Genomic DNA, 57671 nt, shown 5'->3' with positions numbered 1-57671 from the left:
AAGCCTGTAGCACTATATTTAGTGGTTAAAGGTAAATCACGACACTTTAATTCTTTTATTATGCAACTTCCAAATTGGTTAAAGTTAGCCATTCCTATTGCTGTTAGTTCATTACTCGCCTGGTTGTTAGCAAGAACATTAAGTAAGCCAATATTAGCAATAAGACGAGCGGCTACTGATATAGGTAACGGACAGCTCGATGCACGTATCAAGAATGCAGATAAAAGAAAAGATGAACTGGGTTCACTTGCGACCAGTTTCAATACTATGGCGGATAAATTATCACTTAACCTCACTGCTAATCAGCGTTTATTAGCTGATGTTTCCCATGAATTACGCTCCCCAATGACTCGCCTACAACTTGCCGTAGGCTTAGCGCAACAATCAATTAATAAGCCTGAACTTCAAAAAAAACATCTGGCCCGCTGCGAGTTAGAAGTCACGCGTTTAAATGAAATGATCAGTGATGTACTCTCGCTTTCTCGACTCGAAAATACCTTTCAAAAAATAAATTTGCAAACAGTTCACCTCGATGAATTGTTAACGGATATCTGTCAAGACTGCCAGTATATTGCTGATGAAAAACATATTTTAATTACCATGAATAATTTTTTATCACTGGACCTACTCGCTGATCAAAATTTATTAAGCAGTGCATTCAGTAACGTCATCATTAACGCCATAAAATATAGCCCAAAGAATAGCGAAGTGATTATTTCAATGCATCGCCTGATTGACAAACAACAAAACAGTATAAGCATTATTATCAGTGATAACGGTACCGGTGTACCTCAAAGCACCATAGAAAAGCTATTTCAGCCATTTTATCGTGTGGATGAAGCCCGAGATAGAAACAGTGGGGGGACAGGTTTAGGCTTAGCTATCGCACAACAAGCGGTATTGGCACACAACGGTAAGATAAGTGCTAAAAACAAAGACAGTGGTGGTTTATCGGTAAGAATCACTTTACCATTAACATAAATCACACATAATAAAAGAGTATAGTGTCAATCATCACCTTATCTGTACGCTTATTACAGGATTGAACAACATGACTTTAGCGCAAATCAGTACAGATGAATATTCCAAAGAAACCGCATTAACAACGTATTTATCCACCCAAATAAAGGCGTTTTGGCAACAAGGTGTTTTCTCATCTTTTAAAGGCATTGATGACATTAGAATAAATTATACTGCCTTCATTAACGCTCAATATCAAGAATGTCTTGTGTTGGTAACAGGCCGGTCAGAAAGTTACTTAAAATATCAAGAACTCGCCTTTGATTTACATCACCAAGGTTATAATCTCTTTATACTTGATCACCGTGGTCAAGGTTTATCAGAACGATTATTGAAAGATAAACACAAAGGATTTGTGAAAAGATTTGATGACTACGCTCATGACCTCAAACAATTCATCATGGAGGTTGTAACGCAATATTGCACGAATAATTTAACTAAAAGTGCCACGCCCCTCCCCCACTTATTAGCCCATTCAATGGGCGGTGCAATTGCTATTCGTATGATGCAATTATACCCAAACTCGATAAAGTCAGCTGTGCTATCGTCGCCAATGATTGCCGTTAACAATGGCAGTATTCCCAATTGGCTCGCTAAAGCTATTATTTACACCGCAGATAAGCTAAATTCATGGTTTAGTGATGAAGCTAATTACTTCATAGGACAAACAGGGTTTAGTAAAACACCTTTTACAGAAAATGAACTAAGTCATTCCGCGATCCGCTACCAAGTTTTTGTTGATGTTTATCAACAACACAAACAGATTCAATTGGGAGGTGTAACCGCGCATTGGCTTAAAGAAGCGATTATTGCCAATAAGCATATATTTGCGGATATAGACAACCTCACTACCCCTATTATTGTGATGCAGTCAGGCAATGACACAATTGTTTCAAATACCGCACAAAACGCTTTCTGCCTGCGATTACACCATAAAAATTCAGCGCTGAACCCTCACCGCAAACCTTTTATATTTAAAGGCGCTTTTCATGAACTTATGTTTGAAAAAGACGAGTACCGCACGCCGGCAATAAAAAAATCACTTGATTGGTTTAGAAAGCACTCAGCTTAATTTTTATGATTATTTTAGCGTTCAACAATTGAAGTAGGATCATGATGAATGAAGACTTCGCAAGGTGAAAACTTCGCTTCTATTTCTTTCTCTATAGCTTCACCAATACTGTGAGCTGCAAGTAAAGATAACCTGTCATCAAGCTCTAAGTGAAATTGAATAAAGCGATGTGGCCCAGATTGTCGCGTTCTTAGGTCATGAACACCTAATGTTGAATCATGAGACAACACAATTGCGGTTATTTGAGTAAGTTCATCTTCACTCAATTCGTGATCCATCAAGTTATGAACACTTAGATAGATAATCTTTAAAGCGCCACTTAATAACAGCAAGCCCACAGCACAAGTGAATGCGCCATCAGCATACTGAGAATACCCACTGCTTAAAATTAAAGCGGCAAGTACACCAAGATTGAGCAATAAGTCAGATTGATAATGTAAAGCATCGGCACTGATTGCGACCGAGCGTGTTTTTTTAATCACGAAACGTTGCAACAAAACTAACAAAAGGGTCATCACTATAGCGATAATAGTAACGATAATGCCGATTTCTGTTTTAACAACCAGCTTCGGGTTAATAATGCGGTCAAAGCCATGAAAAACCAGTAATAGTGCAGAACCTGTAACAAAGGCCGCTTGTACCAACCCAGCCAAACTCTCAGCTTTACCGTGACCAAATTTGTGTTTTTCGTCGGCGGGTGCCAACGCATAATGAATGATGACAACATTCATGAGTGAAGCAAATAAATCGAGCATTGAATCTGTTGCTGAAGCCAACATAGAACTCGCATCAGTTGCCAGCCAAGCATAAAGTTTCAATACAACGAGTAATAAGGCCGTAGCTGTCGCTGCAAAAGCAGCAATTTTCACCCAGTAACCGTAGTCATCATTTTTTGCTAAAGCTTTACTCATATTATTTACTTTTCCAATGTCACTCGTGAGGATGTAAGTTGTACAATATATTAATTCGTTTGGTATAATAGCTTATCATCTTTGAATTCAAGTATTATTAATATGTTAGACGTTGTTTTATTTCAGCCACAAATTCCACCAAATACGGGTAATATTATCCGCCTCTGCGCGAATACTGGCTTTAGGCTGCACCTAATAGAACCCTTTGGCTTTGATCTAGACGATAAAAAACTACGCCGAGCGGGTTTAGATTACCATGAGTTTGCAGCAATTAAGCGCCATAAAAATTATGAAGCTTTTATTGAAAATGAACAACCCAGTCGCGTACTAGCAATCACAACCAAAGCGACAAACTACTATGGCGATGTATCCTTTGAACAAGGTGACTATTTACTTTTTGGTTCAGAGACAAGTGGTTTGCCAGAAGAAGTAAGACAACAAATACCGGATAAAAACAAAATTCGTATTCCAATGGTTAAAGATAGCCGTAGCATGAATTTATCGAACGCAACGGCTGTTATTATTTTTGAAGCATGGCGACAAATGGGATTTGAAGGCTCAGTTTAAGGAACAGTAAGTTAACTTAAAAAGAGCTCCATTTGCAGTGTGTTAAGTTATTCGACAGTACGATCTCGGGAGAGTAAATCAGCGGCCGCTAACCTTGCTGATTTTCCACAATAGAGTACTTGATAGACTTGTTCAACAATAGGCATTTCTACGCCCATACGTTGCGCTAACATGTAAACTTCTTTGGTATTGCGGTAGCCTTCAACAACTTGACCAATATCAGCCATCGCTTTTTCAACATCAACACCACTACCTAACGCTAAGCCAAACCGACGATTACGTGATTGATTATCAGTACAAGTAAGCACTAAATCACCTAAACCGGCCATTCCCATAAAAGTACTGGGCTCTGCATTTAGTGCACAACCTAAACGGGTCATTTCAACTAAACCGCGGGTAATTAATGCCGTTCGAGCATTGGCACCAAAGCCAATACCGTCGGCCATACCTGCACCAATAGCAATAACATTTTTAACTGCACCACCGAGTTGTACACCAATAAAATCTTTATTTGCGTACACCCTAAAAGTTTTTTCGCAATGGAGTAAGTCAGAAATTTCAGTGACAAAGTCATCGTCAGTCGACGATAACGAAATAGCGGTTGGTAACCCTGCAGCCATCTCTTTTGCAAACGTGGGACCCGATAATACCGCTAATGAAATATCATCACCCAAAATATCACGTGCAACATCTTGGAGTAATCGACCTGTTTTATGATCTAAGCCTTTAGTGGCCCAAGCTATTTTAGCCTTAGGTAATAAAAATGGCTTGATCTGACTAAGCATTTCGCCAAAAGCGTGGCTAGGTACAACAACCAGAATGTTTTCACTCGCTTTAACCGCTCTGGCAAGATCGTCTGTTGTTATGAGTGATGGTGGAAATTGGCAACCGGGTAAATATTTTTCATTCGAGTGAGTCGCTTGCATCTGGGCAATATGCTGAGGATCTCGTCCCCACAATACAGTTTTGTGACCATTTCTAGCAAGACAAATAGCAAGGGCAGAGCCATAAGACCCTGCCCCCAAAACTGTGATCTTTGCCGTTAATTCCGACATATCATCAATTCCATTTTATGGTGACTAGTAACCGATTTGCATAAAAGCAAAAGGGGACTAGTGAGTTTCAGCGCTCGCAGGTGCTTGCTCAGCATTTGCTTGAGCGGCACGTTGCTGAACGTATGAAGCAAATAATGCTTCAAAATTCACTGGCGCTAAATTAATTTGTGGAAATGAACCACGGCTGACTAAGTTGGCAACTGACTCGCGTGCATATGGAAATAAAGTCGTTGGACAGAAAGCACCAATAGTATGTGCAAGTTGCGCTTCAGGTAAATTACCTATAGAAAAAATACCGGCTTGCTGAACTTCAGCTAAAAAGGCAGTTTGTCCTTCAACGGTAGCAGTAACAGTCACAGAAAGTACAACTTCATAAGTATCTTCCGCTAATTTATTTGATTTAGTATCTAAATCTAATTGAATTTCAGGTTTCCAATCTTTTTGGAAGATAGCGGGAGAGTTAGGTGTTTCAAAAGAAATATCTTTTGTATAAATACGTTGAATAGCAAATTGTGGGGCTGCTTTATCAGTAGCCGCTTGTGCTACATCCGTGTTGTTGTTTTCATCAGACATGTTCTGTTTCCTATTGTAATTGCTATTATTTAATGATGACTTTTAATCTTTTGCTAAAAGTTCATCTAATTTATTCGCGGCATGTAATGCGAAGAGTTCATCGCAACCACCGACATGCACATCACCAATAAAGATTTGTGGAACGGTAACACCGCCACTACGTTTAATCATCTCATTACGTAATTCTGTATTGTTGTCGATCTTAATTTCATTAAAACTTATTTGCTTTTCATCGAATAAAGCTTTTGCTCGCACACAATAAAAACAAGTCACTTTAGTGTAAATATCAACAGTCATATCAAACCTTTATAAGTTATTAATCGTTATTTTTTAACGAGCGGTAAACCTGCATTTACCCAAGAATTCATACCACCTTTTAACAAGCTAACTTTAGTAAAGCCCGCTTTAAGTAATTGGTTAGCTACAGGTGTAGCTGTAATTCCTGCGGTACATACAACTATGATGGGTTTATCTTTATAGTTTTCAAGGGTAGCAAAATCATTATTTGTTACTTTCTCTTTAACTAAGTTTTTCGAATCGATAATACGACTCGCTTTAAATTCTTTTTCCGTACGAATATCGACAACAACACCTTCTTCACGATTTACTAAAAAAGTAAGCTCCTGCGTAGATATTTGCTTAATAGGTGACATTTGAATACGAATAGTCGTAATAATAATCAGCACGACAATCGCTGCCCAAGCTGCACTTAACACTGGATGATTACCAGCAAAAATAATTAATTGATCCATAAAAATAATAAATATTGGTTGAATAAAAAGTTGCCGATAGTATACAGAATTACCGAGCAAACCCAAAAAGAACTTTACGTGATGAGCGATTAAATCAATCAAAGTATAATTTTTGTTGGTACAACTGACGGATAACAAATAAAAGCACACAATTGCGTTGAATTATTTTGTCTAATAGCACACAAGCAATTCTTTATTTTGCTTGGTATACTGGCGAATAATTAGCTAATTTCACCTTTATGGAAACGACAATGCCAAATAAAAAACCTACCGTATTACTGATTTTAGATGGTTGGGGATACCGAGAGTCAACAGAGTCTAACGCTATTTTTCATGCAAAAACGCCGGTACTAGACGATTTAAATGCGCGATATCCACATATGTTAATTGGCACATCCGGCATGGCAGTAGGTTTACCTGACGGACAAATGGGTAACTCAGAAGTTGGTCACGTTAATTTAGGTGCTGGACGTATTGTTTACCAAGACTTCACTCGTATTACCAAATCGATAAAAGATAAAGAATTTAACAGCAACAAAGCACTCAATGATGCGGTTACGCATGCAATAGTGAATGATAAAGCGATACATGTATTTGGTTTATTATCGCCTGGCGGTGTTCATAGTCACGAAGATCATATTCTATCTATGCTGGAGCTTGCGAAAGAAAAAGGCGCAAGTAAAATCTATTTACACGCTTTTTTAGATGGCCGTGATACGCCGCCACGTAGTGCAGAAGCATCATTAATCAAAGCACAAGAAAAATTCAAGCAACTTGGCTGTGGGCAAATAGCCTCAGTTATTGGCCGTTATTATGCGATGGACCGTGACCAACGTTGGGATCGTGTCGAGTTAGCTTACAACTTAATGGTCAGTGGTGAAGCAAAACATCAATATTCAAGCGTAACTGACGCCTTAAAAGCGGCGTATGCTCGTGAGGAAAATGACGAATTTGTTGCGGCGTCTGCCATTTTAGATAATAACGGCAACGCAATTGAAATTGGTGATGGTGACTCATTAATTTTTATGAATTTTAGAGCCGACCGTGCTCGTCAATTTACCCGCTGCTTCACTGAACAAGACTTTTCTGGCTTTAAGCGTAAGAAATCTCCTGCTATTGCCGACTTTGTCATGCTCACCGAATATGCCGACGACATAAAAGCCAATATCGCTTTCCCTAAAGTGGCACTTGAGAACGTACTGGGTGAATGGCTAGAGAAACATAACAAAACGCAATTACGTATTTCAGAAACCGAAAAATATGCACACGTTACATTCTTTTTCAGTGGCGGTAGAGAAAGTGAGTTTGTTGGCGAACAGCGCATATTAGTGCCTTCCCCACAAGTTGCTACCTACGATTTACAACCAGAAATGAATTCAGCTTTATTAACAGATAAATTAGTAGCGGCGATTGAAAGCGGCGACCATGACTTTATCGTGTGTAATTATCCCAATGGGGATATGGTCGGTCATACAGGAAAATTTGATGCTGCCGTAGCGGCTTGTGAAGCAGTGGATGCAAGCGTAGGTCGTGTTGTTGCTGCTCTAGAGACTGTGGGTGGAGAGTGCTTAATTACCGCCGATCACGGCAATGCTGAACAAATGCTTGATAACAATTCAGGCCAAGCACACACCGCACACACCTGTGAACCTGTGCCATTAATTTATATTGGCCGAGCGGCCCAACCTGCAGAAAAAGGTGCATTAAGTGATATTGCACCCACTATATTGCAATTGATGGGCATAGAACAACCTGAGCAAATGACTGGCCATTCCTTGATGAAGTTTGTTTAGGATTATTAACATGAAAATCTTCGTGAAAAAAATACTTTTATTTGCATCAATAGTTAGCCTTAGCGGCATGTTGATGTCGGAGAGTCTTGCCCAACAATCATCAGATAACGAGAACAACCAGCAAAAAACTAATCAAGCACTGTCTAAAGTTCAACAACAAATATCCGATCAACAAAAATCTATTAAACAAACGAGCAATAAACGCTCTTCATTAGAAAAGCAATTACGCAATGACGACATTTCTATCGCTAAAATTGTAAAAGCGATGATCAAAACCAATACTAATTTTGAAGATACACAGCTAACATTAAAAAATCTTACACAAGAAAAAGTATCGCTCACTCATAAAAAGCAACAGCAAGAAAAAGTGCTCGCACAGCAGTTAAGAGCGGCTTATACATCGGGGAATCACGACTACCTTAAGTTATTACTCAATCAAAAGAGTCCAGCTAGCGTTGAGCGAACTGTTACTTATTATAAATATTTAAACGATGCCCGGATTAAAGAAATCGACCAATTTCAAATCGTATTAAGTGATTTACTCGCTGTAACGACACAACACCAAGAACAAGCTAAAAGATTAAATCTTCTAAAACAACAACAAACTGAACAAAAAGTCGTTTTTCAAGGGAGTAAACAAGAGCGAAAAAACACCCTTCGCGCAATAAATAAAGAACTCCTTAACAGTAAACAACTGTTAGCCAAGCTAGTGGCTGAAGAAGAAAATTTAGTGGTTGCATTGCAACGTATCGCAACATTATCGCAGCAAAGTGCCGAACTGGTTGGCCTTAAAAAGTTAAAAAGAAAACTTTCATGGCCGATCAAAGGTAAAATTAGTCACCGTTTTGGCTCTCGTAAACAGGGCTATTTAAAGTGGAAAGGCATTCTATTAGCCGCTCCTGTTGGCAAGCAAGTTAAAGCCATTCATAACGGCACCGTATTATTTTCTGATTGGTTAAAAGGTTATGGTTTAGTCACCGTATTAGACCACGGCGCAGGCTACATGAGCTTATATGGCCATAACCAAGCGTTGTTAAAATCAGTAGGTGACCGCGTTGAAACAGGTGAACCGATAGCACTTGTTGGGCAAAGTGGTGGGCAAAGTCAATCAGGCTTATATTTTGAAATTCGCAGAGATGGTCAAGCGGTCAATCCTAAAGCTTGGTTTAAGTAAGCGAAAACAAATGATCACTCCTGCTCGATTTTAACTTTTTCTCCTGATAATCTGAGCCAATATCAATTCCTTTTTAAAATTAAGAGTTCTTTTGCGTTTATTTCTCCTATTACTTATTTTATTCACATTGTTGAGCATCGCTCCGTTAACTGTCGCTAAAAACGCTCAAGTTGCGATTATTATTGATGATATTGGTTACCGAAAAAGTGATGCTGCCGCGCTAACGTTACCAGGAGCAATAACCTTTGCTATTCTTCCTCATACCCCGTTTGGCAAAATCTTAGCTGCACAAGCATATAACAAGAACAACGAAATTATTTTACACATTCCAATGGAAGCAGAAAATGGTAAAGCATTAGGTCCTGGCGCATTAACGGTACATATGGATGAAAAATCTATTCGCCGTGAGCTTACACGAGCATTTGCTGAGATCCCCTTTGCTATCGGCATTAATAACCATATGGGTAGCAAACTTACTAAACTTTATAGTCCTATGATGTGGACGATGCGCTTTTTAAAAGAACGAGATTTAATTTTTGTCGACAGCGTAACAACGAACAGAACGAAAGCCGAGCGTATTGCGCTTCAAATAGGCGTACCGACGACACATCGACAAATATTTTTAGATAACGAATTAAGCAGTGACTATATTGATCAACAATTCATGCAACTTATTGACCATGCTCAACGATATCAGTCGGTTGTCGCTATTGCTCATCCTCATCCTGAAACCATCCTTGCACTCAATCGTTTACTTCCCTTGCTAACAGAGCTCGATATTGACCTCGTTTCAATTTCAACATTAATTGGCAAGCCCGAAAATAGTCACGCACCTGCAATAATAAGTGAAGATTGACAGAAAGCTAAAGTTAATTAGCTTTAAGGTAATCAATTTTATGTTCTTGTAATAAAGCTAATAAATATTTAACGGGAATAGCGTAAGTAATACCGCTGGGCTTACTAATAACAGCCTCTTTCGATTCCTGTACAAAAACCTTATTAATAATACCAATAACATCCCCAGTGTTTACATCATACAGAGCACTGCCACTATTTCCTGGGTATGCTGTCGCATCAAGTTGATAAACCAAATACGGGTTTCTCAGCATTTTCAGCATCTTAATACTAATTTGTTGTGCGTTATCAACGGGTATAATGGTTGGTGTAATACTGGCAATAATGCCACGATGAGAGACAGGGTATAACCCTAATACCGCGCCAATAGGAAACCCCGTAAAAGCGACGTAGCTGCCTTCACGGCGAAACCCTTTATCTGCGAGTTGCATCGCGGGCAGTGGCGCACCATGAATTTTCAAGATAGCGATATCATGAAGCTGAGAACTTGCGACAATATCAGCTGTACGTACTTTAGCACTCTTCCCTGAGCCCGTAAAAATCGCCATTTGTTGTAAAATACTTTCATCAAGGTCTTCTGGCAGAACATGATGATTGGTTACGACATATTGTCCATTACCAATAACAAAACCACTACCGTTCAAGCTGTTTTTCTGCCGACCAGATGGAGTGTGAACACCTATACCCACGACGGCGGGCTTTATTTTTTCAACAGTATCGGCCAAATCAGCTATAACTAAGTTGGCATATAAAATTAAGTAAGTACTCAAAACTATTTTGATATAACGCATTGCAACACTCTGTTCATTATTAAATTACCTGCCAAGAAGTTTACTGCGTTTTCCTCGCAAAAACAGTTATCTTTGCTCATAATTAAAATAATTAGAACAATATGTTATATCCCTGCGTATCTTAATCACTTATTAAAGGTCGTTTAAAAGTATGACAAAAAAAACAGTCGTTCCTATCTTTGCAGGAGGCGGTACACGCTTACCCGCACACGTTGGAATTTTACATGCGTTACAAGCGTTTGATATCGACTTTAATCACTTAGTGGGGGTTTCAGGAGGCAGTATTGTCAGTAGTTTATTTGCTGCTGGTCTAAGCCCTTCTGAAATTAAGGATATAGCGTTAAATACGGACTATAACCAGTTTAGAGAGTTTTCATTATTGAAATTAATTCGTAATGGCGGCTTAAGCTCGGGCGACCGCTTTGAGCAATGGATGGATAAATTACTAGATGGAAAAACATTTGCCGAACTTGATTACAATTTACATATTGTTGCCACTGATGTAGCTAAAGGTACACCTGTTATTTTTAACAAAGAACTAACGCCAGATGTAAAAGTATCACTCGCGGTAAGATTCTCTATGTCCATTCCATTAATATTTAGTTTCAAAACTTTTGGCGAACATGTCATGGTTGACGGTAGTATTTTGTCTGAAGATGCGCTTCATCGTGATTGGGCAAAAGACGGGACACCAGTATTATGTTTTCGCCTTAAGGGTGAGCATGAAAATAACGAAGTTAATATCAAAGGTTTTTTCCCCATTTATAAATACGTAACTCTCCTTATTCGTACTTTTATGACCACTCTTTCACGTGAATATATTAATGATGCTTTCTGGCACAATACCGTTGTGGTGAACATTGGCAACTATTCTGCCGTTGACTTTTCCATGACAACAGACCAAAAAAAAGCCTTGTTTGATATTGGTTTAAAAACCGCAGAAGAAGTATTACCGATAAAACTTGGACCGAAATAAAAATTTTTCACTTATTACTAATAATTATCTAATATTAGGTTATTATTAATAGTAATATCTATGGTGATGCGACAACTATTGTCACTAAATGTGATGATGACAATTGGATAAGTAGATGAGTCTTAGTAAAATAATATTAAATTCTCCTATAATAGGTGATGTAGCAAAAAAAGTTGCTTCATTGAAGGTGAACCATGATGCGGGAAACATTGCTGAGCATTTTACAAAATTTCTCAAACCTCAATATGCCTCTACAGAAGATCTAAAAAAAGAAGTCTTTAAAATTCGTCATAATGTTTACTGCGAAGAATTAGCTTTTGAACACCAAAAAGATGACGGTATGGAAATGGACGAGTTTGACTCTCATTCTCTTTTTGCCCTTATTCAACATAAACCCACAAAAAACTACACTAGCTGTGTCAGGATCGTCTGCTCAAATTCTGAAGTTCAATTGCTTCCTATAGAAAAATTTTGTTATGACGCTATTCAAGATGATAGATACAAACCAGAAAATTTCAAACGTTCCGAAATTGGCGAGTTTTCACGCTTAGCCGTAAAATCTGATTTTAGACGTCGTAAGTCAGATCGCTTTAAAGGTTCAGCAATTGGTGCGATTCATGAAAGTACTTATTCAGAATCTGAATTACGTTGTTTTCCTTTTATCGCTATCGGTTTATATATGGTTGCAGGAACATTAGCTATTGATAAAGGGATTAAACACGCTTTTGTTATGATGGAGCCACGTTTGGCTCGCAGTATGAAATTCGTTGGAATTAAGTTTATTCAAATTGGTGAACCGATTGAATATCACGGCTTACGCGCTCCCTATTATATTAATGCTGAAATATTTTTAGAAAACCTAACAAGTGGCTTTAAGAGCTTATATAAAGAAATACAAAAAGATATCCGTAGTCAGTTTTAATTAACTATGTCGAATATTCACTGTTCATAATAACATCATAGAAAATGCTGATAAAAGTAGCGAAAATAAAATGTACTTCTTCTCTTTTCGCTACGAATAAAACAAACCTTCAACTATTCAGACAATTTCCTTTTTTTCTCTATTTGCTCCGCTGATACAACCGTTATTACGCTCAATATTCGTTGGGCTTCCACTCTATAATTATTTGCTAATAACGTTTCTACATAGTTTAAAGCAATATCAGTATCTTTCCCTTTAGACAAATCATAAGCTTCTTTTGCTTTTGCTAATGCTTCTACTTTATTATCTAACGTTAATAAGACCTGAGCATAAGTATCAACAATATTCGGTATTGTCGAATTAAGAGCATAGGCTTGTTTCGAATATTTCAGGGCTTGTGAATGTTGTTTGTTTTCCATATAAAGCCATGATAAATTATTTAAGGCCACAATATTTTTCGGGCTAGCTTTAATAAGTCTTTCATATTCAATAATAGCTTTATCTTTATGTTCAGCTAAATACATATTTGCTAAACTCAGGCTAACGCGAGGATCAATGCTATTTTCTATACTTTCCTTATCAGAAAACTGCTCTAACAACTCAATAGCTTGCGATTTTTGATTATTTCCTTCCAAAGCAAAAGCTAAAAACGTCGCATTATTACTAGTAGGTCTGGCCTTATACTGCTGCTGAAGTTTAGGTATTGCACCAATAAAATTTCTTTCCAGTAAAAAAATCCTACCTTCTATTCCTGCTTTTAAATCGTCATTAACATCAAATTTGTCTAATGATTTAAACAAATCTTTCGCATCTGCTATTCCACCACTATCTAATAAAACCTGCATTTTCACCAAATTAATCATTAGATTGTTAGGATGCTTTTTAGAGGCTTCATCTAAAACACTCAATGCTCTGTCAGGAAATTTTTTGCTCGTCCAATAATTTGCTAATAAAAAGGCAGGTTCAATATGATAAGGATTATTCTTGAACCACTTATCTAAAATTGAATAGACATCTTTAGCATCTGGCTGTTTAGCATTAGCCATAAGTACTAACTGCCAATAACGTTTTGGCGTTCTTCCACTCAATTGATAACCGTTCAATATCGTACTAGCTTGCCTAAATTGATCTAACTGTATAAAAGCTTCGGCTAATAGAATTCCATGTTTAACATTATCGGCATTACTTTTTTGAACCTGAGCAATCACCTCTAAGCCTTCTTCATTTTTGTGAAACTCAAAGTATAGGCGAAGTACTTCAATATTATTCGGATGTGCTTTAAGTGCCTGCTCTGTCAATAACGTAGCTTGTTTGGTATCTTTTTGATAAGCAGCCAACTTTACAATTTCAGTTAATGCGTACACATTATTAGGCTCTAATGCTAGGCTTTTCTCTAATGCAGCCTTTCCTTCCTCAAATTTATTATTTTTGAATAAGATTCTCGCTTGTAGATTATGTCCCCCTGCTTTATTTGGGTATAACTCCAACCACTTGTCTGCAATTTTAGTAGCTCTAGCCAAGTTTCCAGACTGAATTGAAGCAAAGGCCAGTGCAAGCTCTGCTGAAATCAATTCAGGGTCTTGCTGTAAAGCTAATTCTAATTTTTCAATGCCAGAAGGATCATTCATCATCAGTTTTAACATACCGGCTCTTGCAACTTCTTCAGCCGTCATATCCTCTGCACTAGCGGCATAACTAGCCATTTCTTGTGCTTTTTCGTAAGCGCCTACTTCTAATAACCCATAACTTAATGTAGATAAAAACTGTGCGTTTTCTTTATTCTTTGAGTTGTAACCATTTAGTGTTTCGCTAATATCATCAATCAAACCTAACTGTAATTGACTTAACGCAAGCATTCTTTTGACCGGGTGTTCTGCGGGTAAATATGAAATCAAATCTTTCAGATGACGATGGCTTTGCTCAAAGTTTTGCAGATAAAAAGCGCTTGCCCCGGCAACTAATTTCAAACTAAAAGAATTAAACCCTGAACTTAATGATTGATTAGCAAGAACGTTTGCCGTTTTGTAGTCTTTATTTTCAAAGCGTGCCATCGCCTTAATATATTGTAAAAAAGGTTGAGTCGGAATTCTTGCTAAAATAACATCAGCAATGGCCTCAGCCTCATCATACTGGCCATTTTTGATTAACGAATCAGCGATGAAAAATTGCACTTTACCTGAATTAGGTTGTAATACTTGATATTGCTTAAAGCTATCAACAGCCAAAGCATAGTTTTTTTCAACCGTCGCAATCTGACCTTGTAACATAAGTGCATCAGCATTATTTGGCATCGCGTTTAAAATTTGCTTCACAAGTGAACTTGCTTGCTCAATATTTTGTGTTGAAAAGGCTAAATAGGCATTCGCTAACAGGCTGTAGCCATCTGATCCAAATAGAGAAAGTGCCTCATCAACTATTGCCTGGGCAAGATCATGTTTTCCAGATCTCAATGATGCTAAAGTTTTATAGGCGAGGTATTGAGTATTTGGTATTGATAAAGACTTTTCGTGTATTTCAAGCGCTAAAACATCATCATCAGATTCTGTCAATATATAGGCACGAGCTAATAAAGGTAGCACTTTATCAAGGTCATATTTTAATGTATTAGCACGCTCTAACTCTTTTACTGCATTTTCAGCATCTCCTGCGCCCAGATATAACTGGCCTAATAAGAATCTAGCATATGCATTTTTACCATCAACTTTAAGGGCATTTTTTAATGAAATAATTGCGGTGTTGTTTTCCTTTGCTAAAATTGAACTCTCTGCTTTAGCGATATATGTTTGTGCCGACTCAGTGTCAGAACATGCAGATAAAACCATAACAACACTTATACATATTATCGACTTTAAAAATTTCATTAAACTTCCTGTATGTTTTTGCTAGATTAAATACTACATATGATAATAAAGCATTAAATCATCTTTTTATATGAAATATAAATCATTACAACATATACAAAGTATAATAAGGTTAGATATTTGTAATATGACTTACTGGATACAATTTAATTTCTTCGGCTATTCACATAATTACAAATTTTAAAGGTATATAGAATGTTTAACTATGAAAAAGCTTTTTCTAGAAACATTGGTTGGGTTACTGAAGATGAGCAACAAATTCTTCGCGGGAAAAACGTAGCTATAGCTGGCGCTGGTGGCGTAGGCGGAGTACATCTTCTGACGTTAGCCAGACTGGGTGTTGGAAATTTTAACATTTCTGATTTCGATGATTTTGAAGTACATAATTTTAATCGTCAATCGGGCGCTTTCATGTCAACTTTAGGAGAACAAAAAGTTAATGTGATGGAACGAATGACCCTCGACATCAACCCTGAAGCACAGATAAAGTCTTTTCCGGAAGGTATTTTTGATCATAATGTAGATAAATTTTTAGAAGGTATTGATTTATATGTTGATGCATTAGATTTTTTTGCCTTAGAAGCTCGAAAAACAGTGTTTAAAAAATGTTATGAAAAAAACATCCCCGTAATTACAGCTGCGCCTCTTGGAATGGGAGCTGCTTTCTTATGCTTTCTGCCTGGAAAAATGACTTATGAAGAATATTTTCGTTTTGAAGACAAACAAACTGAAGACGATCAACTCATTCAATTTTTAATCGGTTTATCTCCCGCCATGTTACAGCGCTCATACCTAGTAGATGAAAGCCGAGTAAGCTTTAAAGAAAAACGCGGCCCTTCTACCCCTATGGCAGTTAACCTTTGCGCGGGTATTGCTGAAACTTATGCACTTAAAATATTACTGAATCGTGGTGAAATAATCGCTGCACCCCATGGTCTTCATTTCGATGCTTATCGCAATAAATTCAAAAAAACGTGGCGACCATTTGGTAATGCAGGCTTAATGCCAAGGATAATGTTTCACATGGCCAAAAAAATTGTAGAAAAATAATTTTGTTTCTATTCTGACTAGATAAAACAATTAAATATTGTCAAAATCAATTACTATTAATTGAATAACGATAAGTAAATTAGGTATCGTTTCAAAATACAACTAAACATTAGGCGTAGTTAATAATGCCTAATTTAACGTTTAAAAATAAGATTAAAGGGAAATAATGAAAGTCACTGTTTTTGGTATTGGTTATGTTGGCTTAGTCCAAGCAGCCGTTTTAGCGTCCGTAGGGCATGATGTAGTTTGTGTTGATATTGACCAAACTAAAGTTGATAACCTTAAAAAAGGTTTAATTCCAATTTATGAGCCAGGCTTAACACCGCTAGTTCAAGAAACTCATAAAAATGGACAGCTAAATTTTACCACAGATGCTCAAGCTGGTGTATTACACGGACAAATACAATTCATTGCTGTTGGTACTCCACCTGATGAAGATGGCTCTGCTGATTTAAAATATGTACTAAAAGTGGCTGAAACCATAGCAACTTACATGACAGAACCAAAAATTATTATTAATAAATCAACCGTTCCAGTTGGAACTGCAGACAAAGTAGCAGCTAAAATCACCTCCGTGCTTGCTGAACGAAAAGTTGCTCTTGAATTTGATGTTGTTTCTAATCCTGAATTCCTAAAAGAAGGCGCAGCTGTAAATGACTGCATGAAGCCTGACCGTATCGTAGTAGGTACTGATAGCGAAAAAGCACAAACCTCAATGCGAGAACTATACGCACCGTTTAACCGTAATCATGACCGCATGATATTTATGGACGTACGCTCTGCAGAATTAACTAAGTATGCTGCAAACTGTATGTTAGCCACTAAAATTTCATTTATGAACGAAATGTCAAACTTAGCCGAATTATTAGGGGCTGATATTGAAGCTGTACGCCACGGTATTGGCTCAGATTCTCGCATTGGCTACCAATTTATTTACCCTGGTTGTGGCTACGGTGGCTCATGTTTCCCAAAAGATGTACAAGCATTAGTACGTACTGCTCACGGTATTGAATATAAGCCAGCTTTATTGGAAGCCGTTGAAAGCGTTAACTATGCACAAAAACAGAAATTATTTAACAACCTAAATACATATTTCAATGGTAACTTAGCCGGTAAAACTGTTGCTGTTTGGGGTTTATCGTTTAAGCCTCAAACCGACGATATGCGCGAAGCATCAGCAATGGTGTTAATGGAATCATTGTGGAAGGCAGGCGCTAAAGTGCAAGCCTATGATCCCGAAGCCATGGAAGAGTGCCAACGTATTTATGGTGTTCGCGATGATTTATCTTTGGTTGGCACTAAAGAATCAGCATTAAATGGTGCCGATGCTTTAGTAATTTGTACCGAATGGAGTCAATTTAGAGCGCCCGATTTTGATTTAATTGAAAAATCATTATCACACAAAGTGATTATTGATGGTCGTAACTTATATGACCCAGTTTTGTTAAAGGAACGTGGCTTTGCTTATTATGGCATTGGCCGTGGTGAAAGCATTAATAAAAATGTAGGTTAAACGTAGTCTGGCTGAAACAATATTACGCCCTATAATACATATAAAGTTTAGGAAAAAATTTGAAATTTTTAGTAACAGGTGCTGCTGGTTTTATCGGCTTTCATGTTGTTCAACGTTTAGTTGAACAAGGCCATGATGTTATCGGTATTGATAACCTTAATGATTATTACGATGTAAATTTAAAGTTGGCTCGGCTAGACGTATTAGCCAAATTACCTTTATTTAAATTTATCAAACTAGATCTTGCAGACAGAAGCGGTATAAGTGATTTGTTTGTTCGTGAAAAATTTGATCGTGTTATACACCTTGCAGCACAAGCTGGCGTTCGATACTCAATAGATAATCCTATGGCGTATGCCGACTCTAACTTAATTGGCCATTTGGCGATATTAGAAGGATGTCGTCATAATGATGTTAAGCATCTTGTGTATGCTTCATCAAGTTCAGTTTATGGATTAAACAGTAAGATACCTTTTGCAACTTCAGATAGTGTAGATCACCCGATTTCTTTGTATGCAGCAACGAAAAAGTCAAACGAATTAATGTCTCATACCTACTCACATTTGTACGCCATTCCCACTACTGGCCTGAGGTTCTTCACAGTTTATGGCCCTTGGGGGCGCCCAGACATGGCATTATTTAAGTTTACCAAAGCTATAATAAATGGTGAGCCAATTGATGTTTATAATCAAGGTGATATGCGTAGAGACTTTACATATATCGACGATATTGTTGAAGGAATTATTCGTATTCAAGATATTATTCCACAGATAAATAATGACTGGAAAATCGAAACGGCCTCTGCAGCCAATAGCTCAGCCCCTTATAAAATATTTAATATTGGGAATGGCAATCCAGTTAAATTACTCGACTTTATCCAATCGTTAGAAAAATCTATTGGTACAACAGCCCACAAAAATCTTATGCCGATGCAACCAGGTGATGTTTACCAAACCTATGCAGACGTTGAAGATTTATTTACAGCTACAGGGTACAAACCATCGATGAGTGTTGAACAAGGCGTGGATAATTTTGTTCAATGGTATCGAAAATTTTATTCATAGTTTGAACTTAACTAACCTGAAATATTCGGAGTAACACTTCATAATTAGCTATCACCAAACTTCACTAGGTGATGGCTACTATATTTACAAACTCTTTCGATAAGTAATATAGCCCGTTTAAAACACTTATATGAATACTTAAAACATTTACACTTAGAAGTGAATTAGATAATTTTTTTGAGTTTTAGATCCTACGTACTACTATTATGTCATCTAATATACATGAACTTCTTCGTTGTATTTATTTGCTAAATAAAATTCCAGCAAAGTTTAAAACGATATTCACTCCCTTAGACAAATCATAAGCAGCTTTAGCTTTTATCATGCTTCACCTTTCTTTCCTGACTTTAGCAAAGCTTGAGCATAAGTATCAGCTAAATTGGATATTTTAACATTTACAGCATATTCCTTTTTGGAATACTCTAAAATCTGAACAATTTAGTTTTATTCCACATAAAGCCAAGAGGAGTTATTTAATATCACATAATGTTAGGCTACATTAAAATAAGTCTTACATATGGCTAAAAAGATACTATGCAAGCACGATTATATGCCTCACCTTTTGAGTTTACTTATAAGGTGAGGCGGTCAAGAAAGCTAGCTGAGATTATGTCCGTTTTTTTTACACATGAGGTTTAAATAAAACACAATAAAAACATAAAACACTGTAAATCATAAAAAAACAAAATGTGGCACACCTAGTGCATACTATCTGGTAGGAGCTAAAAAATAGCATTTTACAAAATAAAGGAAAGTAAAAATGAACTTAATGAAAAAATTAACAATAGGTCTTTTAGTAACGTCTTTATCAGTTGGCGCTAACGCTGCATTCATAACTGTTGAAGGTACTGGTGGTTTCACTTCATCTACAAATACTAATGGAGACCCTGTCTCACAAACCGATATTGGTCTTAGTTCAAAAATCTCTTGGGGTACTAATGTTGACAATAACCCAAGCTATTTAGAATTAGTTGATGAAGCACCAACAGATATAAATGACTTAGGTACAAACTACTTACTTTCAACCTTAACTCATGGTAATTATCCAATTGGCGGCAGAACATTAGTCAATGCAATTATTGGTGGTATATTGAACGTAACATCAGATGACAGTCTCTGGACACCATTTCCAGGCAATGTAATCAATACAGAATTTAATATCGATTTTAAAGAAACAGGAAACGGTGATTGTGACGCTGGTAGTAAAGATAATGGCGAAAAATTCCAAGGGGATTTAGTTCAACATGATCATGGTTCAGTATGTGATGACCGTTTCGATTATACTGTAAATGGTGCTTCATTCCCGGTAACAGTTCCTGTTGTAATTGCAGGTTGGGCTTATGAAATCACTATATTCGCTTCTACAGACAACCAAGGTGCTTCACCTCTAGCGTATAATCGTTTTTGGACTGAGGAAAATAAAACAACATCTATTTATACTTTTTTAAGATTAGATAGAACTGTAGCTGTACCTGAGCCAACTTCACTTGCCATTTTAGGTCTAGGTCTTTTAGGTTTAGCTTCATCTAGAAAACGTAGATCATAAATCTGTAGTAAACGATTATTCATCTTCATATAAAAGTCAATTGAACTATCAATTGACTTTTTTTTTACATGTTGTTTAATAGGAACTCTGCAATATATTCATTAAGAGTTAGAGTTTAAAGGGATTATGATGAAAGGGTATTTAGTAAAAATTAGGCTTTGTATATTATTAATGTTAGTTTCAGGATGTTCAGAAGTATCCTTAAGTGATAAACTAATGCAGGCAGAGAGTATGTATGAAGAACAAAAATACTCAGAAGTTATTATTCAAACCAAAAACATTATTCGTGATCAACCTCAGAATGCCCAAGCCCGTATATTAATTGCAAACAGCTATTATCAATTAGGCCTTTTTATTAACGCCGAAAAAGAATACTTAAAAGTATTAAAATTAGTTAATAATCCAACTAATATTGCAAAAAATTATTTATTAACACTTTATGCATTAGATGATCACATTGGCATAATCACCTATTGGGAAAAAGAAGAAGCAAGCTTATCAATCTTTGAAAAAGCCAAGATTTCATATATAGCCTCGTTAAGTTATTTAAACCAAGCTCAAGCACAGAATAGTTTTGACCTAGCAAGTTTATCTAAAAAATGGGCTTTAGAACTCAATGAACCAGAACTCATTGCTGTTAATACTGCTATTGCAGATACCTATAAACAGCCGGCGAATATCGAATATACCACCAAGAGTTTAGATAAGGTGTGTTCCGATTACCCAGCACAATGGTTGATTTGTCAGTTGCTAGCTAATGCATTATTCTCAGAAAAAAAATATGATGAAGCCGCTTTAGTATATCAAAATATGCTAGAAAATAAACCTAACTATAATATAATAGCTCTGAAATTAGCCGACAGTTATGTTAGAGCAAATAATACTGAAAAGGCGACATTATTCATTACAGCGTTGTTAGAAAAATATCCAAATCAACCCTATATAAACCTTCTATCTGCATCACTTGACTTAGTAAATAAAGACTATAAAAAAGCGCTGAATCACATAAATATTACTTTAAACCAGGGTATGCTCACTCCTCAAGCCAAATTAACGGCAAGTTTAGTCCATTATCATTTAGGAAATGACGAACAAGCCTTATCTCACCTTAGCGCTTTAAAAGTTAACTTTCCAAACAATCCGTTAATTACAAAATTATATATTGCTATTCAACTGCGCCTTGGTGATGGCAGTTCAATTGCTAACGCTTACGATAAAACGTCTTCGTCAAAAGACAACTCTGAAATGTTTGCTTTAGCTAGTTTGGAATTATTAAAAAGTGGTGAAAAAATAGAATCTTCTCAATTACTCCGAAAAATTGACATAAGCCTCATTGAAAATCAAAAAATATTAAATGGTATCAGCTTAGCAAAGCTTTCATCTGGTGATGAAAGTGGAATTACAGATTTAGAAAAATCACTAAAACGTCTTATTAATACTAATGCACCAGTAATAGAAATATCAAAAGTAAAAATGTTATTAATATCTTCATTAATATCGGCAAATGATTCAGTAAAAGCCAAAAAGTATATTAATTCGTGGATAGTTGAAGCCCCTGAAAATATAGAAAATAAATTATTGCTTGTAGGATTAGAAATGCGAAAGCAATCACCTGATCAAAATGCTATTGTTAAACAATACAATTCAATATTGTTAATTGATGATAATAATGTTCCCGCAAATCTTTATATTGGCAATATACTAATTGCTCAAGATAAACACAAAGAAGCAGCTACATATATTGACAAAGCCATTGATAAAGACAAACACACTATACAAGTTATAAAAGGGTATTTAAAAGTACAAGAAAGCCTTGTTGGCAAAGAAAAAGCTTTAGAGAATTTAATAAATAAATATAAAAATTACCCTAATGATTTCCAAGAAAGGTTTACTTTAGCTCAAATATATTTATTAACAGGTCAAGCAGCTAAAACAATCGACTTATTAAAATCAATAAAATTCCCACCACAATATAACACTAAAAAAATCAATCTAGCGCTTGCTGAATCTTATAACAAAATTGAACAATACGATGAAGCCATCACAATATATAAAAGCTTGATATCAGAAGATGATCAAAATAATAAAATAATTGAAAAATTAGCAATGGCTTATGAAAAACTTAATAATTTAGACAAAGCAACGCAAACTTTTGAAGAGCTACATTCAAAATATCCCGATAACACTCAAATCGGATTAGTTCTTGCTAATTTTTATATTTTTAACAATAAGCCAGACCAAGCAATTGGCTACATTGAGAGCCTATCTAATGAACAACAAAAACAACCAACTGTAGCAGGCTTAAAAGGTAAGGCATTATTCTTTTCTAAACGGTACTCAGAAGCGTTAACGCTGCTAACTGAAAGCTATCAACAAACAAATAATCAAAAGTTAATTCCATTTATTTTTGATTCAAATATTAGACTTAACAAGCCCGAAAAAGCAGCAGAAATAATGGATAATTATTTAGAACTCAACCCCACAGAAGTAACAACTCGTCTTTATTATGCTAACGAGCTGTATAAAAGCAATAAACAAAAAGCAATTCTGCAATACAAAAAAGTCATCGTTAACGATGAATCAAGCATTGTTGCTCTTAATAATTTGGCATGGATACTATATGAATCAGGAAGATTTATTGAAGCTAAGAAGTATATAGATAAAGCTGTATTTTTATCACCTGATAACACCGATATTAAAGATACTTTAGCAGTAATCAAAGCAGCTATTAGTAAGTAAGTAATTATTAGGTTAATATTAATAAAATCGTAGGAAGGTTATAAGTAAAGTGCAAATTGAAAACAAACAAAGATCTCTAACAATTGATGTAGAAGAATACTTTCAAGTAGAAGCTTTCGCAAACGATATTGATATTTCAGAATGGGATAATTATCCAAGTAGAATTGATTTCCAAATAAGTTTATTACTTGACTTACTTGAAGAAAAAAAAGCCAAGGCAACTTTTTTTATTCTAGGGATAATTGCGATAAAGCATCCAAAACTTGTTCAAAAAATTGCAGACTATGGTCATGAGATTGCAAGCCATGGATTTAACCATCAACATATTACAAAACAAAACCAAAAAGAATTTAGTTCCGATATAAACCAAGCAAAAGACTTATTAGAACACCTTACTTCCAACAAAGTTATAGGGTACCGCGCGCCATGCTTTTCTATTACACCGGAAAATAGCTGGGCGCATGAAGAAATCCAAAAAGCAGGTTATCAGTATAGTTCTAGCACATATCCTATATCACATGATCTGTATGGTGTACCTAGAGCCCCTAGAACACCATATTATCTATCAAATGGTTTACTTGAAATTCCTATTTCAACGGTGAAATTTAGAGACAAAATACTACCTGCCGGTGGAGGTGGATATTTTCGCCTTTTACCCTTTTTTATATTTGAAAAAATGCTTAAGTCATCTGAAAAGCAGCTAAATTTTGTAAACTTTTATACACACCCGTGGGAATATGATCCCCAGCAACCGAGAATAAAAAGTACATTAAAATCTAATTTTAGGCATCGTATAAACCAACATAGTGCATTAAATAAATTAGAAAAATTATGTACTACTTTTGATTTCAAAACACTTGCCAATAATCATATGAATAAACCTTATCCTAATTTAGGAGAATGGAAAAATATTGCTTCTGGTGACTTTTGATGTTTGAAGAACATAAAATTAATTTTTTCAATAAGAAGTATATCCCGCCAATAATCGCCTTAGTGTTGTTGGCAGTGATATGTTTACTACTGCCATCGACCGCATTTTCTTATATTGATAAGTGGAATAAATTCGACGAATCATTAGGTCATGGTTATTTAATTTTTGCTATTGTAATTTTTGAATTATTCAATACATCGGCTAAATACACACATCAAACTAAAAGTAATCATTTTTTAATAATAATGCTTATTTTATTCACCCTTGCCCACGAAATCTCTTCATTTTGGGGTATTTTGATATTCCAACAATTTAGCCTTTATTTCATATGGTTAACAGCTATTTATTATATATTTGGGTTAAAATATTTGAGGGCAATTAGTTTTCCTTTAATATTTTTTCTTTTTGCCATTCCGTTCTGGGAATTTTTTAATACTTTTTTTGTTGATCTAACAACATATGCCGTGACCTTTTTCTTTAGCTTTAGTGATCTTACTATATATATCCACGATAATTATATTGAAACACCGTTTGGGACAATTGTTGTTGCTGAAGGTTGCTCAGGTATTCGTTACTTTCAAATAGGTTTTGCTTTAGCTGTTTATGCGGCACTTCAAGAAGCTTTACCAAAGCGATACAAATTATTAATCATACTCACAGGTATGGTATTAGGTATTATTACTAACTGGATTAGAGTCATTGGCCTTATATATATTGGTTACAGTTCAGAAATGAAAAGTAGTTTAATGAGAGAACATGACAATTATGGTATGTTCTTGTTCTTAATTGTCATAAGTGGTGTTGTATTCTTAGCTAACCATTTAAGAAAAAAATACGGGTATACTTCAAATGTAAAGACAAAAGAAAAAAACACTGACAATGGAATAAATTTATCCTACACAATGCATATGGTAAAGTTTATCCTAATAATATCATCTGTTTTTTTGACTAAGAATATTTTGCTTCAGCAGCTAAAAACGCCTTCATCCGTTGATAACTTAGTTATCAAGTCTGAAGATTTTTTTCCATTGTTAAGTGCTTACGGTCGCTTTAACGAAGAACAGCTTGGCATTACTCATCAAAACAAAGCATGTAAATTAGTGATAAGAACATATGACTTTACAACTCCCGGTGAGAATATTCTTCCTTATAACAACCTGATTGATAAAAATTATAGTATAGTGAGTAAACGTTCAAAAATTGAGCTGGATTATTTACATCAACCTATGATCGTTAATAAACTTGATTTAATTACAATAAAAAATAGAAAAAATTCAACTCTTTATTATTGGTTCGAATATTCAGATAGCCAGACAGCTAATAAATATCTGGCCAAGTTATTTGAAATAAGCTATTTGTTAGGTAGCGAAGAAAAAATGAAACTAAAATTAATTTGGTGTCAATCTCCAAATTAAACACCTTATAGGTTTATCTAATGAACATATTCATTAAAATTTACAGAGTTGTTCTGTTATTGACTCTATGCCTTCTTAATTTAGGATGCAACGAAAGTAATGTTGCAAGTGAGACTCCTGCGAGCAATGATAATACCTTACCGCCTTCAATATCACTTCAACCTGATGACCCTTCTAATGATTGGAAACGACAATCACACCCTAGAGTATTACTAGATATAGAGCGACTTACTTTAGTTATTAATCGCATGTATGGGCCCAATGCAAGGAAACCGTACTCTCGTTGGTTTAATTTAATTAAAAAATCTGAAGATGAAGGCAACCCAGTAGACCTTGTAAATTTAGCATTAATTTATAAAGCAACAAAAAATTCAATATATAAGAAAAAGTTTTTAGAACGGCTACCATCAAAAGGTGTACCAAAATTAACTGAACTATATGCCGTTGATATTATGTTTAATGAACTAGATGAAGCTAGCAAGTTATCAATAATGCAGCGAGTATCGAAAAGCAACAACCCTTGGTATGTAGCATCGATAGCAGAATCTCGTGGTGAACTAGACGCGAAATGGGGTTACCACAGTGCTTCGGTTAAAGCACCCGCTTACGCATATGCAGCAATATTTTTTGATAGCAATTTAGAAAAAAATAAAGATGATAAAGCGTTTCCATTTAACGCAAGTAATTTCCTCCGTGTGGTTGACCAACAACTATCTCTTGATGGACATTTTAGTAAAATTGAAAATAGAATTGCCGGTAATTCAGACTATAACGATGCCCTTAAAGGTCAGTATGGCGGAATGTATGATAATATCGGTTATGACGCTCATGATGAGTCTTTCAGTATAAATTTACTATTACAACACCATGTTCTCACAGGAAAAGAATACTTTAAAAATGCATTGCATGATAAATTTAGAGCAAAATTTTATCAAAATATTTCAGTTCCCCATACTGAAAAAATCTATCAAGTAGACCAGTGGTGTCGAAAAGCAGGTACCACCACCCACACTGGGGCTCAAATCTGGAATACACAAACAAGTTCTGTGAGCCAGCCATATAAAAATGCAACCGCTGTAACTGCATTTCTTTATCAAGATTCTAAAATGCAATACTATGTAAAAAATGGTATGCAAAAAGATCGCTGTGGCGCTCCCTATAATGACCTTTTTTGGGAGCTAATATATTTTGAAGATACCCTCAGTTCATCCCCTCCAAATGAAAATCCAACAGCGAGCTATTTTAGCGGGCCTGGTATAGTTACTATGCGTTCAGACTGGAGTAAGAATGCAACTTTTGGTGTTTTTCTAGCCGGAGAAGGGATCAGCAGGAGATTTGAAGACGCTAATTCATTTCTTATAAGCCGCAATACCGAAGTCATTCCACATGCTGGGTCAAGAATTCGTAATAATAAAGACAACCAAAAGCATCTCTGGTACCATGTTCGATCAGCTTCAAAGAACACCCTGAAAATATTTGACCCTGGAGAAAGCTATGATATTGAAAGCAATGGTAAAATAGGCGAATTATATTCTGGCAAGAAGTTAGTTACTTCGGATAACCTTGGTGGCCAAATTTTCGAAGTGAGTCCATCGAATAAAGACCTATGTTTTAACCTTGACCAAAAATGTGCAATAGCAAATGATAGGGTTGGTAATGTATTCCCTTTAGGTATTTATGAAACAGCTAATATTATAAAATTTGAACATCAACCTGGCGATTATACTTATACCGTTGGTGATGCATCAGCAGCTTACTCGAAAAAAGTAGATTATTTTGAACGTGAATTTTTATTCATCCGACCTGACGTTTTCGTTATTTTCGATCGGGTAAAGTCAATCGATAAGAATTTCAAAAAAGTTTGGACCATACATACTGTAGACGAACCAAAATCGGTATCTACCTTAAGTAATTCGGATCTTGGGATGAAGCAATTCCAAAACAATAGTAATGTAAAAATTGAGCACCCTTTAAATAATACCTATATCGATACGCTTTTACCTAAGGAAAATATTACAACTATCCGAGGCGGCGATACTATATTAATATCACATAATAATGTTAAGGGCATAAACCCTGTAACATTAGATATTCCACGCTGGCTAGAAATATTTGTATCAGGTGAAGATGTCAATGGTTCATTAACGATTACGGGTAAGACAAATGACAACGAAAATAGTCATGAGGTAGTAATTTTTAATGGACACAAACAAATTTATTACTCCGACAAACCGACTCAGATAACAAAGAATCTTTTAATTGATAACAATGCGGCTTGGCAAGATGGTCAATGGCAAGGCTATCAATTATCTTATATTTCTGATAATAAAAAGTATACGACTCAGATAGTTGATAATTCAAGTAATACTTTATTTGGTAAGTTTATTAATGGCCAAAGCTATAAATATACGATTGAGATGCCAATTGCTAACACTTATAAGCATTGGAAAGAAATAAACTCAATTACTTCTAAAGACATGACTATCAACAAAATTATTGTCTCCGTTCCACACTACTTTGATACAGAAGATGTTAGTGGTCGTTTACATTCTTTTGCTCCCCATACCGATTATAAAGATAATATGTACAAAAAAGACCCAAATCTAGGTCAATGGACAATGAATGTTCAAGCAAAAACGCCAAATTTACTCGATAACTTTGCACATGTTATTTTACTTAAAAACCCCAATGTTCAAAAACCTAATACAGGCTTAATTGAAAGTTCAAATGCTTTTGGAATTGTCGTAGATAATTATTTAGCCGTGTTTTCGAAGGATAATACCAAAATAGAAAATTTAACAATGGACTTCAATGAAGCAACCAAAGAAGTGTTAATTACAAACCTAATTCCGAATGCACAATATAACTTTAAATTTAAACAAGAAGAAGCAAGGTTGACGCTTAGCCTAAACATCAATAATAATTCATCAGGAAACATAAAGTCTTCGTCAATGGGGCTTATCAAGCTAAATGTTGAAGAATAAAAGCGCAAATATAAACAACCTTCTATATATATTGCTAATTACTGGGATATACCTATTTTTTTTCATCGACGGACCTACAGACTATCACAATAGAATATTCTTATTATTATGGAATAATGGGCATATCCTCTTTTTTGCTGTTTTGAGCACACTATTCCACCTTAAATTTAGGCATTATTTAAGGTTTTCCCCTTTTGTATTATCATTTATTATTGCTATTTCATTTGGTGTTATCATAGAGTTAATACAGATAAAAGTTAGCAGGAAGTTTGACTGGAACGATGTATACCTCAGCTTTTTGGGTGCATTACTTATAAACAGTTGTTACTTCGTTAAAAGAAGCACTAATGCTAGTTCATTAATATTATTATTTATTGCAATTAGTTTAATTATAGAGCAACAAAAAACGTTATTTTCCGCCATTAAAATGGAGTATTTGATCAATTCTAGATTGCCAACTTTGGCCGCTTTTAATTCTGAGAATGACTTGAATAACTGGTCTGGAAAATCACTATCGCTTTTACAAACTAACAGTATCAGTACAAATAAAATATTAAAAGCTACATTAGTCGCAAATCAGAAATATACGACATTGACCTTAAATAATTTTTACAAAAACTGGGAGGGTTATCACTCCTTTAAGACTTCCCTATATTTAGAGGGCATTGAAGTTATTACGTTATGTATAAAAATCACCGATATGATTCATGACACAGGTAACCAAGCCTATGGCGATCGTTTTGATTATTGCACCTTATTAACACCGAAAATAAATAATATTATTATTCCAATAAATAAGATAAGCACGGCTGCTAAGTCAAGATATATTGATATTACAAACCTAAGTGAAGTAACATTTTTCGCGATGAACTTAACATCAAACAAAATAATTTACATTCGGAGTATTGAACTGAAGTAACTTCCAAGCCCGACATCACAATGAATTATCGATGAAATATAATGGAATTTAAACATGCTAAGAAAACTTATAACTCAAATTATTATCAAGCCCATTAGTTTCACTAAAAAATTATGGCTAGACATTTTTATTTGGCGTTTATCTACAAAACACAATATAGATATACAAGGGCAGTTAAATTTAAATGGTATCCCAATGATTGATATTTGGGAAAAATGTCAGTTGATTATTGACGACGGTGTAGTGCTAAATTCCAGAAATAAGGGATATCATATTAATATGCACTCTCCTGTTAAATTACTTGCCGATAGTGCAGGTGCCGTAATTAAAATAGGTAGTAATACACGTATACACGGTACTTGTATTCACGCAAATCAATCAATTAAAATTGGAAAAAACTGCCTTATTGCTGCTAATTGCCATATTTTTGATAACAATGGCCATGACATTTCATTCCCATTAGTGGCTAATAGAGTTAATACAAAGGGAAAAAGTATCCCTGTAGAAATAAAAGACAATGTTTGGATAGGGGCTAACTCAATTATATTGCCAGGTGTAACTATTGGAGAAGGCTCTGTTATTTCAGCAAACAGCGTGGTTAACATAGATATACCTGCTATGGTAGTTGCGGGAGGAAACCCCGCAATCATCATAAAGAAGCAGAATAAAAATGAATAATATTATTACTTTATAAAGGGTTGATAAATTGATTATAAATAGAGACGTTAATAACTCAGATAAGTTATTTATAAATCACCTACGAGGACTCTTAATTTTAAGAGTTGTACTTGCTCATTTAGGTTTATCTTGGTTCTTTTTGCCTTACAGCAGTTATGTTAATGCTTTTTTTCCATCACTGTTCATGATTTCAGGAATTGTTACTTATTATAGTTTTCTAAGAGCTAAAAATAGTGTTCATTTTATAAGTAATCGATTAATACGGCTATACACCCCTTATTTGATCATTGTTTTATTGGCTTTTATTCTAATATTTCTTTTACACCCAACTTTAAATGTAAATATTTTCAATTTTTTTGATGTATTAACAATGAATATGTCTATAGAAAATGAGCCCTATCCAATTTCACAAGTATGGTTTTTGAGAACATTAGTATTTATTACCCTACTTACTCTCCCCATATTCATACTTTCAAGTAGATCTGCCCATTGGCTATTACTGCCTGTTTTAGTATCGATAATTTTATCAATAGGACACACTAACTCTAATATAGGTAGTATGTTTCTTATAAAATTTAAGGGTATCAACGAAATTAATCTATATCAGCCATTAGCCAGTATGGGTTATTACGCTTGGGGGGCTTGGTTATATGCAACCAATAAATTTAGTAATAATAAATTTCAGGCTATCATTATTGTTATATGTAGTATTAACATATTAATTATCTATTTAAATACAGATTTAGATATAAATTTAGCAAACCATGCTTATTACCAAGATATTTACTATATGACCGTAGCATTCCTGGCTATTAGCCTTTTATTGATTTTACGACCCATCCTTCAGTATGCTTTTTCGATTCAAGTTATTTCTAGATTCTTACTTTTTTCTAATTATCATGCTTTTACTATCTTTTTAGTACACACCTTTTTCATACAAATATCAGAAACCTACTTTGGATGGATTTCAATTGCAGACGATCCTAAAATAATAATATATAAAATTTCATTTGTAATACTTGCATCATGTTTAGTGTCAATTCCTCTCTCAAAGATATCAAAACAACTGACTAATAAGCTAATAAAACTAAATAATAAGCGTTTGTTGCTTTCTAAATAAAAGGTGTAGGCAACGACGTACGTACAACAAATATAACTAACGTGCAGGATAATAATACGCTATGCATATAGCTAACGGCACCTACCCCAATTAAGACATAATCGACTTAACTGGAGATACAAATGAAAACGGTAAAACTTATTCAAAAGAATTCAAACTAGATGCAATTGCACTCGTTAGGGATCAAAACTACGCAGTAGCAGAAGCAGCTAGAAATATAGAAGTCAGTGCTCAAGTGCTTGGTCGATGGATCAAAAAAGCTGAAAATGATGATGGTCATGCTTTTAGAGGAAACGGAAAGCTAACGCCAGAGCAAGATGAAATCCGTAAACTTAAAGCCCAAGTAAAGCGCCTAGAAATGGAGCGTGAGATATTAAAAAAAGCGACGGTCTTCTTTGCAAAAGAAACGAAGTGAAATATTCATTTATTGCCCAACATAAGAAGATCTGGCCTGTGATATTGATGTGTCAAGTACTGGGTATAAAAAGTAACAATTATTATAGTTATCAGAAAAGAAAGCCTCAAAGACGTATTCAAAAAGCGTTGAATGCACTCAGCTTCCCAGTTAGCCGCAGAAAAACTGCGAACACAACAACCCCGTTTACGCGAACGAACTTGAGCAGAACTTTGATGTTCGACAACCTGATCAACCGTGGGTGCAAGATATTACCTACATATGGACTTAATAAGTCTGGCTATATTTGGCGATAGTAATCGACCTGTACCCTCGTAAAGTTGTCGGTTGGAGCATGCGTACAAGGAGGAAAGCTCAACTTGTTTGTGATGCACTCACCATGGCTATGTGGCAACGAAAACCAAAGGCTAGATTGACAGTACATTCAGATCCAGCTGTCAATATGCGACTCATCAATATATACGAATACTCAGGTTACATGGTTTTGTGGGCAGTATGAGTAAGAAAGGTTGCTGCTGGGATAATGCGGTAGCAGAGAGCTTCTTTGGTAGTTTAAAACAAAAACGCGTGCATTGGCGTAACTATCGAACACGTTATGCAGCTCAACAAGATGTGCTTAACTACATCACGATGTGGTACAACAGCAAAAGAATGCACTCATATCTTGGTTTTCAAAACCCCAATGAATTTGAGTGTAAAGAAAGAGAATTGAAAAAGGTAGCTTAGCGAACTTAACTTATGTGGACTCCTCCGTGCCAACAACAAAAATAAATACTTGAAGAAATAAATGCGTACTTATTTACGAGGTCTAAATGAGAAGCTATCTCTGGCTCTTTTATATTTACGCGAACAGGCTGACAAATCTAGGGTACGAGCTTTATACTCTATGTTAAGGACTGTCTTGGCCTGCTGATTTTTATCTTCGTTTTGCATTTTTGTTGTTTGAACGCTTTTAAACTACATTTTTGATTCAATTATTTTTAAGCTGCCAATAATTCAGCTTTATACTCTGTACCTTGTGTTAGCATCGCGTAAGCTGTTCTTGCCGTTTTGTTAGCAAGTGCCACCACTGCACACTTTTTACTTCCTCGTTCTACAAGCCCTTTAAGCCAAACATCATTTCTAGTTTTGGCTTCTCGTATAACCGCTTGATTCACCGCAGCCATTGCACCACAAATTAACTGACTTCTTAGCATGCTATTTTTACAGTGCTTTCCTATTGAGCCTAATTTAACAAAACCACCCTAAGAATGTTGAATAGGCGTCAAACCAATACAGGCTGAAGTGTCTTTACCTTTCTGAATACGCCTATGTCGGAGCAACCTAGTGCGAGATATAGATTAATCGCATTCATGGTACCAACACCTTCAAGCTTGAGTAGCTTTTTACAATCAGCATAAGTAGTAACTAACTTTTCTAAACAATCATCATAGTGCTGAACCGCTTCAATCGATACTTTCAAAGACACTTTAGCTGTATCTATTGCAATACGGCATTCGGCTGACAATCCATTCGTTGCATCTTCTAACACTCTGTCTATCGCACTGGTAATACCGTCTTTTCGATTAGAAATACGAATATTCAATCCCAATAATAAAGACACTAATTGTTTCTGACAGGCACCTTGGTGTTTTACAGCAAGCTCTCTTAAGCGCTTAATGGTTTGTAATTGTTGCGGCTAAACCGTTTTACCACCAATAAAAATAACATCGGGTAATGATGCTGCCTGGACAATAGCCAATGCATCATTTTTATCCATTTTTTGATTTTTTCTAACCGTAGCAACTAATTTTGCTGAAATTAAACGCGTATCGTGACCTGCCAAAATCGCTTACTGCTGCCAGTAATTCGACTGGCCACACGCTTCAAATATTATCGTGACGGGTTTTGCATTAACTAGCCAACAAAGAAATTCGTTCGGTGTCATTTCAATATTTTACTGCACCTTTTTGTTTCTATAAATACAAACTTGAATAACTTCTTTTGCTAAATCAACGCCAACTTTGGTACGACACATATTAGGACTCTTTATAATATATTTGTGTAGTAACTTTTATATTACCTCACTCGTTAGGGGTGAGGGAGTCCAATTATCTAGGGTGTCTGAATTTAGTTGACCAGATCATAGTTTATCCTTTCAGATAATTATTACTCTCTAATAATAGCTGCGATTAGCATTTCAAATGTACCTTATTAGCACCTATCATAAAATAATCTACTAATGCCTAAAAGTGAAAGAGAACAATACTCTTAATATATCCTGCAAATTTTATATATATGTTAATTTAACGATGGGTGCTTTTTTAACTTGTTACATAATATTAACGTTGGTTTTTCTACAACTAAATGAAGTATATAAGCAGCAAAGATACTAACGGTAATACCCAGTAAAAATAACATTCCTGCAATTACTGGCGTCAAATTCCCATGAAATATTGATTTCCCTACAGATATAACCTTCCAACCAATATCTGGATGCAATAGGTATAATGTATAAGATATCTTACCAAGAAATTGGAAGGGTGCACTCGTAAGCGCTTTATTCAACATTTCATTACGCCAAAGGATATAAATAGTCGCACAAGATAATATTCCGGCTATAGAATAAGCTTTAATAAATACAGTACTTTGAAACATAATTTCTAAAGCAAGCCAAAATAAAAGAATATATCCAGCATTTGGTAACTTTCTTACAGCATTACTTACTAATACTCCCATCAGAAAGTAGTGCCATGATGATATAAATAGCCCCGAGATAGGAATTCTGATCAGATTGTAATCTGTCAATAATGAGCCCACTCCCAGAAATAATATAATAAAATGGTGAAGCTGAGTAGAGTTACTGAAATTAAATGTGGATATTTTTTGTGCTAACCAAAGACTTAAGATATAAAATAGATATAGCTGAACTTCTAAACATAAAGTCCAGTAAATTACAGATATTTGCGGACTGATGGCAAAAACATCCTGCAAGTAAAACATGTGAAATAAAATATTAGTAATAGAGGGGAAGTTAATAACTTCCCCTGTGTAATATTCCTTAAACAATAACAATAGTAATGCAATCAAGATAGATACCCAATATGTGGGATCTAATCGAATACTTCTTCTTAAAACAAAGCCGCCAAAATAGCCCTTCGTTATTGATTTTGAGCCAATACTTAGTGAAATAACGAAGCCACTAATCACAAAAAACACGGGCACACCTAAATAACCATACGAAATAACTAAATTAACAAAGTCAGGGAACAACTCAGCTAATTCTGCCTTTAAATTTCCCGAAAGATGAAACAGAACAACACTTATGGCTGCCAGTCCTCGTAAACCATCAATGGTTCCATATCTATTTTTTTCTAGTTTACTCATTTAATAAGGCTACATTTTAATTTTTTATCGAACGTGGTTTATTTACCGCGTTATGTTTAATTAATATCTAGATATTGTTATAAAATAGATATATGAGGATTGATATTTGTATAGTTAAACCCTTCTCAGTCTATTTATTTCTTCCCGTAATACATCCAAGGCTAAGACCCCGTACTGTCCTTGTAAGTCACTATTTAGTACTTTCAGATAATTTAAGTCTTTACCTAGTAATTTAGATATAGGTAAGATCGCCTGATTTAATTTTTCATTTAAAGTTGTAAACAATAATTCATTATGCCTCTCGATTGCTTTCGGGTTTCGGATAACAAACTTACCTTTACTATATTTTAGTGTTGAATAAGCAACTTTTGAATAATACTTACTCAATAAATTTTCTAATTTTCCTTTAAAACTATTATCTTGGTAGATCTGATCTTGGTTTCCCAAACTAAATTCTTTAGGAAACAGTTTAAGACACGCTTGCTTGAATAATTTTCTATTATTTCGATATTCAAATGGTAATGTATTAAAAAATAAAGCGTAATCCTTGTTAGCAAAAGGACGTATAACATTACCAAACTGTTCAATTGGGGTGAAGACATTTGCAATTAACGCAAATTGTCGGTCAACATTATGAACATACTCATCAAAATGACAGGGCAAATTTACTGAATTATTTTCAGTCATTATTTCCATAAGATCAGCGGTGACATTATCTTTTTCCGCTTCACACATTTGCTTCCAAACCCATGAGTTTTCCGTATGCTTTTTAATATATGTATTTATAGCTTCGTCGCTACTCATTGAAAAATTTAAGGCACTATTAGGCTGCGATGCTCCAGCATAAACATCACCAAGAAAGCCATGCATAATATGTTCACTGCCTATATTATGCTCACTCATACAGGCATACATATGACAATGTCGATGATTACTTAACCCCCCGGTTAATTTAGTCACCTCATCTCCCCAATGATCATAATATTCATCTTTTAATTCTAAATAATCTAAATTAACATCGAGTGACTTTGCTATTTTTCGAGCAATAAAGGGTTCTGTACTTTCCTTCGTGCCAAACGTAATACTGTGAAAATCAATATCATTTTTCTTCATTAGGCATGCTAATAATCGAGAGTCAAAACCGCCACTAAGTGGTAATAATATATTTTTAGCTTGTGTTTTCTCTGGTAAAACTAGCTGCTCATAAATATCGGCCGCTTGTTGTATTAACGTGTCTTCGTTACCACTAATTTCTTCCCCTTTATTGAAGGGTAAAATGAAACACTGCTCTTCTTTAGTTTCACAGGTTTGAGCATTAATAATTAATTTTTTCCCGGAGATAATTTTTTTGATATTTTCAAAAAAAGTCCGTGATCTCAATATGGCATTAAATAAAAGAGACTCATATATTGCCGTATGATCAAAAGCTAATAATTTAAGGTCTTCTGCAGGTAAACTTTCTAATAAAGCTTTATAAGAAGAAGAAATAATAATGAGATGAGGACGAATAAAATAAAACATTGGATACTCGCCAAACCAAGACGCATTAATTATAACTTCAGTTGTTTGGGTATCTACCAATACAAACTGACGTTCATTATGCTCAATACTCCCTTCCTTGATATGATAATTATGGTTATTATCCGGTACGAGCATAAATTTATTTTTGTATTTCAGCGCTTTTCCATTAAAACTAAATTCATTATTTCTATATTCTAAAATCATGCTGTTCCCTTCCAAATAGCTTTATATAATACTGTAAGACCTATGGTCTATTTTATAAATTTAGACTTGAACCAAGTAGAAATTTCTAACCGTTCATTAGCAGAAAAAATAATAATGGAGGTTAATAATAATGTACAAAGTACCATTACTGATAAATAAGCAAGTTGTCCCCAACTCGCTACACTATCAATCTTCAAACTCCATAGATATGAAATTAACAGTGCACAAATAACAAATACTAAGCTACGAGCTAAAAAGTATCTAAATTTAAATTTCAATAATTTTCTGACAATATAGGGAAGATATAGCGCCCGTAAAATACCTACAAGCAATGAAAATGAGATTGCGGCACCTATAACCCCATATTCTGGGATTAAATACAAAGCAAGCCCTCCAGCGAATGCTGTATCTACAAGCGATAAATATGATGCATATTTATGCTGTTTAATTGTCAATAAAATACTGAAGAATGGCACGGTCATAAATATCAATAAGCGGCCAACAGCCAAAACAAGTAAACATTGGTAGGCTAACGAATGGTTAATTTCATCTTTAATCCACAACGAGAGAAATGCATCACCTAATAGTGTAAAGCCTGACACAAATAAAACCAGTACGATAAAGTTTAGTTTTAAAAAAAATAATAACGAACTCTCTAATTTATCCAGCTTATTTTCTGCATAATATTTTCCAAAAATAGGCACCGTAAAGCCTAGTGCTTGCGTTGAAAATTGAACAGCATATTCTGTTAACCTAATCGCAACATAGTACGTTGTAACTGCACCACCAGAAATAAATGCCGCGATTAACCATAGATCCATTTTTTCTTTTATCAAATTTGTAATATCGGTGATAAAGGTCCATTTACTGAAGTGAAATATTTCTTTTAAATCCTTTGAAGAAACATATTTTTTATGAAGCTTGAGTGTGGGCAATAAATTAAAACAAAAATAAATATAAAAACTGGTTGTTGCTAAATTAGAAACTAAAGATATTATCGCCAAAGAAATAATGCCGTAGCCTTCTGAAATAAATATATATATTGCTATAGCGTTTAATATTGAAGTAATAATTCTAACCAAGGCTAGCGTATCAAAACGCATATAAGCGTGAATAATCCCTGGGAATGCTTTTGATGGAAACTCTAAGCTAATCGACAAGCCAACAATCAAAATAATAGCTTGTGTTGTTCTTAGATTATCGGCATCGTTAATTAGATCAGGAGCAATAAAGATGGCACCACATATGGTCAATATAAAAAGTATAATGCCCAAGACACTATATATGACTATTGCTGTATTTATTATTTGATTTGCCCGTTCATACTCTTCGCGGTAAACATAACGAGATACGTACCTTGTTACCGCATGATTTAAACCTAAATCCATTAAGTAATACGATGAAACGATACTCCCCACTAACACCCACAAAGCATAATCGGCACTGCCTAAATGGCTAATTAAAAAAGGTAACATCCAGAAACCGATACCAATACCAATTACTGTTTGAATGACCCGAAAGGTTGATCCTTTTAGCATTGCTGATGCTATGTTTTTTTGTGGTTTATTCATTAATCATCTTATCGTTGCTTAAATTTGCTGTTATTGGAAGTAAAAGAACATTGCCTATGAGGAAAGTTTCTCTGAGTTCGTAATATACCGTTACTTGATATAACGCTTTATGATTAAAATGGATCTTTTAATCATTTGAAATATTTTTAAATAACCTGTTAATGGAATTCTAAAACTTACAAATACATTCTTTTCACCTTTAAATTTTTCTTTATAAAAACTATTTTTTCCATTTCCGGCAAGTAAATCGTAATATAGTGTTTCTTCATTTTGGTGTGCTTGCTCTATTGCAAAACCTAACATTAACGTTCCCATCGATAATTTATTGCTTTTTGGTATAAAAAAACCCAGCTGAATATTATAACGCCTACCTTCAACTGAAATATCATAGCTAATAGCTACAGGCTCATTTTCGTTGTACAAAATTAAACAGTCCAACTGCCCTTTAGTAAGAAAGTCAGTTACAACCCGGTAATGAAATTCAATACTGTGCTCTGAAAAACACGGATGCCCCCAGCGTTCTTTATGCATAATGTTAAGTTGATTAAAAAAAGGTAGAATTTCATCTTCATTTTCTATTTTTTTTATTCGGTTATTGCCTAATAACTTACGGCGATTGAACATTTTTAAACGGGTATTCTTTCCTAACGCAATTAGATATTGGTCAAAGCCTTCTTGACAATTAATCTGTATTCCTGGCTCTGTGCTCATTAATTCGTTAGAAAAATTATGTGCTAAATATTTTGCTGTTTCATTATGACTGTCAATATCTGTCAAAACGATTTCATCAACGCCCTGCTCTTGCATATAACTAAAAATTTTAGACAGGTAAGTCTCGTATTGACCAGGAGGGAGAATGAAATTTAAATACTCGGAACGAATGGAATCATCACTATGAGAATAATTGCCTATAAATTCACACCTATTAATAGTCTTCCTAAAGTAATGTGAACATTTATAGGTATAGCAAGGTGCAAGGCCAACTAAGTCTTCATCGTTATATATACCTAATAAAAACAAATTCAAATTCAAACGTGGTTGCCATATACTCCACCATGTTGATTGCCATATCCAACTTAAAAACAAAGGGTCGGCATATGAACTATTTAGACACTTTCGCCAAGTTTGTTCCATAGATTGAAATTCCTCTATGGAAAACTGAACAATATGGATATCTTTCAAAAAACGCCCTCAATTTTTATATCAACGAATAGCTAAATAAACATAATTTACAACAAGTTAACTAATAAAAACTCTAACTTGTTGCTTTTTCTTTTTCTTTTTCTTTTTCTTTTTGTAAAGCAGAAATAATTAGTTTATAACTTGCAATAGACAAGCCTAATATGAGCCACCAATGTGGCTCATATAAATCCATACCAAATAAGCCAAATATCATTCTTAAAACAAGATAAGCAAACATCGCTTTTGCTAAGCCATTCACAAAAATGAACTCGTCATTTATAATTAATAAACTTTGTTTAATATTCCACTTATTAATGAATAAAAGCCTTTTAATAAACAGCATAAATACGATAAAACCAATGGGACCAATATTCGTTAACACCTCAAGATAAAGCATGTGAATGTTCTGTTTACGATTAAACATTTCCATTCTAACAACAGAGAATGTATTGACACCAATTCCCATGGGATACTCTAAATAAATTTCCAATGCATCCTCCATGATTATTTTTCGTGTACCGCTAGAGTTTCCCTGCGCTTCTTTTCCTGAGTATATTGACTCAAAGCGGTCATAGTATTGCTCAGGCACGATAGGAGCTAATGCCACAAGAAGAATACTAGACAAAAAAAACACTTTGAATTTGCCTTCTTTCATTTTAAAAAAAAAGTAAATGGCTGCAAGTAAAACCGCAACATAACCAGAACGAGACCCAGTAAAAATAATAATGATGATTGAAAGCACTAGCAATACGGCAAAAAAGTACTTCAACAGTTTTATTTTCGAAGCCTGAAATAGATAAATGGCAAATGGTAAACAACCGACGCCAAATGCACTAAATGAGTTTGGATGTTGGACAAAGTCACCTGCACCACGCAACCTCATGATACCTTGATTTTCGACCATTAGACTCCCTGTTATCCAACCATGTCCACCTTCAAGGCAGATTTTAAACCACGCTAACATGATAAAAAGAACAATAACTTTTAAATCCCTTATATTGCTAACTGACATTACAATAAAAAATGAAATCAAAGAAAATTTAAATACTTTCCTGTCAAACATTTCTAAGGAAATATCTCTGGAAACCGAAAAGATGGAGTAAAAAAACAAAATAAAAATCAGCAATAAAGCTGTATTTTTCAAACTATTACTTTGTGTATAATCTAGTTTACTTTGTACTGTTTTACTATTAGATAATAATTTAAAGCCACACAAAATAGTTAATATTAAACCAAAAACAAAATGAAAACGCACTGCTTCAAAAGCAGGCCATCGTAGAGAAGCCTCCATATAGAAAAAGAATAAATAGAGTCCCGTTAAATAGCTTAAATAACTTGCCTTCTCATTAGGTTCTACAATCTGTTTCCTGTTACGTTTATTATTAATTTTTGTCATGGAACATTCTTCTTTTTATTATTTAATGACTATTTTATACGCGAGAATGTTTTATAGTTTTCTTAAAGCATACAGCAGAAAAAAGAGAAAGACTTCTCGCTAAAAAGTACAAATAGAAAGTTAACGAATTCACTAAAAAATAAGAAAATTTAACTTTATAGAATTTAATAAATGAAGAGAATACACAAAGCGATAATATAGCTAAAAATGGTATTAGCTGAAATATGGTTGGTTGAGCCCGCATGATTAAGGCACTTATAAAAATCAGGTGCAATATTATAAAAATTAACGTCAACATTGCCACTTTTGATGAAAAAATTGATTGTAAGGAATTCCAATCACCTCTCCCATGCCATATCTCTCGACTAAAAAAGCTTGATAACGTTTCAGGGGAGCCATGATGGGTTATTACTAATTCAGGGAACGCTATTATTTTCCCTCCAGCCTTTTTAGCATTCAAGCATAAGGTGAATTCTTCAGAGGTTTCCATTTCTCCGGGAAAGCCATCAATAGTATCGAAAAACTGACGAGCAATAATTAAATGGCACGAGCCGATATGGGTTGGTGCCTTTTCCAAGGTTTTAGGTTCAAACCATGATTTCATCAACAACGAAGAATCTTCAGGCACCTTAGGATGAGAACCACAAATGTTTTTAGGGTTACTATCTAGCAACTCAAAGACTTTTTCAATATTTTCAGACCACTGCGAGGTTAGCGTTATATCAGCATCTATAAACAGTAATAACCGACCTTTTGCATGTGTAACACCTAAATTACGCAGTGCCGCAATTGTTGCTTCAGCTTTCCCATCAATGACCTTAGCCCCAGCTTCTGTTGCTAACGATGCTGTATTATCAGTTGAACCATGATCTACCACAATAACTTCAAACTGATAACAACTTGGCATCCATTTTACAATGGACTTTACGGTATCAGAAATGAACATTGTTTCATTATATGCTGGGATGACTACTGAAATATCCATACTTAGACCTTCACTTCAAAAAATTCAATATTTTTTATTGTTATACGCAATTTATTTATAATCATTTTTAATTTTCTCAACTAATCTTAGACCTAACTCTGCAATTGTTAAGCCGGTGTTAGCGTAAGAGTGCTCTTGAATAACAGAACCATCGCAAACAAAAGCATTATCACAACCTCTTATTTTAAGGTCATTATCTAAGATAAAACCTTCATCATTACCCAATGAAACAGTTCCTGAATGGTGTGCTCCTGACCATAACCAATCAGCTGTAATAGAATGCTGAATTTTAACGTCTTGAGACACTTTTGATAAGTCACCATCTATTTGATGAAGTAAATCTTGATAAACGACTAACTCTTCTTTTGATATTTGCCAATCAATTTTCAATTTATCATCTATAATATCAACTCGATTATCAGACGTTTTTTGTTCAAAATAGACCAAAATATTGAAGGTATTGGTAGGCAACGTTATTCTAAATATGTGCGTGAATATTTCAGATAAAATATCTGGATGAAAAAGTTTTAGTGAAAAAGCATTTTTTAGCCGTTCAACACCGCTACTAGCACCAAGTTCTGATTTAAATTTATATATAGATAGTTTATTTGTCATTGTAAGTGCCGGTCTGAAAAAGGCGAAACAACTATATTTACCGCACTTACTTTTGTATCTTGCAGCAGTACAACTTTCATAGTTCCCTTTATCTTCGAGGGAAAATTTATGCATGATTTTGCTGTGTACTTTATTAAATTTAACTTTTCCCACAAAACCCACAGGGTGATCAATTAACCCTTTACCCACGTTATTAGTTGATAAATTTAACGATTTTAAAATATTTTTTACAAGATTTGGTGAACCAAACGTTCCAGCAGCAATAATTACAATGTCCGGCTTCACTGAATGACATACAGAATCGTATTCAAAACTTACACTCTCTATTTTTTTATCCACAGTTTGAAAGCTTATATTAGCAACATCATAAAATGAGGTTATTTCATTATTTAATGTTAATTTAGTAAATTTTTTAGGATATAAGAGACAATCAACACCATTTTTAAATATTCCCATACTGTCAGAGAGTAAGTTCATTTCAGATACATTTTTATTATATTCGTTCAAATAATCGGGTTTAGGAAAGAATAACTTTGCCGCTGCTTTATCAGCATATTGATTTGCCTGTGATAAAATACCTTTAAAATTATTTGACAATATGTCTTTAGGATTTATGGGGATTAATCCGTTATGCCAAAGGTTAGTGCCGCCGCCGCCACCGAAGCAAAATGTTTTAACGTTTGCCAGTTTTTTCTTAATAAAATCGATTTTCGGAAATTTAACTTTGTCACAGGCACCCAACTCCAATGTAGTTACATCAGCAAACGTCACCAATTCATTTGCGACAATTGAACCTGCAAGACCTGTCCCTATAATGAGCACTTTCTGTTTCATTTGTAAAAACCCTTAAAAATCTATATCTTAGCAAGTTTTACGGGTAAACCATAAAAAAGATAAACAACAAAAAAGACAGTTACCAAAGCTAAAATCTGCATCGTTGAAACAGTAAGGCCTCCAAAAGACACAAGATTATTTTCCAACACTACAAATGCTATTAGTAGTGTTAACGAAATTAAATTTACAACTCTCCAAGATACTTTATATAAAATCAACATTTTAGTACAACCTACACATGGCGTCATGAGTCGCTTTGCGAACCAATTCGTTAACTTAAGCATATTATTAAGTACTAATTTTTTTTTACACGCAGGGCATTTCATATTAAGACCTTAAATTTAACTAAAGATAAACTTCTTCGTACCACAATTGGAACATAATTAATGAGAATATAATTTTATTATGATCATCAATCCCTTGTTCTTGTTGTTTCACCAAATCACCAATAACGGCTGGATCAAATATTTTTTGCTTACTAAGGTTACTTTCACTTAATAAGTTATTCTTTAATACTTTCAACTCATTATTTAACATTGTACTTAACGGACTTTCAAAACCTTGTTTTTTCGCTTTAAAGAGTTTATTTGGCAAATAAGCTCTCGCAATATTTCTTAACATGGCTTTTTTAACCCAAAATGAATATTTAACTTTCCCGGGTAAGCTATAAATTGCACTAAAAAGCTTTATATCCATTAATGGTACCCTTAGCTCAAGCGAATGCCACATGCTTAAACGGTCAGAAAGAGTTAATATTTGCTCTGGCACATAATTTTTCAAATCGGTATAAGCCGCTTTGTCAATAACGTGAGTAGCATTACAAGCTTCAAAACTGGCTATTATGGGCTTACCTGACTTACCCATATCAATTTTATTCTTTACATTAGTAAGATAAAGCTTGGCTCTAGCTTGTTCGGAAATTGCGGTAACATAAGATAAATACCTTTGACTTAAGGGTAATTCACTGGCTTGGATAAAACGCTTTGCGTGCTCAATTTTTCTTGAAAATCGACCTTTCGTTGGTACTTTATTAACAATAAGACCTGTAAGCTTGCGTAGTGGTTTTGGCAATTTATCAAACAATGTACTTATATAAAGACCGGCATATCTAACATAACCTCCAAATAACTCGTCTCCACCTAACCCTGACAACGCAACTTTGTAACGTTTGCTTACTTCCTGACAAATAGTGTAGGTAGGGATAATTGAATCATCCGCGAAAGGCTCATCAAATGCATTAGCGGCATCTCTTAATAGCGGCTCTAATTCTTTAATCGGTGTTATTGTGTTAAATTCGATACCATATTTTTCTGCAACACTTTTCGCAAGAGGTGATTCATCGTATAAATTTCCTTTATTATTAAATCGTATTGTATAACTACTTTTAAATTTTTTGTCACGTGATGCAATAGCTGTAACAAGAGAACTGTCAATGCCGCCAGATAAAAATGATGCTATATCAACATCTGCTTCCAAATGGGCTTCGATAGACTCAATTATTTCTTGTTCAATATTATCGCTTTTAGTTGTTGTGCTATCTTTTGTTATTTCGTTAGGATCCCAGAATTGAATGATTTCTGTTTTCTTTCCCGACCCAAATTTAATATAATGCGCAGGCTTAAGTTTTTTTACGTTTTGGTAAATCGTTTCAGGAGCTGGAATATAGTTAAATGCTAAAAACATATCCATCGCTTGATAATTTATTTCTTTCTTAACTATCCCTGGGTTTACCAAAGCCTTAAGTTCTGAGCTAAAGGCAATATTCTCGTTTTCAAGTGTGTAATATAAAGGTTTAATACCAAAATGGTCGCGGGCAATAATACCTTCCTGCTTATTTTTATTCCAAATACAAAAGGCAAACATACCCCTTATATGACTAAACATTTTTTCACCGTACTCTTCATACAGGTGCACAAGTACTTCTGTATCTGAATGTGTTTTAAATGAATGCCCAAGCGTTTCCAGTTGTTCTCTTAATGCTTTATGGTTATATATCTCCCCATTGAATACAATAACAACACTTCCATCTTCATTAAAAATGGGTTGGGTGCCCCCCGACAAATCAATGATACTTAAGCGACGCATGCCAATTGAAATAACATTATCTTGATAGAAACCCGATTCATCAGGTCCACGTCGAATAATAGCGTCCGCCATATCTTCAACTTTATCTCTTAACTCACTTGAGTTAGGTGCAAATACACCTACTATCCCACACATTTAAATACTTTCTCCTGCACAATAAAAACTGTTAACTAACTTTATTAATTGATGTCATTGCTTTTTGGTAAAATCCTTCATGCTTTTTAACACAAGTATCCCAGCCATAATTATTTTCCGCTAATCCCCTAGCGTTCAATGCTATCTTTTGATAAGTCTCTGGATTCTCAATTAAATATTCAATCTTTTTCGCTATCATTTTATGGTCGTTCACGCGAACTAAACAACCCGTTCCATTATCTATAATTAGCTCTGGAGTCCCACCTACATCAGTAGCAACGCATACCACTCCTTTCAACATATATTCTAAAATGGCATTACTTAACCCTTCAGAATCAGATGAAATAACACCTATTTGCATATCTGTTAAGTAGTCATCAACATTTGCAATTCGGCCAAGAAACTTTACTGTTGAACTAACGCCTAACTCCATTGCTAGCGCTTCTAATTCTGGGCGCAAATGTCCATCACCAATAATATGCCACACTACATTGGGGTACTTACCAACTAACTCTGCTGCGGCTTTAATAAATAAGTCAGTTCGCTTAACTTTCCGTGTCATATTGCCCACAATACAAATATTAACTATAGGGCCCGTATGTTGAATAAATGGAAATTGACTAAGCTCTATCCCATTTGGTAAAACCTGAATTTTTTCAGGGGGCAAACTAAATTGCTCGCAGAAGACATTTCCAACAGCTTTCGCATTGGCAATATAGTTTGTCATCAATGGATAAACTTTCTTCAAAATCTTTTCAATTTTTCCATCAGTCCAAAACCCCATATCCCTGAAGCAAGAAATTCTTACAGGTACTCTAGCGAGCCACGCAGCCATGCCTAGTAATAACGTAGTGTCTTGAAAATACATCTGAACAATATCAATTTTTTCTTTTCTTAACCAACCAACAAGTTTAAAGAATTTGATTATTCCGGAGACTGAAAATAGCTTAGGGATATCTAACTGAATATGTTTGCATTCGCTAGGGATTAGGCTCGTTTCCGTTTCTCTGATCGTTAGCAAATAAGGTGTGAATTTTGATTTATCTAACCGCTCAATTAACCCTACTAATTGTAGTTCGGTACCACCTCTAACTATGCTGTCTATCCCATACAACACTTTATGAGTACTCTCTGAAAATTTCATCAGAACTTCATCCCTTTCAAAATCACAAATATTTAAAAAAACATTAATTTAACAAATTAAATGCAAAGTCAGCCACACTCTCTGTAGCAGCTATACGTTGTACTTTAAATACATTGACCGTTTCATTCTTATCTGTATATGCTGTAAGGCCGTACTTATAATTAACTTTTTCTGCAACGTTTACGGTTTTATCTGATACATCTAAATGCATACCATTTGGATAACAAATACCTTCTACGTTAATGTCTAACATATTTTCTATTTTTGCTTTAGATTCATAAAGTTCACGGTATAATTGTTCATCATCAATTTTTGTTAAAATTGCATGAGATAAGGTATGACTACCGATGTCTAACCCCTCATTGGACATTTCTTTTAATTGCGACCATGACAACGCAGAAAAGCCTTTATCTGGTTCTTTTTCGATAGATACATCGAGTGAAACTGAAAGGCTTTGCAGAAAGTCATCACGTTCAACTTTTTTATGGTTTAAACAAAGGTCAGCAATTACATTCCAATTTTCAGAGTAATTATCAATAGTTAATACCAACTCACCAATATTTGGAATTGTAATTTTATTTATTTTCGTAGAAAGTAATAACGTTCTAATTTTGTCTGGCCAAAGCCATTCTTTTCTATCTATAAAGTCAGTGGTCACATACAGAGATACAGGGATTTTATATTTTTTTAAAAGTGGCCACGCTTTATGATAAAAATCGTAATAACCATCATCAAATGTAATTGCTATTTTGTAAGGATCTTCAGTATTATTTTTTCTATCCAATAAAATCTCTTTAATTGGTACAATATTATAATATTCAGTCAAAAATTTAAGATGCTTTTCAAAGCCATAAGGTGATATGCCTGGTATCATTTTATTATCACTGATACGGTGGTACATTAACGTTTGAGCACTTGACTTTGAATTAATAAAATATTTCCAAAATTTTCCTTTGACTAAAACTTTGAAGATAATTCTTTTAATAAAACACTTAACGCTCCCTATGCTAATAATCATTTGAGTTAAGGTCTTCTCAGCAATAAACGTACTAACGATTTCCATCCCGACAAATCAAAAACAGATAATGAAATCCCTTTTACTATATCCTTTAAAGGAGCAATAAATGTTTTCTCTGCTCGAGCGAATGTTAAACCTCTATTGATATACATGTCTGCCCAAGCGGTATTAATACTTTTTTGTGAGACATGTTCACCATGATTACTTACAAAGTTTTGTAGAATACGAAATGCAAAATCATATCGCCCACGATAGTTATTTGACATTTGTCCTGACCACTCTCGATAGATATATGTTTTATCAGGGCAATACATGAATTCCCAATTTAACGAATACCTTAGCCATAAGTCCCAATCAATCCCCATCTTGAATTGTTCATCAAATCCTCCATCTTGAATAACACAAGCTTTTCGGATAATAGAAGTACCAAAAGGGACAAAGTTTTTCGTTAATAACTGTTCGGTTACCTTACCTGTGTACCTTTCATAGGGCGCAGCTTTATCATAAGGGTTACCATCTTCATCTATATACGAAACTTCACTATAAACAACACCAACTTTATCATCTGAAAAAAAAGGCATTTGTAATTCAAGTTTATTGTCTGTCCAAAAGTCATCAGCATCACAGAAACCAATAAAATCTCCTTTTGCTTCTTTAACTCCTCTATTTTTTGCTTTTGTTTGACCTCTATTTTCGGTCTTAATATAACTAACTTTATTATTATTCGTATAGGCTGACATAACTTCTTCACTATTGTCAGTTGAGCCATCATCAATAACGATAACCTCAATATTTTCCCATGTTTGTTTTAATAACGAATCTAATGCCGTACCTAAATATTGCCCCATATTATATGAAGCTATTACAATACTTATTAAGGGAGAACTCATAAATTAGACCTCACAAATCGAAAAGCGATACTTGCCTGAAGCTTCTTGAGGCATTTTATCGACATCGATAATTTCCAGCTGTATATCTTCCCCAAATACTTCTACCATCTCTTCCCTAAGCTCTTGATCTGTAGTTTGATTAAAGTCTTTACCTTTAACACGGTTAACAATAATTTTATTTAACTGTTTTTGTACAAGTTGCATTTGTTCTAGACCTGAAATCTTAGTTAAGGTTCGTTCAACTAACGAAACGCCTCCTACTAAACTGCCATTTTTCTTTTTAAGAAAATCAGCAACTCTCCCTTCCAGTTTTTTCAATAATGGAAAGTTTCTTCCGCAACTACATGGCTCATCACTTAAGACGCCGACATCTTCAATACGATATCGAATCAAAGGCATCGCGAAGTTATTGAGATCTGTTACTACAAGCTTTCCCGACTCACCAAAAGGTACTGGCTTATCATTTTCATCAACACATTCCAAAATAATATGAGGCGAGTTTATATGCATTCCTTGATGCATTTCACATTCACATGCGATTAAACCGACTTCTTCACAGCCATAACGATTAGTAACCTTGGTTACTAAGGCTTCTTCGATGGCTATTCTTTCATGATCAAGCAGCATCATTGAAGTAGCTACTATACCTTTAGGTGGTGTGATTTTTATATTATTTTCATTCAAGAATTTTGCAAATATATAAATAGAATGAGCATGACCAAAAAGAATATCTGGAGTAAAGCTTTTCCACACATCAACAAATTCCTGCATACTCTCAGGATTCAGATCCATAGTATCTAAATACTTTGTCCGTTCGAGTAAAGTTGAACGTAACTTTTCTTTAATGGTTACAGGTACAGGTGGGTTACCCCATAATGAGCCTATTTTGTCGCCAGGAAGCCAACTAGCTAAGTTATCTGCATATCCCTGAGCTGCATTTCTCATTTTTTGGCAATGTTCGTCGAAATAGAGATCTAATGCTACGCCTGTTGAACCACCAGTTTTAGCAATACATAGTTGCTCAGCACTCTCATTGATTGAAATAAACTCTTTACCATTATATTTTATGTCTAATTTTGTAGTAATTGGAAGTTTTTGTAGATCTTCAATAGATTTGATGTCATCGGCAGTTATATTTAATTCAGTCATTCTTTTGCTATACCAAGGACTATTTTTTTCAGCATGAGAAATTAACTTTTTTAACCTTGCTTCTTGATATATTTTCAATTCACTTAAGCTTTGATACTGTAGCGCCTTTAGGTTCTTCATTTCTCCTACTCGCACGCCCCCTTCCTTGGCATCCCACAACTTATAAACCATTGAATTAAATATATTTCTCATTACTCCACACTCCATTATCCTGAACTACTGATGTTAAATATAAAAGATACTTTCTATAAATTTTGATAAACAGTTTTATACTGATTGGCCATTTTACTCGCTGAATACATACTTTTAAATCTGTCATTTAATTGTTTCATTTTATCATTTCCACTTTCATGATAAAACTGTTCAAAAGCGATGATTTTTGAATAAATATTACCTAAGTCTTTTTCTTTATCGAGCAATGGGTAACAGTTACCAATAACATGGGGGATTTCACCCACATTGGTTGCTAATACCGGTAAGTACTCTCTTAAAGCCTCCAACAGTGTTATTGGTAATCCTTCCGTTAGTGAAGGCATAACTAACAGGTCGTAATTATCAAAATAACGACTCGGATTATCGATAAACTGTAAGAAATTCACTTGTGTCTCTAATCCTGACTTTGAAACAAGCCCTTTAAGGTATATTTCTTCAGGACCTGTACCCATGATGTCTAATTCAAATTCACGATCTTGGATCTTAGCTATTTGAATAGCTTTAATTAGATATTCAAAGCCTTTTTCTTTTGCCAATCGACCTATTGCCACTAACTTTATTTTCTTATCTTTAAATCGTTTATCACTTTGTATTGAGAGAGGTTCTGTAGTTATACCATTTTGTACAACATAACTTTTTTTCAATTTATTAAATAGCTTTTGGGTTTCTTGCGAGACAAATATTACTGCTTGCATTCTACTTAAACAAAATTTATCTAATATTTGATATAGCCACATTGCTGAAAATTGTTCTGCGACTACATAACCATGCACGGTTGAAACTATAGGTATGCTACAAAGCATTCTGGGTAATAATGCGAAGAGAACATTAAATTTATATCCATGTGAATGAATGACATTAATCTGTTCTTTTTTTGCTAATTTAGCAATTTCCCATGAGCCTTTAATATTAAGACCTGCTTTCATACGCCAAGTAATAAGCGGTAAGCCTCGTTTTATTGCTTCATGCTCTAATGCTTTAGTGCCTTCATTAATTTCCCCACAAGAAAGGATGGTTGGCTCTAAACCTTGTTTAATTTGCTCAGAAACTAATGTAAGTAACATTTGTTCTGCGCCGTATAAGCCACCACTATCAATCAGATGTAATATTTTCATAACTTCCAGGTACTTAATTAATAATAATTACAGGTCTAATAACACTATTTAGGGAAAAACTTATGTCTCAGTTTTCGAACAATAGATTGCATATACCAAGCCCAAAAAAGTCTCCCTGGCTTTTTAGCAATAGATCTTACCCTCCAGATAATTGGTATTACTTTTCGAGCAATCGCATTTTCAATTTTTTCAAAACCGCTCAATTCAGGAAAAATCCCCATGAGCCAATCATTCACTTTTAGATCAAGAACAAGGTGAACTCTTGATTCATTACCATTATTATTCACATAATGTTTTTTAGAAAAATTCAAATAAATTAATCTACCTTCTGCAAGATGGTAATTTGTATTATTTACAGTAAAGATCACATGTTCATTAGTGATTATTGGGATATGCAATCTCACTTGATTAAAAGCTAAATCAGAAACTTCTTCATAAGCATCTCTATGTTCTTTTATTTCGGTACCAGGAAGTAGGTTCATAATCCTTATTCTGCCGTATGGGCATTTAAAGGCAGATAAAAGTTCTTTAAAATAAGGGAGCTTACCTAAATACTCTGTTTCTTTATATTCACCCCATTTACCTACTTTTTGGGAATGCTCATTAGTTGCGCTTCCATCACGCGATACTAGAGGTATGGTTGTCCAACCATCCGCCAAGCCTTCATCATAGTGAGAAAGCCAGTTTTTATCTTTTAATAACTCTAATTCTTCACGCATTTTTTTCAAATCGAATTTGATCGGAAAACGGTCTGTTAAATCCATATATTCAAACATAATGAGCACTCTAATTATTAATATAATATTTGTTTAAAGTTAAATACATCAATAAAGGTAAACAACATTATTTACCCATATAAACAAAGATGTTTAAAATTTCATTGTTTTAATTAACCTTGTCTAGGCTTCCATATAACAATTTTTTCACCCTTTAAAAAACGAAGACTCGCAATAGCAGCAGCAAAATTAATCAAACAAAAGTAATGCGCTAAACCGACCCATTTATTATTGTCAGCATTATTATTGCCATAAAGTGCTAATAAATAAAAGGCTATCTGTGTTAGCAACGCTAAGTTATAAAAAGCACCTTGACCTAGCAATGCTACATTTGAAATAAAAGCCAAAACGAGTGGAACAAAGGCTAAATAGCGAAGCACTTTATGGCTAAAGAGCTGCAATGAAAACACGCCATAACTGAAAGGGTTTAATAAATGTTTCATATCACTTAAAGCCCAAAGTGCACGTAAAGACACCCGAACTCGCATCCTAAATTCAGATCCCTGATCAGCAAGAGAGTCTTCAGTTAGAATTGCCTTGTCTTGATAAACCACACGCTTGTGTTGTTCTACAATTTTAAGCGGTTGTACGAAATCAGGTAACTGATCAGCACGCAATTCTGAATATAAAGAAGTTCGAATAGCATCTACGCCACCATCAACACCAACAATAGAACCAATAGCACTTTCTAGTAAACGCATATTATTCTCATACTTCATATAAGCACTACAACCGTCACCAACCATAGAGCCATCTTCATTCACATAAACCATTTTACCGGTTACATAGCCAACGCTAGGGTCTGTGAAAGTATTTACAAGTGCTTTCATGGCATCTTTTTCAAAAATGCTGTTAGCGTCTGAAAAAATAATAATTTCAGATGATATTTCTTGAAAGGCTAAATTCAGTCCAGAAGTTTTTCCTTTCCTCGGTATTTGTCTAATTAACTTAACATTACTATGATCTTTAAAAAAAGCTTCGACAATTTTATCAGTTTCATCTTCAGACTCATCTGATACCACAATAATTGAGACTTTGTCTTTAGGATAATTTTGATCTAACTTATTCTGAATAGTGGCAGCAATAACGTTTTCTTCGTTGAATGCCGGAATGATGACTGTAACACTAGGTAATTCTTCAAACTCGCCTTCGACAATTTTGTTTTTAGGCAGAATGTTAAGTAATAAAGGGTAGCCCATATAAACATAAATTAATAAAATTAAGCACATCCAAAAAACAAATTCCATCGATTTACCTTCCTTTCCCAAATAAAACAATTTCAACGGTTCTAATTAAAATTAGCAAATCTAACATAAAACTACGATGTTTAATGTAATACAAATCGTATTTTAACTTCTCTAATGAGTCTTCTTCTGTTGAACCATAAGGGTACTTTAATTGTGCCCAGCCTGTTAATCCTGGCTTAACATTATGACGTTCATTATAATAAGGTAAGTTTTTAATAAGCTGCTGAACAAATTCAGGGCGTTCCGGACGAGGTCCTACAAAGCCCATATCTCCACGTATTACGTTTAAAATTTGTGGTAATTCATCAACACGGTATTTACGAATAAATTTACCAATACTCGTGGTCCGATCATCATTTTGAGAGGCCATTTGAGCACCATTTTTCTCCGCATCGATTCGCATACTTCTAAATTTATAAATATTAAAAGCCTGTCCATCTAAGCCAACGCGCTCTTGCAGATAAAAAATAGGGGCTTTCATGCCTTCGTCTAATTTAATAAGAATGGCAGTTATTAGCATAACTGGCCAAGTAACTAGGGTTAAAGCAACAGCAATAGCAGCGTTAAAAACCCAATCTAAGGTATTGCGTAAATGGTTGCCTGAAGCAAAACCGTTTGAATATATCACCCAACTTGGATAAATAAGGTTTACGGCAATTTGACCTGTTTCACGCTCGATAAAATCGAGAATTTCGGTAATGGCTACGCCACGTATTTTACAGGCAAAAAGTTCATCAATCGGTAAATTATCTCGACGTTCATCACTCGCCACAACAATTTCGTCGATACCATGCTCTAGTGCATAATTAACCAGAGAACCTTCTAATGCAATGCGGTTTTCGTTAACTATGCCTGTTTCGGTGTCACCGGGCATAATAACAAAGCCGTGCATGTAAAACCCTTGCCTGTCGACATCTCGACGCATACGTTTTTCAATAATAGATGCTCGGTCACCTGCGCCAAGTACTAATACAACACGCTTACTAAAACCAAAAAAGTCGACTTTAAGCGTTATATAACGAAACGCACTATCAATAATGAGACTAAACAATGCAGCAAGCGCAAGTAATTCAATCTTTAAAGCATGTTGACCATATAATGGATTAATTAACGTGGCAATGAAAAAGCCAATCGCCACTGAAACCAGCAAGCGCCTGACAATACCGCGATAATTTTCACGAAGTTTAGAGTTGTATAAACCCAAGGCTAATAAAGATAACTGCACAATAAGTGCAAAAACAACGGCACAAACCATCAGTAGATCATGAGGAATATCTTGATGTTCAACAAACAAAAACAAGCTATTTAAATAGACGGTTAATAATAATGAACCTGCAAAAAAAATCATCTCGATAATAACTAAAGATTTACTACCAGAGGATAAATCTCGAAATTTTGGGCTAGACATATTTATTAATTATTCCCTTTTATGATTAGCAACACTACCACTTGCTCGATTATGATTTTCAATGCGAAGCGCTTAAAATCACATTAAACTTAAGCGACTGAGATAATAACAAGAATTGCAACTGATTTACACTTATTAAATGTTGTGCAAGAGCTGTAAAAATCACATACAATCATATAGCTTAGTACTAATTTAATAAATTCGACGTATGACGTATATAGAAGGTTATAACCATGGAAAAAAATATGTTCGCTAAACTAAAAACGGCCACGCTATTAATTTTGGCTTATGTTATTTCAGGTTGTAGTGCATTAACATTGCCGCCGGCAACCATACATCAATCAAATACCGTTGATGTTGCTTCTTACAAATACTTAATTGGTGCCGGAGATGTTGTTAATATATTCGTATGGCGTAATCCTGAGGTTTCAGGCACATTTGTCGTACGCCCCGATGGTATGATTACCACGTCTTTAGTTGAAGACATTTCTGTATCTGGCAAAACGCCCACAGAGCTTGCCCGCACCATTGAAGAAATTTTGGCCACTTATTTAAGAGAGCCCGTTGTTACCGTAACCGTTAATAATTTTGTTGGTCCGTTTAGTGAGCAGATACGGGTTATTGGTGAAGCCGCTGAACCTAAATCAATTAATTATACTCAGCAAATGACGTTACTCGACGTAATGATTCAGGTCGGTGGCTTAACTGAATTTGCTGATGGTAATGATGCTATTTTAGTAAGAGTTGAAAATGGTGAACAAAAACAATATGAAATATATATTGAAGACTTAATTAAGAATGGTGAGATAGCTGCTAACGTGGACGTTTTGCCAGGTGATATAATTGTTATCCCTGAAACTTGGTTTTAGTTTTAGTTGAATAAGAAAATAATGCCTATTTTATTAATTCCCTGTATTTAGAGGTCAGGAATGCAAGAAATACTTGAACAAATTTTAGATTATTTAAAAGGTATTTGGATAAAACGCCGCTACCTTATGATTGCTACTTGGCTTATTTGCCCTTTAGGTTGGTTTGCCGTTTCACAGCTACAAGATAGTTATGAGTCAGAAGCGCGGGTATTTGCTGATACTCAATCTATTTTAGGCCCTTTATTAAAAGGGATGACAGCTGAGTCCAATCCTGATGAACAAATCAGCTTAATGGTAAAAACATTGCTCAATCGCCCAAATTTAGAGCGTATTGCTCGGATGACCGATTTAGATGTTCAAGCTACTACCCCGCAAGGATTTAATAACTTAATTCAACGATTAACGAAAAACATTTCAATTAAAAAGACGGGTGGTAAAAACCAAAATATTTTCAATATCACATTTTCTGATAAAGACCCTGTAATGGCACGGGATGTTGTGCAAGCAGTTATTACTGTATTTATTGAAACGACGCGAGGCGAAAATCGTAAAGATTCAGATTCCGCACAAAAATTTCTTGATAGCCAAATTAATGAATACGAAAATCGCTTATTAAAAGACGAAGCAAGGTTAACTAACTTTAAACAGAAATACAGTGAAGTGCTGCCTAACCAGTACGGTGGTTATTACCAAAAGCTAAATAACTCAAAAGAACAATTAAAAACTATTGAACTAATTTTGCTAGAAACAAAAACACAATTAGCTGGCTCAAAAGCTAAATTGACGCAATCTTCAACGTCAGAATCTAATCAGCAAAATAATATTGTTGATTCGAATAGCGTAAAAACTACTTTTGATGACCGTATTGCGGAGTTAGAAGGGCAATTAGATTCACTACAACTTAGGTATACCGAGCAACATCCTGATGTGCTAGAAGTTCAACGTCGCCTTGAGCATTTATCAAAGAAAAGAGATGATGAAATTGAACAGTATCTAACAAACAATAATGAGGCCGGTAATGACTACACGCCAATAAGTCAGAACCCTGTAATTCAAGATATTCAAATTCAAGTGAATCAACTTGAAGGACAAGTTGCTTCGATGGAAGTTAGAGCGAAAAATTACAGAAGTACGGTTAAAGAGCTTGAAAACAAAATTCATACATTACCTGAAATTGAAGCAGAATTAGTGGCGCTCAATCGCGGTTATAACATTACTAAAAAGCAATATGAAGACTTGCTGGAACGTAAAGAAAAAGCACAAATAGGTCAGTCTGCTAATGAAACGACCAGTAAAATAAATTTCAAGGTTATTGATCCTCCTCGTGCACCTTTACAACCTGCTGGGCCCAAACGATTCCTGTTTTATGTGGTTGTTACCTTTTTAGGCGTTGGCGTTGGTTTGGGGCTGTCTTTTTTATTCAGTCAGATAAACCCTGTTGTGACTTCGAGCAGCCAAGTTGCTCGCACGACAGGCATTCCCATTTTTGGTATTGTTTCGGCTACTGAAAATTTAGGCCTACAAAGTAAAGATAAACGCAAAACCATACTGTTTTTTGTCTCTAACAGCTTATTAATTTTAATATTATGCTTTTTTATCGCTTATTCGTTATTTCCGGATGCTATACAAGCGCCAATACATAGGATTTTTAATTTATGAGTACCATAGAAAAAGCACTAGCTAAACAAAGGATAGCTCAACAAGACAAAACACCGGTTGTAACTGAAAATGTAACGATTGACAAACCCAAAAAAACAGTTAAAAGCTCAACAGATTCAGTTAATTATGAAAACAATGATCTTTTAGTTCTTAATAAAAATGATCTTGAAAGTCGTGGTTTCTTAATCGATAACGGTACCAGAAAAAGTATTAAAGATGAGTTTCGTCAAATTAAACGTAAGCTCTTAAACAATGCCTTTGGCTCAAGCTCTAAGACGCTTAAAAACAGTAATTTGGTTATGATAAGTAGCGCTAAGCCGAATGAAGGCAAAACTTTTATTTCAATCAACCTTGCGCTAAGTATTGCCTTAGAACAAGATAAAACAGTATTACTAATTGATGCTGATGTTTTGCGCCCAAGCATAAATCGAGAATTAGGCTTTAAGCAAGTCCCTGGCTTAATTGAATACTTATTGGGTGAGAAGCATGATATTCCTGAAATAATTTACAGTACCAATATTGATAAGCTTAAAATAATACCTGCAGGTGAACCTCATCATCTTTCTAATGAATTACTCGCCAGTGACCGTATG

At 34.7% G+C, this 57671-nt stretch carries 45 protein-coding genes and 2 pseudogenes (2 of these 47 only partly in view); 23 read left to right on the top strand and 24 right to left on the bottom strand.

Going from position 1 to position 57671, the window contains the following annotated elements; all coding sequences use genetic code 11:
* A protein-coding gene (locus H4J73_RS10200; RefSeq protein ID WP_182180643.1) for an ATP-binding protein crosses the window boundary here: on the top strand, positions 1 to 981 show its 3' portion. Its footprint begins 411 nt before the window's first position; only the last 981 of its 1392 coding nucleotides appear in the window; the start codon falls outside the window, past its left edge; its stop codon occupies positions 979 to 981.
* Positions 982 to 1051: 70 nt separating this feature from the next.
* The gene (locus tag H4J73_RS10195; RefSeq protein WP_182180645.1) at positions 1052 to 2092 is read left to right on the top strand and encodes an alpha/beta fold hydrolase; all 1041 of its coding nucleotides are present in this window, start codon (positions 1052 to 1054) and stop codon (positions 2090 to 2092) included.
* A gap of 14 nt (positions 2093 to 2106) precedes the next feature.
* On the opposite strand, the gene H4J73_RS10190 is transcribed toward H4J73_RS10195, so the two are convergent.
* The gene (locus tag H4J73_RS10190) at positions 2107 to 3003 is read right to left on the bottom strand and encodes a cation diffusion facilitator family transporter (protein ID WP_182223475.1); all 897 of its coding nucleotides are present in this window, start codon (positions 3001 to 3003) and stop codon (positions 2107 to 2109) included.
* 102 nt (positions 3004 to 3105) lie between these two features.
* Between H4J73_RS10190 and trmL the strand changes: the two genes are divergently transcribed.
* Positions 3106 to 3570: a tRNA (uridine(34)/cytosine(34)/5-carboxymethylaminomethyluridine(34)-2'-O)-methyltransferase TrmL gene (trmL, locus tag H4J73_RS10185; RefSeq protein WP_182180649.1), complete on the top strand. Its 465-nt coding sequence runs from the start codon at positions 3106 to 3108 to the stop codon at positions 3568 to 3570.
* 47 nt (positions 3571 to 3617) lie between these two features.
* On the opposite strand, the gene gpsA is transcribed toward trmL, so the two are convergent.
* From gpsA to H4J73_RS10165, 4 genes are read right to left on the bottom strand one after another with little or no spacing between them, the layout of a single operon-like run.
* The gene (gpsA, locus tag H4J73_RS10180) at positions 3618 to 4625 is read right to left on the bottom strand and encodes an NAD(P)H-dependent glycerol-3-phosphate dehydrogenase (RefSeq protein ID WP_182180651.1); all 1008 of its coding nucleotides are present in this window, start codon (positions 4623 to 4625) and stop codon (positions 3618 to 3620) included.
* Positions 4626 to 4682: 57 nt separating this feature from the next.
* Entirely contained in the window at positions 4683 to 5198 is a 516-nt protein-coding gene (secB, locus tag H4J73_RS10175) for a protein-export chaperone SecB (RefSeq protein ID WP_182180653.1), read from the bottom strand.
* 42 nt (positions 5199 to 5240) lie between these two features.
* Positions 5241 to 5495, bottom strand: coding sequence for a glutaredoxin 3 (grxC, locus tag H4J73_RS10170; protein ID WP_182180655.1), 255 nt, complete (start codon positions 5493 to 5495; stop codon positions 5241 to 5243).
* Positions 5496 to 5521: 26 nt separating this feature from the next.
* Complete coding sequence (locus tag H4J73_RS10165; protein ID WP_182180657.1) at positions 5522 to 5950, bottom strand: rhodanese-like domain-containing protein; 429 nt, start codon at positions 5948 to 5950, stop codon at positions 5522 to 5524.
* 251 nt (positions 5951 to 6201) lie between these two features.
* Here H4J73_RS10165 and gpmI point away from each other — a divergent pair, with 251 nt between their 5' ends.
* The 3 genes from gpmI to H4J73_RS10150 all read left to right on the top strand — a co-directional run bounded on the left by gpmI (position 6202) and on the right by H4J73_RS10150 (position 9773).
* The gene (gene gpmI / locus H4J73_RS10160; RefSeq protein ID WP_182180659.1) at positions 6202 to 7743 is read left to right on the top strand and encodes a 2,3-bisphosphoglycerate-independent phosphoglycerate mutase; all 1542 of its coding nucleotides are present in this window, start codon (positions 6202 to 6204) and stop codon (positions 7741 to 7743) included.
* 10 nt (positions 7744 to 7753) lie between these two features.
* Positions 7754 to 8917, top strand: coding sequence for a murein hydrolase activator EnvC (locus H4J73_RS10155; RefSeq protein WP_182180661.1), 1164 nt, complete (start codon positions 7754 to 7756; stop codon positions 8915 to 8917).
* A gap of 91 nt (positions 8918 to 9008) precedes the next feature.
* The gene (locus tag H4J73_RS10150; protein WP_182180663.1) at positions 9009 to 9773 is read left to right on the top strand and encodes a divergent polysaccharide deacetylase family protein; all 765 of its coding nucleotides are present in this window, start codon (positions 9009 to 9011) and stop codon (positions 9771 to 9773) included.
* Positions 9774 to 9786: 13 nt separating this feature from the next.
* On the opposite strand, the gene H4J73_RS10145 is transcribed toward H4J73_RS10150, so the two are convergent.
* Positions 9787 to 10563 carry a serine protease gene (locus H4J73_RS10145; protein WP_182180665.1) on the bottom strand — a complete coding sequence of 259 codons (777 nt, stop codon included), beginning with the start codon at positions 10561 to 10563 and terminating at the stop codon, positions 9787 to 9789.
* 151 nt (positions 10564 to 10714) lie between these two features.
* Here H4J73_RS10145 and H4J73_RS10140 point away from each other — a divergent pair, with 151 nt between their 5' ends.
* The gene (locus tag H4J73_RS10140; RefSeq protein ID WP_182180667.1) at positions 10715 to 11539 is read left to right on the top strand and encodes a patatin-like phospholipase family protein; all 825 of its coding nucleotides are present in this window, start codon (positions 10715 to 10717) and stop codon (positions 11537 to 11539) included.
* A 115-nt stretch (positions 11540 to 11654) separates the two neighbouring features.
* Positions 11655 to 12461, top strand: a complete 807-nt coding sequence (locus tag H4J73_RS10135) for a PEP-CTERM/exosortase system-associated acyltransferase (protein WP_182180669.1) — start codon at positions 11655 to 11657, stop codon at positions 12459 to 12461.
* A 113-nt stretch (positions 12462 to 12574) separates the two neighbouring features.
* Here H4J73_RS10135 and prsT (H4J73_RS10130) read toward each other — a convergent pair whose 3' ends face one another.
* Positions 12575 to 15322: an XrtA/PEP-CTERM system TPR-repeat protein PrsT gene (gene prsT / locus H4J73_RS10130; protein ID WP_182180671.1), complete on the bottom strand. Its 2748-nt coding sequence runs from the start codon at positions 15320 to 15322 to the stop codon at positions 12575 to 12577.
* Between the two features lie 195 nt (positions 15323 to 15517).
* Between prsT (H4J73_RS10130) and H4J73_RS10125 the strand changes: the two genes are divergently transcribed.
* From H4J73_RS10125 to H4J73_RS10070, 12 genes and pseudogenes are all read left to right on the top strand, one after another.
* On the top strand, positions 15518 to 16372 hold the full coding sequence (locus H4J73_RS10125) for a ThiF family adenylyltransferase (RefSeq protein WP_182180673.1): 855 nt from the start codon (positions 15518 to 15520) through the stop codon (positions 16370 to 16372).
* 166 nt (positions 16373 to 16538) lie between these two features.
* A complete protein-coding gene (locus H4J73_RS10120) occupies positions 16539 to 17885 on the top strand; it encodes a UDP-glucose/GDP-mannose dehydrogenase family protein (RefSeq protein WP_182180675.1) in 1347 nt (448 codons plus the stop codon).
* Positions 17886 to 17944: 59 nt separating this feature from the next.
* Positions 17945 to 18949, top strand: coding sequence for an NAD-dependent epimerase (locus H4J73_RS10115; protein ID WP_182180676.1), 1005 nt, complete (start codon positions 17945 to 17947; stop codon positions 18947 to 18949).
* A gap of 760 nt (positions 18950 to 19709) precedes the next feature.
* Positions 19710 to 20495, top strand: a complete 786-nt coding sequence (locus H4J73_RS10110; RefSeq protein WP_182180677.1) for a THxN family PEP-CTERM protein — start codon at positions 19710 to 19712, stop codon at positions 20493 to 20495.
* Positions 20496 to 20624: 129 nt separating this feature from the next.
* Entirely contained in the window at positions 20625 to 23234 is a 2610-nt protein-coding gene (gene prsT / locus H4J73_RS10105) for an XrtA/PEP-CTERM system TPR-repeat protein PrsT (protein WP_182223474.1), read from the top strand.
* Between the two features lie 49 nt (positions 23235 to 23283).
* Complete coding sequence (locus H4J73_RS10100) at positions 23284 to 24165, top strand: XrtA system polysaccharide deacetylase (RefSeq protein WP_310649669.1); 882 nt, start codon at positions 23284 to 23286, stop codon at positions 24163 to 24165.
* The gene (locus H4J73_RS10095) at positions 24165 to 25580 is read left to right on the top strand and encodes an archaeosortase/exosortase family protein (RefSeq protein ID WP_182180679.1); all 1416 of its coding nucleotides are present in this window, start codon (positions 24165 to 24167) and stop codon (positions 25578 to 25580) included. Before H4J73_RS10100 ends, H4J73_RS10095 begins: the two co-directional genes overlap by 1 nt.
* Before the next feature lie 20 nt (positions 25581 to 25600).
* Complete coding sequence (locus H4J73_RS10090) at positions 25601 to 28564, top strand: hypothetical protein (protein ID WP_182180680.1); 2964 nt, start codon at positions 25601 to 25603, stop codon at positions 28562 to 28564.
* Positions 28551 to 29483 carry a VanZ family protein gene (locus tag H4J73_RS10085; protein ID WP_182180681.1) on the top strand — a complete coding sequence of 311 codons (933 nt, stop codon included), beginning with the start codon at positions 28551 to 28553 and terminating at the stop codon, positions 29481 to 29483. Before H4J73_RS10090 ends, H4J73_RS10085 begins: the two co-directional genes overlap by 14 nt.
* Before the next feature lie 54 nt (positions 29484 to 29537).
* Complete coding sequence (locus H4J73_RS10080; protein ID WP_182180682.1) at positions 29538 to 30161, top strand: acyltransferase; 624 nt, start codon at positions 29538 to 29540, stop codon at positions 30159 to 30161.
* A 28-nt stretch (positions 30162 to 30189) separates the two neighbouring features.
* Positions 30190 to 31281: an acyltransferase family protein gene (locus H4J73_RS10075; RefSeq protein ID WP_182223473.1), complete on the top strand. Its 1092-nt coding sequence runs from the start codon at positions 30190 to 30192 to the stop codon at positions 31279 to 31281.
* A gap of 100 nt (positions 31282 to 31381) precedes the next feature.
* A pseudogene (locus H4J73_RS10070) lies at positions 31382 to 32422 on the top strand (IS3 family transposase).
* Positions 32423 to 32676: 254 nt separating this feature from the next.
* Here H4J73_RS10070 and H4J73_RS10065 read toward each other — a convergent pair.
* The 17 genes and pseudogenes from H4J73_RS10065 to H4J73_RS09985 form a co-directional block, all read right to left on the bottom strand.
* Positions 32677 to 33713 (bottom strand): annotated as a pseudogene (locus H4J73_RS10065) (IS110 family transposase).
* Between the two features lie 263 nt (positions 33714 to 33976).
* Positions 33977 to 35062, bottom strand: coding sequence for an acyltransferase (locus H4J73_RS10060; protein WP_182223472.1), 1086 nt, complete (start codon positions 35060 to 35062; stop codon positions 33977 to 33979).
* A gap of 114 nt (positions 35063 to 35176) precedes the next feature.
* Complete coding sequence (locus tag H4J73_RS10055) at positions 35177 to 36787, bottom strand: hypothetical protein (RefSeq protein WP_182180686.1); 1611 nt, start codon at positions 36785 to 36787, stop codon at positions 35177 to 35179.
* Positions 36788 to 36834: 47 nt separating this feature from the next.
* Complete coding sequence (locus tag H4J73_RS10050; protein WP_182223471.1) at positions 36835 to 38358, bottom strand: oligosaccharide flippase family protein; 1524 nt, start codon at positions 38356 to 38358, stop codon at positions 36835 to 36837.
* 90 nt (positions 38359 to 38448) lie between these two features.
* On the bottom strand, positions 38449 to 39492 hold the full coding sequence (locus tag H4J73_RS10045) for a GNAT family N-acetyltransferase (protein WP_182207795.1): 1044 nt from the start codon (positions 39490 to 39492) through the stop codon (positions 38449 to 38451).
* A gap of 121 nt (positions 39493 to 39613) precedes the next feature.
* A complete protein-coding gene (locus H4J73_RS10040; protein ID WP_182180692.1) occupies positions 39614 to 40936 on the bottom strand; it encodes an O-antigen ligase in 1323 nt (440 codons plus the stop codon).
* A gap of 34 nt (positions 40937 to 40970) precedes the next feature.
* A complete protein-coding gene (locus tag H4J73_RS10035) occupies positions 40971 to 41921 on the bottom strand; it encodes a glycosyltransferase family 2 protein (protein WP_182223470.1) in 951 nt (316 codons plus the stop codon).
* A gap of 51 nt (positions 41922 to 41972) precedes the next feature.
* On the bottom strand, positions 41973 to 43370 hold the full coding sequence (locus H4J73_RS10030; protein ID WP_182223469.1) for a GMC oxidoreductase: 1398 nt from the start codon (positions 43368 to 43370) through the stop codon (positions 41973 to 41975).
* Positions 43371 to 43715: 345 nt separating this feature from the next.
* The gene (gene asnB / locus H4J73_RS10025) at positions 43716 to 45590 is read right to left on the bottom strand and encodes an asparagine synthase (glutamine-hydrolyzing) (protein WP_182180699.1); all 1875 of its coding nucleotides are present in this window, start codon (positions 45588 to 45590) and stop codon (positions 43716 to 43718) included.
* A gap of 31 nt (positions 45591 to 45621) precedes the next feature.
* Positions 45622 to 46734 (bottom strand): glycosyltransferase, encoded by a 1113-nt coding sequence (locus H4J73_RS10020; protein WP_182180701.1) that lies wholly within the window; start codon positions 46732 to 46734, stop codon positions 45622 to 45624.
* Between the two features lie 43 nt (positions 46735 to 46777).
* The gene (locus H4J73_RS10015; protein ID WP_182180703.1) at positions 46778 to 47797 is read right to left on the bottom strand and encodes a polysaccharide deacetylase family protein; all 1020 of its coding nucleotides are present in this window, start codon (positions 47795 to 47797) and stop codon (positions 46778 to 46780) included.
* Positions 47758 to 48642: a glycosyltransferase gene (locus H4J73_RS10010; protein WP_182180705.1), complete on the bottom strand. Its 885-nt coding sequence runs from the start codon at positions 48640 to 48642 to the stop codon at positions 47758 to 47760. Before H4J73_RS10010 ends, H4J73_RS10015 begins: the two co-directional genes overlap by 40 nt.
* Before the next feature lie 3 nt (positions 48643 to 48645).
* On the bottom strand, positions 48646 to 49983 hold the full coding sequence (locus H4J73_RS10005) for a phenylacetate--CoA ligase family protein (RefSeq protein ID WP_182180707.1): 1338 nt from the start codon (positions 49981 to 49983) through the stop codon (positions 48646 to 48648).
* A 53-nt stretch (positions 49984 to 50036) separates the two neighbouring features.
* Positions 50037 to 51119, bottom strand: a complete 1083-nt coding sequence (locus H4J73_RS10000) for a glycosyltransferase (protein ID WP_182180709.1) — start codon at positions 51117 to 51119, stop codon at positions 50037 to 50039.
* A 44-nt stretch (positions 51120 to 51163) separates the two neighbouring features.
* A complete protein-coding gene (locus tag H4J73_RS09995) occupies positions 51164 to 51895 on the bottom strand; it encodes an aspartyl/asparaginyl beta-hydroxylase domain-containing protein (protein ID WP_182180710.1) in 732 nt (243 codons plus the stop codon).
* A 113-nt stretch (positions 51896 to 52008) separates the two neighbouring features.
* The gene (locus H4J73_RS09990) at positions 52009 to 53142 is read right to left on the bottom strand and encodes a glycosyltransferase family 2 protein (protein ID WP_182180711.1); all 1134 of its coding nucleotides are present in this window, start codon (positions 53140 to 53142) and stop codon (positions 52009 to 52011) included.
* Between the two features lie 4 nt (positions 53143 to 53146).
* The gene (locus H4J73_RS09985) at positions 53147 to 54550 is read right to left on the bottom strand and encodes a TIGR03013 family XrtA/PEP-CTERM system glycosyltransferase (RefSeq protein ID WP_182180712.1); all 1404 of its coding nucleotides are present in this window, start codon (positions 54548 to 54550) and stop codon (positions 53147 to 53149) included.
* 233 nt (positions 54551 to 54783) lie between these two features.
* Between H4J73_RS09985 and H4J73_RS09980 the strand changes: the two genes are divergently transcribed.
* The 3 genes in view from H4J73_RS09980 to H4J73_RS09970 are tightly spaced (at most 60 nt apart) and all read left to right on the top strand, a layout consistent with a single transcriptional unit that may run on beyond the window.
* Positions 54784 to 55419 (top strand): XrtA/PEP-CTERM system exopolysaccharide export protein, encoded by a 636-nt coding sequence (locus tag H4J73_RS09980; RefSeq protein WP_182180713.1) that lies wholly within the window; start codon positions 54784 to 54786, stop codon positions 55417 to 55419.
* A 60-nt stretch (positions 55420 to 55479) separates the two neighbouring features.
* Complete coding sequence (locus H4J73_RS09975; protein ID WP_182180714.1) at positions 55480 to 57078, top strand: XrtA system polysaccharide chain length determinant; 1599 nt, start codon at positions 55480 to 55482, stop codon at positions 57076 to 57078.
* Positions 57075 to 57671, top strand: partial view of an XrtA-associated tyrosine autokinase gene (locus tag H4J73_RS09970; RefSeq protein ID WP_182180715.1) — the 5' portion only. 276 nt of this gene lie beyond the right edge of the window; the window shows 597 of its 873 coding nt (coding positions 1-597); its start codon is at positions 57075 to 57077; its stop codon lies beyond the right edge, outside the window. The genes H4J73_RS09975 and H4J73_RS09970 overlap by 4 nt, the downstream gene beginning before the upstream one ends.

The organism is Colwellia sp. MB3u-41, from assembly GCF_014076845.1.
Classification (GTDB): domain Bacteria; phylum Pseudomonadota; class Gammaproteobacteria; order Enterobacterales; family Alteromonadaceae; genus Colwellia_A.
This window is presented reverse-complemented; position numbering and strand designations above follow the sequence as displayed.

Coding starts and splice junctions, on each gene's coding strand:
- H4J73_RS10020 (WP_182180701.1), bottom strand. CDS start 46,734: ATGAAATTTTCAGAGAGTACTCATAAAGTGTTGTATGGGATAGACAGC.
- H4J73_RS10155 (WP_182180661.1), top strand. CDS start 7,754: ATGAAAATCTTCGTGAAAAAAATACTTTTATTTGCATCAATAGTTAGC.
- H4J73_RS10040 (WP_182180692.1), bottom strand. CDS start 40,936: ATGACAAAAATTAATAATAAACGTAACAGGAAACAGATTGTAGAACCT.
- prsT (WP_182180671.1), bottom strand. CDS start 15,322: ATGAAATTTTTAAAGTCGATAATATGTATAAGTGTTGTTATGGTTTTA.
- asnB (WP_182180699.1), bottom strand. CDS start 45,590: ATGTGTGGGATAGTAGGTGTATTTGCACCTAACTCAAGTGAGTTAAGA.
- H4J73_RS09990 (WP_182180711.1), bottom strand. CDS start 53,142: ATGGAATTTGTTTTTTGGATGTGCTTAATTTTATTAATTTATGTTTAT.
- H4J73_RS10035 (WP_182223470.1), bottom strand. CDS start 41,921: ATGGATATTTCAGTAGTCATCCCAGCATATAATGAAACAATGTTCATT.
- H4J73_RS10005 (WP_182180707.1), bottom strand. CDS start 49,983: ATGAGAAATATATTTAATTCAATGGTTTATAAGTTGTGGGATGCCAAG.
- H4J73_RS10045 (WP_182207795.1), bottom strand. CDS start 39,492: ATGGAACAAACTTGGCGAAAGTGTCTAAATAGTTCATATGCCGACCCT.
- H4J73_RS09985 (WP_182180712.1), bottom strand. CDS start 54,550: ATGTCTAGCCCAAAATTTCGAGATTTATCCTCTGGTAGTAAATCTTTA.
- H4J73_RS10060 (WP_182223472.1), bottom strand. CDS start 35,062: ATGAGTAAACTAGAAAAAAATAGATATGGAACCATTGATGGTTTACGA.
- H4J73_RS10145 (WP_182180665.1), bottom strand. CDS start 10,563: ATGCGTTATATCAAAATAGTTTTGAGTACTTACTTAATTTTATATGCC.
- H4J73_RS10015 (WP_182180703.1), bottom strand. CDS start 47,797: ATGGAAATCGTTAGTACGTTTATTGCTGAGAAGACCTTAACTCAAATG.
- H4J73_RS10090 (WP_182180680.1), top strand. CDS start 25,601: ATGAACATATTCATTAAAATTTACAGAGTTGTTCTGTTATTGACTCTA.
- H4J73_RS10165 (WP_182180657.1), bottom strand. CDS start 5,950: ATGGATCAATTAATTATTTTTGCTGGTAATCATCCAGTGTTAAGTGCA.
- H4J73_RS09975 (WP_182180714.1), top strand. CDS start 55,480: ATGCAAGAAATACTTGAACAAATTTTAGATTATTTAAAAGGTATTTGG.
- secB (WP_182180653.1), bottom strand. CDS start 5,198: ATGTCTGATGAAAACAACAACACGGATGTAGCACAAGCGGCTACTGAT.
- H4J73_RS09995 (WP_182180710.1), bottom strand. CDS start 51,895: ATGTTTGAATATATGGATTTAACAGACCGTTTTCCGATCAAATTCGAT.
- H4J73_RS09980 (WP_182180713.1), top strand. CDS start 54,784: ATGGAAAAAAATATGTTCGCTAAACTAAAAACGGCCACGCTATTAATT.
- H4J73_RS10030 (WP_182223469.1), bottom strand. CDS start 43,370: ATGAAACAGAAAGTGCTCATTATAGGGACAGGTCTTGCAGGTTCAATT.
- H4J73_RS10010 (WP_182180705.1), bottom strand. CDS start 48,642: ATGAGTTCTCCCTTAATAAGTATTGTAATAGCTTCATATAATATGGGG.
- H4J73_RS10120 (WP_182180675.1), top strand. CDS start 16,539: ATGAAAGTCACTGTTTTTGGTATTGGTTATGTTGGCTTAGTCCAAGCA.
- H4J73_RS10140 (WP_182180667.1), top strand. CDS start 10,715: ATGACAAAAAAAACAGTCGTTCCTATCTTTGCAGGAGGCGGTACACGC.
- gpsA (WP_182180651.1), bottom strand. CDS start 4,625: ATGTCGGAATTAACGGCAAAGATCACAGTTTTGGGGGCAGGGTCTTAT.
- H4J73_RS10135 (WP_182180669.1), top strand. CDS start 11,655: ATGAGTCTTAGTAAAATAATATTAAATTCTCCTATAATAGGTGATGTA.
- H4J73_RS10110 (WP_182180677.1), top strand. CDS start 19,710: ATGAACTTAATGAAAAAATTAACAATAGGTCTTTTAGTAACGTCTTTA.
- gpmI (WP_182180659.1), top strand. CDS start 6,202: ATGCCAAATAAAAAACCTACCGTATTACTGATTTTAGATGGTTGGGGA.
- H4J73_RS10195 (WP_182180645.1), top strand. CDS start 1,052: ATGACTTTAGCGCAAATCAGTACAGATGAATATTCCAAAGAAACCGCA.
- H4J73_RS10095 (WP_182180679.1), top strand. CDS start 24,165: ATGTTTGAAGAACATAAAATTAATTTTTTCAATAAGAAGTATATCCCG.
- H4J73_RS10080 (WP_182180682.1), top strand. CDS start 29,538: ATGCTAAGAAAACTTATAACTCAAATTATTATCAAGCCCATTAGTTTC.
- H4J73_RS10125 (WP_182180673.1), top strand. CDS start 15,518: ATGTTTAACTATGAAAAAGCTTTTTCTAGAAACATTGGTTGGGTTACT.
- H4J73_RS10050 (WP_182223471.1), bottom strand. CDS start 38,358: ATGAATAAACCACAAAAAAACATAGCATCAGCAATGCTAAAAGGATCA.
- prsT (WP_182223474.1), top strand. CDS start 20,625: ATGAAAGGGTATTTAGTAAAAATTAGGCTTTGTATATTATTAATGTTA.
- H4J73_RS10190 (WP_182223475.1), bottom strand. CDS start 3,003: ATGAGTAAAGCTTTAGCAAAAAATGATGACTACGGTTACTGGGTGAAA.
- grxC (WP_182180655.1), bottom strand. CDS start 5,495: ATGACTGTTGATATTTACACTAAAGTGACTTGTTTTTATTGTGTGCGA.
- trmL (WP_182180649.1), top strand. CDS start 3,106: ATGTTAGACGTTGTTTTATTTCAGCCACAAATTCCACCAAATACGGGT.
- H4J73_RS10055 (WP_182180686.1), bottom strand. CDS start 36,787: ATGATTTTAGAATATAGAAATAATGAATTTAGTTTTAATGGAAAAGCG.
- H4J73_RS10000 (WP_182180709.1), bottom strand. CDS start 51,119: ATGAAAATATTACATCTGATTGATAGTGGTGGCTTATACGGCGCAGAA.
- H4J73_RS10085 (WP_182180681.1), top strand. CDS start 28,551: ATGTTGAAGAATAAAAGCGCAAATATAAACAACCTTCTATATATATTG.